28 protein-coding genes, 25 tRNA genes, 3 rRNA genes, 1 riboswitch and 1 other annotated feature (1 of these 58 cut by a window edge) are annotated in these 57,671 nt (G+C 39.3%); of the genes, 51 read left to right on the top strand and 5 right to left on the bottom strand.

Annotated elements, in window-relative coordinates; translation table 11 throughout:
• The 38 genes from lysS to EM4838_RS13015 all read left to right on the top strand — a co-directional run.
• Window positions 1–543 carry the end of a lysine--tRNA ligase gene (lysS, locus tag EM4838_RS13200; RefSeq protein WP_010734126.1) on the top strand. Its footprint begins 954 nt before the window's first position, so 543 of the gene's 1,497 nt are visible here — the last part of the coding sequence; its start codon lies off the left edge, out of view; its stop codon occupies window positions 541–543.
• Between the two features lie 913 nt (window positions 544–1,456).
• A 16S ribosomal RNA gene (locus EM4838_RS13195) occupies window positions 1,457–3,017 on the top strand.
• A 230-nt stretch (window positions 3,018–3,247) separates the two neighbouring features.
• A 23S ribosomal RNA gene (locus EM4838_RS13190) occupies window positions 3,248–6,162 on the top strand.
• 91 nt (window positions 6,163–6,253) lie between these two features.
• Window positions 6,254–6,369, top strand: a 5S ribosomal RNA gene (gene rrf / locus EM4838_RS13185).
• The 16S, 23S and 5S rRNA genes sit together here with 25 tRNA genes alongside, the layout of an rRNA operon.
• Before the next feature lie 12 nt (window positions 6,370–6,381).
• A tRNA-Val gene (locus EM4838_RS13180) sits at window positions 6,382–6,454 on the top strand.
• Between the two features lie 3 nt (window positions 6,455–6,457).
• Window positions 6,458–6,530: transfer RNA gene (locus EM4838_RS13175), tRNA-Lys, on the top strand.
• 7 nt (window positions 6,531–6,537) lie between these two features.
• Window positions 6,538–6,619, top strand: a tRNA-Leu gene (locus EM4838_RS13170).
• A gap of 26 nt (window positions 6,620–6,645) precedes the next feature.
• Window positions 6,646–6,718: transfer RNA gene (locus tag EM4838_RS13165), tRNA-Thr, on the top strand.
• Between the two features lie 10 nt (window positions 6,719–6,728).
• A tRNA-Gly gene (locus EM4838_RS13160) sits at window positions 6,729–6,800 on the top strand.
• Between the two features lie 17 nt (window positions 6,801–6,817).
• Window positions 6,818–6,903: transfer RNA gene (locus EM4838_RS13155), tRNA-Leu, on the top strand.
• A 10-nt stretch (window positions 6,904–6,913) separates the two neighbouring features.
• Window positions 6,914–6,987 (top strand) — tRNA-Arg (locus EM4838_RS13150).
• Between the two features lie 9 nt (window positions 6,988–6,996).
• A tRNA-Pro gene (locus EM4838_RS13145) sits at window positions 6,997–7,070 on the top strand.
• A 17-nt stretch (window positions 7,071–7,087) separates the two neighbouring features.
• A tRNA-Ala gene (locus EM4838_RS13140) sits at window positions 7,088–7,160 on the top strand.
• Between the two features lie 28 nt (window positions 7,161–7,188).
• Window positions 7,189–7,262: transfer RNA gene (locus EM4838_RS13135), tRNA-Met, on the top strand.
• A 14-nt stretch (window positions 7,263–7,276) separates the two neighbouring features.
• Window positions 7,277–7,350 (top strand) — tRNA-Ile (locus EM4838_RS13130).
• Between the two features lie 22 nt (window positions 7,351–7,372).
• Window positions 7,373–7,462, top strand: a tRNA-Ser gene (locus tag EM4838_RS13125).
• A gap of 11 nt (window positions 7,463–7,473) precedes the next feature.
• A tRNA-Met gene (locus EM4838_RS13120) sits at window positions 7,474–7,547 on the top strand.
• A gap of 18 nt (window positions 7,548–7,565) precedes the next feature.
• A tRNA-Asp gene (locus EM4838_RS13115) sits at window positions 7,566–7,641 on the top strand.
• A gap of 1 nt (window position 7,642) precedes the next feature.
• Window positions 7,643–7,713 (top strand) — tRNA-Gly (locus tag EM4838_RS13110).
• Between the two features lie 12 nt (window positions 7,714–7,725).
• A tRNA-Ile gene (locus tag EM4838_RS13105) sits at window positions 7,726–7,799 on the top strand.
• 24 nt (window positions 7,800–7,823) lie between these two features.
• Window positions 7,824–7,911: transfer RNA gene (locus EM4838_RS13100), tRNA-Ser, on the top strand.
• A 14-nt stretch (window positions 7,912–7,925) separates the two neighbouring features.
• Window positions 7,926–7,997: transfer RNA gene (locus EM4838_RS13095), tRNA-Glu, on the top strand.
• A gap of 13 nt (window positions 7,998–8,010) precedes the next feature.
• A tRNA-Ser gene (locus EM4838_RS13090) sits at window positions 8,011–8,100 on the top strand.
• Between the two features lie 12 nt (window positions 8,101–8,112).
• Window positions 8,113–8,186 (top strand) — tRNA-Met (locus EM4838_RS13085).
• An 18-nt stretch (window positions 8,187–8,204) separates the two neighbouring features.
• Window positions 8,205–8,277: transfer RNA gene (locus tag EM4838_RS13080), tRNA-Asp, on the top strand.
• Window positions 8,278–8,280: 3 nt separating this feature from the next.
• Window positions 8,281–8,353: transfer RNA gene (locus tag EM4838_RS13075), tRNA-Phe, on the top strand.
• Between the two features lie 4 nt (window positions 8,354–8,357).
• A tRNA-Gly gene (locus EM4838_RS13070) sits at window positions 8,358–8,428 on the top strand.
• 11 nt (window positions 8,429–8,439) lie between these two features.
• Window positions 8,440–8,513 (top strand) — tRNA-Ile (locus EM4838_RS13065).
• A gap of 20 nt (window positions 8,514–8,533) precedes the next feature.
• Window positions 8,534–8,605, top strand: a tRNA-Glu gene (locus EM4838_RS13060).
• A gap of 1,455 nt (window positions 8,606–10,060) precedes the next feature.
• Entirely contained in the window at window positions 10,061–12,847 is a 2,787-nt protein-coding gene (locus EM4838_RS13055; protein ID WP_157811378.1) for a hypothetical protein, read from the top strand.
• Window positions 12,848–13,249: 402 nt separating this feature from the next.
• On the top strand, window positions 13,250–15,862 hold the full coding sequence (locus EM4838_RS13050) for a hypothetical protein (protein WP_157811377.1): 2,613 nt from the start codon (window positions 13,250–13,252) through the stop codon (window positions 15,860–15,862).
• Between the two features lie 360 nt (window positions 15,863–16,222).
• A complete protein-coding gene (locus EM4838_RS13045; RefSeq protein WP_071867912.1) occupies window positions 16,223–19,000 on the top strand; it encodes a hypothetical protein in 2,778 nt (925 codons plus the stop codon).
• Window positions 19,001–19,171: 171 nt separating this feature from the next.
• A riboswitch (SMK box riboswitch) is annotated at window positions 19,172–19,252 on the top strand.
• Window positions 19,250–20,443, top strand: a complete 1,194-nt coding sequence (gene metK, locus EM4838_RS13040; protein WP_071867913.1) for a methionine adenosyltransferase — start codon at window positions 19,250–19,252, stop codon at window positions 20,441–20,443. Its footprint overlaps the riboswitch before it by 3 nt.
• Window positions 20,444–20,628: 185 nt before the next feature.
• Window positions 20,629–22,107, top strand: coding sequence for an MDR family MFS transporter (locus tag EM4838_RS13035; protein WP_071867914.1), 1,479 nt, complete (start codon window positions 20,629–20,631; stop codon window positions 22,105–22,107).
• Between the two features lie 57 nt (window positions 22,108–22,164).
• A complete protein-coding gene (locus tag EM4838_RS13030; protein WP_071867915.1) occupies window positions 22,165–22,956 on the top strand; it encodes an alpha/beta hydrolase in 792 nt (263 codons plus the stop codon).
• 6 nt (window positions 22,957–22,962) lie between these two features.
• Window positions 22,963–23,505, top strand: a complete 543-nt coding sequence (locus EM4838_RS13025; RefSeq protein WP_019724018.1) for an acyl-CoA thioesterase — start codon at window positions 22,963–22,965, stop codon at window positions 23,503–23,505.
• A 344-nt stretch (window positions 23,506–23,849) separates the two neighbouring features.
• On the top strand, window positions 23,850–25,562 hold the full coding sequence (locus EM4838_RS13020) for an ABC transporter ATP-binding protein (protein WP_071867916.1): 1,713 nt from the start codon (window positions 23,850–23,852) through the stop codon (window positions 25,560–25,562).
• Between the two features lie 2 nt (window positions 25,563–25,564).
• Window positions 25,565–27,334: an ABC transporter ATP-binding protein gene (locus EM4838_RS13015; RefSeq protein WP_071867917.1), complete on the top strand. Its 1,770-nt coding sequence runs from the start codon at window positions 25,565–25,567 to the stop codon at window positions 27,332–27,334.
• Between the two features lie 807 nt (window positions 27,335–28,141).
• Here EM4838_RS13015 and mnmM read toward each other — a convergent pair.
• From mnmM to EM4838_RS13000, 3 genes are read right to left on the bottom strand one after another with little or no spacing between them, the layout of a single operon-like run.
• Entirely contained in the window at window positions 28,142–28,717 is a 576-nt protein-coding gene (gene mnmM, locus EM4838_RS13010; protein WP_071867918.1) for a tRNA 5-(aminomethyl)-2-thiouridylate-methyltransferase MnmM, read from the bottom strand.
• Window positions 28,711–29,673 carry a tRNA modification radical SAM protein MnmL/YtqA gene (mnmL, locus tag EM4838_RS13005; RefSeq protein WP_071867919.1) on the bottom strand — a complete coding sequence of 321 codons (963 nt, stop codon included), beginning with the start codon at window positions 29,671–29,673 and terminating at the stop codon, window positions 28,711–28,713. Before mnmL ends, mnmM begins: the two co-directional genes overlap by 7 nt.
• A complete protein-coding gene (locus EM4838_RS13000) occupies window positions 29,673–30,329 on the bottom strand; it encodes a phosphatase PAP2 family protein (protein WP_071867920.1) in 657 nt (218 codons plus the stop codon). Before EM4838_RS13000 ends, mnmL begins: the two co-directional genes overlap by 1 nt.
• A gap of 365 nt (window positions 30,330–30,694) precedes the next feature.
• Between EM4838_RS13000 and EM4838_RS12995 the strand changes: the two genes are divergently transcribed.
• From EM4838_RS12995 to EM4838_RS12985, 3 genes are all read left to right on the top strand, one after another.
• Window positions 30,695–32,740 (top strand): LysM peptidoglycan-binding domain-containing protein, encoded by a 2,046-nt coding sequence (locus EM4838_RS12995; protein WP_071867921.1) that lies wholly within the window; start codon window positions 30,695–30,697, stop codon window positions 32,738–32,740.
• A gap of 70 nt (window positions 32,741–32,810) precedes the next feature.
• Window positions 32,811–33,023, top strand: a binding site (T-box leader).
• Window positions 33,024–33,113: 90 nt separating this feature from the next.
• On the top strand, window positions 33,114–35,528 hold the full coding sequence (gene leuS, locus EM4838_RS12990) for a leucine--tRNA ligase (RefSeq protein ID WP_071867922.1): 2,415 nt from the start codon (window positions 33,114–33,116) through the stop codon (window positions 35,526–35,528).
• A 583-nt stretch (window positions 35,529–36,111) separates the two neighbouring features.
• Window positions 36,112–40,161, top strand: a complete 4,050-nt coding sequence (locus tag EM4838_RS12985) for a hypothetical protein (RefSeq protein ID WP_071867923.1) — start codon at window positions 36,112–36,114, stop codon at window positions 40,159–40,161.
• Window positions 40,162–40,276: 115 nt separating this feature from the next.
• Here EM4838_RS12985 and EM4838_RS12980 read toward each other — a convergent pair whose 3' ends face one another.
• Window positions 40,277–41,713: an IS1182 family transposase gene (locus EM4838_RS12980; RefSeq protein WP_071868096.1), complete on the bottom strand. Its 1,437-nt coding sequence runs from the start codon at window positions 41,711–41,713 to the stop codon at window positions 40,277–40,279.
• A 689-nt stretch (window positions 41,714–42,402) separates the two neighbouring features.
• On the opposite strand from EM4838_RS12980, the gene EM4838_RS12975 reads away from it, so the two are divergent.
• The 10 genes from EM4838_RS12975 to EM4838_RS12930 all read left to right on the top strand — a co-directional run bounded on the left by EM4838_RS12975 (window position 42,403) and on the right by EM4838_RS12930 (window position 55,553).
• Window positions 42,403–46,188 carry a hypothetical protein gene (locus EM4838_RS12975; protein WP_081367457.1) on the top strand — a complete coding sequence of 1,262 codons (3,786 nt, stop codon included), beginning with the start codon at window positions 42,403–42,405 and terminating at the stop codon, window positions 46,186–46,188.
• A gap of 158 nt (window positions 46,189–46,346) precedes the next feature.
• Complete coding sequence (locus tag EM4838_RS12970; protein ID WP_010734143.1) at window positions 46,347–46,661, top strand: PTS cellobiose transporter subunit IIB; 315 nt, start codon at window positions 46,347–46,349, stop codon at window positions 46,659–46,661.
• A 20-nt stretch (window positions 46,662–46,681) separates the two neighbouring features.
• Window positions 46,682–48,661, top strand: coding sequence for a BglG family transcription antiterminator (locus EM4838_RS12965; protein WP_071867523.1), 1,980 nt, complete (start codon window positions 46,682–46,684; stop codon window positions 48,659–48,661).
• 12 nt (window positions 48,662–48,673) lie between these two features.
• Entirely contained in the window at window positions 48,674–48,994 is a 321-nt protein-coding gene (locus EM4838_RS12960) for a PTS cellobiose transporter subunit IIA (RefSeq protein ID WP_071867524.1), read from the top strand.
• A 21-nt stretch (window positions 48,995–49,015) separates the two neighbouring features.
• Window positions 49,016–49,534, top strand: coding sequence for a hypothetical protein (locus tag EM4838_RS12955; protein WP_071867525.1), 519 nt, complete (start codon window positions 49,016–49,018; stop codon window positions 49,532–49,534).
• Complete coding sequence (celB, locus tag EM4838_RS12950) at window positions 49,535–50,890, top strand: PTS cellobiose transporter subunit IIC (protein WP_019722564.1); 1,356 nt, start codon at window positions 49,535–49,537, stop codon at window positions 50,888–50,890. It abuts the gene before it with no gap.
• Window positions 50,891–51,376: 486 nt separating this feature from the next.
• Window positions 51,377–52,156 carry a cyclase family protein gene (locus EM4838_RS12945; protein WP_071867526.1) on the top strand — a complete coding sequence of 260 codons (780 nt, stop codon included), beginning with the start codon at window positions 51,377–51,379 and terminating at the stop codon, window positions 52,154–52,156.
• 143 nt (window positions 52,157–52,299) lie between these two features.
• Window positions 52,300–53,193, top strand: coding sequence for a hypothetical protein (locus EM4838_RS12940; RefSeq protein WP_071867527.1), 894 nt, complete (start codon window positions 52,300–52,302; stop codon window positions 53,191–53,193).
• A 112-nt stretch (window positions 53,194–53,305) separates the two neighbouring features.
• Window positions 53,306–55,030: a hypothetical protein gene (locus tag EM4838_RS12935; protein WP_071867528.1), complete on the top strand. Its 1,725-nt coding sequence runs from the start codon at window positions 53,306–53,308 to the stop codon at window positions 55,028–55,030.
• Between the two features lie 145 nt (window positions 55,031–55,175).
• On the top strand, window positions 55,176–55,553 hold the full coding sequence (locus EM4838_RS12930; RefSeq protein ID WP_071867529.1) for a hypothetical protein: 378 nt from the start codon (window positions 55,176–55,178) through the stop codon (window positions 55,551–55,553).
• 431 nt (window positions 55,554–55,984) lie between these two features.
• Here EM4838_RS12930 and EM4838_RS12925 read toward each other — a convergent pair whose 3' ends face one another.
• Entirely contained in the window at window positions 55,985–57,487 is a 1,503-nt protein-coding gene (locus EM4838_RS12925; protein WP_071867530.1) for a UDP-N-acetylmuramoyl-L-alanyl-D-glutamate--L-lysine ligase, read from the bottom strand.
• Window positions 57,488–57,671 lie beyond the last annotated feature (184 nt).

The following is a 57,671-nucleotide window of genomic DNA, read 5'->3' as shown; positions in this document are numbered from 1 at the left end:
AGTGATTTCAAACGTGTGCATATGGTCGATGCAATCAAAGAGCATACAGGTGTTGATTTCTGGAAAGAAATGACCTTAGAAGAAGCACTAGCGATTGCAAAAGAACACCAAGTTGAAGTGACAGAAGCAATGGGTGTTGGTCACGTCATCAATGAATTCTTTGAAGCGTTTGTGGAAGAAACCTTAGTGCAACCTACTTTTGTCTATGGACATCCAGTAGAAGTTTCTCCATTGGCGAAGAAAAATCCTGAAGACCCACGTTTTACTGACCGTTTCGAATTGTTCATCACAGGTAAAGAATTTGCTAATGCCTTTACTGAGCTGAATGATCCAATCGATCAAAGAGAACGTTTTGAAGCGCAAGAAAAAGAACGCGAGCTTGGAAACGATGAAGCACATGGTTTAGACGAAGACTTCTTAGAAGCGCTAGAATATGGCATGCCACCAACTGGCGGACTAGGTATCGGAATCGACCGTCTAGTCATGCTATTGACCGATGCTCAATCGATCCGTGACGTATTACTATTCCCAACCATGCGTTAAATCTGAGACATAAATAGAAACAACCAGTTCAGGGAACCAAACCGACAATAGCCAGAAATGTTTTTTATTTCTAGCTGCTGTCGGTTTATTTTTTAGAGAAAAAATGAGATAACTTTGCTTGAAATCTTGTTCTATATTTAAGACTTTATTGAAACTAATTTTTAAGTAAATGCGTATCAATGAACCATTTCAGAGAAAGTTATGGAAAGGGATAAGATAGATATAAAAAAAGAAAACGGAACCATTAGAAATGAGTCTACTTTATAGAAGTTTCAGCGTAATTGCAATGGCGAATGATTTATGTAGATAAAGGTTTTCAACATCTTTATGCCATGCGAAAAGCGAACGTTTAAATCGTTTTTCAGTATATTAATCGTATAACTAAAAAACTTGAAAAAACACAAAAAAATTCGTTGACCAATAAGATTTTAGTTGGTATATTATTATTTGTTCAAAAGTTAAGTTTCATAACTTCTGAATGATCATAAAAAAGTTCTTGACGTGTGGGACAACACATGATAAGATAACCAAGTCGCTTGTGAACGACAACAGATAAACGTTGATTTCGCAAAGAAAAAAACAAAATTAACTGTTGACAAATAACAAACGATAAGTTATGATAAGTGAGTTGCTAAAACGACCTCATGAAAAAAGAGTTCAAAAAAACTTTTAAAAAATAGTTGACAATCATTCGAGAGTTTGCTAAGATATAAAAGTTGCTACGGCAATCACAAACGATAAGTTGAGACAGTTGTGTTTCATTTATCACGTAGACCTTTGAAAACTGAACAAAGTAAGACAAACCAAATGTGTAGGGCGTCTTGATTCAATTCAAGACAACAAACATTTTTAACAAGCAAGCAATATGCTAGCAAACAATTGAGCTTAACAATCGAAAGATTGTTCTAACTTTTATTATGAGAGTTTGATCCTGGCTCAGGACGAACGCTGGCGGCGTGCCTAATACATGCAAGTCGAACGCTTCTTTTCCCACCGGAGCTTGCTCCACCGGGAAAAGAGGAGTGGCGAACGGGTGAGTAACACGTGGGTAACCTGCCCATCAGAAGGGGATAACACTTGGAAACAGGTGCTAATACCGTATAACAATCGAAACCGCATGGTTTCGTTTTGAAAGGCGCTTTACGGTGCCGCTGATGGATGGACCCGCGGTGCATTAGCTAGTTGGTGAGGTAACGGCTCACCAAGGCCACGATGCATAGCCGACCTGAGAGGGTGATCGGCCACATTGGGACTGAGACACGGCCCAAACTCCTACGGGAGGCAGCAGTAGGGAATCTTCGGCAATGGACGAAAGTCTGACCGAGCAACGCCGCGTGAGTGAAGAAGGTTTTCGGATCGTAAAACTCTGTTGTTAGAGAAGAACAAGGGTGAGAGTAACTGTTCACCCCTTGACGGTATCTAACCAGAAAGCCACGGCTAACTACGTGCCAGCAGCCGCGGTAATACGTAGGTGGCAAGCGTTGTCCGGATTTATTGGGCGTAAAGCGAGCGCAGGCGGTTTCTTAAGTCTGATGTGAAAGCCCCCGGCTCAACCGGGGAGGGTCATTGGAAACTGGGAGACTTGAGTGCAGAAGAGGAGAGTGGAATTCCATGTGTAGCGGTGAAATGCGTAGATATATGGAGGAACACCAGTGGCGAAGGCGGCTCTCTGGTCTGTAACTGACGCTGAGGTTCGAAAGCGTGGGGAGCAAACAGGATTAGATACCCTGGTAGTCCACGCCGTAAACGATGAGTGCTAAGTGTTGGAGGGTTTCCGCCCTTCAGTGCTGCAGCTAACGCATTAAGCACTCCGCCTGGGGAGTACGACCGCAAGGTTGAAACTCAAAGGAATTGACGGGGGCCCGCACAAGCGGTGGAGCATGTGGTTTAATTCGAAGCAACGCGAAGAACCTTACCAGGTCTTGACATCCTTTGACCACTCTAGAGATAGAGCTTCCCCTTCGGGGGCAAAGTGACAGGTGGTGCATGGTTGTCGTCAGCTCGTGTCGTGAGATGTTGGGTTAAGTCCCGCAACGAGCGCAACCCTTATTGTTAGTTGCCATCATTTAGTTGGGCACTCTAGCAAGACTGCCGGTGACAAACCGGAGGAAGGTGGGGATGACGTCAAATCATCATGCCCCTTATGACCTGGGCTACACACGTGCTACAATGGGAAGTACAACGAGTCGCGAAGTCGCGAGGCTAAGCTAATCTCTTAAAGCTTCTCTCAGTTCGGATTGTAGGCTGCAACTCGCCTACATGAAGCCGGAATCGCTAGTAATCGCGGATCAGCACGCCGCGGTGAATACGTTCCCGGGCCTTGTACACACCGCCCGTCACACCACGAGAGTTTGTAACACCCGAAGTCGGTGAGGTAACCTTTTTGGAGCCAGCCGCCTAAGGTGGGATAGATGATTGGGGTGAAGTCGTAACAAGGTAGCCGTATCGGAAGGTGCGGCTGGATCACCTCCTTTCTAAGGAATATTACGGAGACTACACACGTTTGTCGATACTTTGTTCAGTTTTGAGAGGTCTACTCTCAAAATTTTGTTCATTGAAAACTGGATATTGAAGTAAAAATGTAAGTAATACAAACCGAGAACACCGCGTTGAATGAGTTTTTTAATAAGTTCAATTGCTTATTTTTCTTGATTGGACTTCTATCGCTAGAAGAAAGATCAAAACCCAACCGTAAGGTTGATAAGGTTAAGTGAATAAGGGCGCACGGTGGATGCCTTGGCACTAGGAGCCGATGAAGGACGGGACTAACACCGATATGCTTTGGGGAGCTGTACGTAAGCTATGATCCAGAGATTTCCGAATGGGGGAACCCAGCATCTTTTATAGGATGTTACGTATACGTGAATACATAGCGTATACGAGGTAGACGCAGAGAACTGAAACATCTAAGTACCTGCAGGAAGAGAAAGAAAATTCGATTCCCTGAGTAGCGGCGAGCGAAACGGGAAAAGCCCAAACCAATGAGCTTGCTCATTGGGGTTGTAGGACTCCGATATGGTAGTTCTTTCAGATAGTCGAATGACTTGGAAAAGTCAGTCAAAGAGGGTGAAAGCCCCGTAGATGAAATTTGGAAGGCACCTAGGAGGATCCTGAGTACGGCGGAACACGAGGAATTCCGTCGGAATCCGGGAGGACCATCTCCCAAGGCTAAATACTCCCTAGTGACCGATAGTGAACCAGTACCGTGAGGGAAAGGTGAAAAGCACCCCGGAAGGGGAGTGAAATAGAACCTGAAACCGTGTGCCTACAACAAGTCAAAGCCCGTTAATGGGTGATGGCGTGCCTTTTGTAGAATGAACCGGCGAGTTACGATTGCATGCGAGGTTAAGTTGAAGAGACGGAGCCGCAGCGAAAGCGAGTCTGAATAGGGCGTTTGAGTATGTAGTCGTAGACCCGAAACCATGTGATCTACCCATGTCCAGGTTGAAGGTGCGGTAAAACGCACTGGAGGACCGAACCCACGTACGTTGAAAAGTGCGGGGATGAGGTGTGGGTAGCGGAGAAATTCCAAACGAACTTGGAGATAGCTGGTTCTCTCCGAAATAGCTTTAGGGCTAGCCTCGGAATTGAGAATGATGGAGGTAGAGCACTGTTTGGACTAGGGGCCCATCTCGGGTTACCGAATTCAGATAAACTCCGAATGCCATTCATTCATATCCGGGAGTCAGACTGTGAGTGATAAGATCCATAGTCGAAAGGGAAACAGCCCAGACCACCAGCTAAGGTCCCAAAATATATGTTAAGTGGAAAAGGATGTGGGGTTGCACAGACAACTAGGATGTTGGCTTAGAAGCAGCCACCATTTAAAGAGTGCGTAATAGCTCACTAGTCGAGTGACCCTGCGCCGAAAATGTACCGGGGCTAAACATATTACCGAAGCTGTGGAGTACACCTTTAGGTGTATTGGTAGGAGAGCGTTCTAAGGGCGTTGAAGGTAGATCGTGAGGACTGCTGGAGCGCTTAGAAGTGAGAATGCCGGTATGAGTAGCGAAAGACAGGTGAGAATCCTGTCCACCGAATGACTAAGGTTTCCTGGGGAAGGCTCGTCCGCCCAGGGTTAGTCGGGACCTAAGCCGAGGCCGACAGGCGTAGGCGATGGACAACAGGTTGATATTCCTGTACTCGTTGTTTTTGTTTGAGCAATGGAGGGACGCAGGAGGCTAAGGAATGCAGACGATCGGAAATGTCTGTCCAAGCAGTAAGTCTTGATAGGAGTCAAATGCTTCTAACTTTAAGGACAAGCTGTGATGGGGAGGGAAATAATAGTACCGAAGTTCCTGACGTCACACTGCCGAGAAAAGCTTCTAGTGAGAAAACAACGACCCGTACCGCAAACCGACACAGGTAGTCGAGGAGAGAATCCTAAGGTGAGCGAGAGAACTCTCGTTAAGGAACTCGGCAAAATGACCCCGTAACTTCGGGAGAAGGGGTGCTGATCGTCAGATCAGCCGCAGTGAATAGGCCCAAGCGACTGTTTATCAAAAACACAGGTCTCTGCAAAATCGTAAGATGAAGTATAGGGGCTGACGCCTGCCCGGTGCTGGAAGGTTAAGAGGAGTGCTTAGCGTAAGCGAAGGTACGAATTGAAGCCCCAGTAAACGGCGGCCGTAACTATAACGGTCCTAAGGTAGCGAAATTCCTTGTCGGGTAAGTTCCGACCCGCACGAAAGGCGTAACGATTTGGGCACTGTCTCAACGAGAGACTCGGTGAAATTTTAGTACCTGTGAAGATGCAGGTTACCCGCGACAGGACGGAAAGACCCCATGGAGCTTTACTGTAGTTTGATATTGAGTGTCTGTACCGCATGTACAGGATAGGTAGGAGCCGTAGAAGTCGGAACGCTAGTTTCGATGGAGGCGCTGGTGGGATACTACCCCTGCGTTATGGCCACTCTAACCCGCACCACTTATCGTGGTGGGAGACAGTGTCAGATGGGCAGTTTGACTGGGGCGGTCGCCTCCTAAAGAGTAACGGAGGCGCCCAAAGGTTCCCTCAGAATGGTTGGAAATCATTCGAAGAGTGTAAAGGCAGAAGGGAGCTTGACTGCGAGACCTACAAGTCGAGCAGGGACGAAAGTCGGGCTTAGTGATCCGGTGGTTCCGCATGGAAGGGCCATCGCTCAACGGATAAAAGCTACCCTGGGGATAACAGGCTTATCTCCCCCAAGAGTCCACATCGACGGGGAGGTTTGGCACCTCGATGTCGGCTCGTCGCATCCTGGGGCTGTAGTCGGTCCCAAGGGTTGGGCTGTTCGCCCATTAAAGCGGCACGCGAGCTGGGTTCAGAACGTCGTGAGACAGTTCGGTCCCTATCCGTCGCGGGCGTTGGAAATTTGAGAGGAGCTGTCCTTAGTACGAGAGGACCGGGATGGACTTACCGCTGGTGTACCAGTTGTTCTGCCAAGGGCATTGCTGGGTAGCTATGTAGGGAAGGGATAAACGCTGAAAGCATCTAAGTGTGAAGCCCACCTCAAGATGAGATTTCCCATTTCTTTAAGAAAGTAAGATCCCTGAGAGATGATCAGGTAGATAGGTCAGGAGTGGAAGTACAGTGATGTATGGAGCGGACTGATACTAATCGATCGAGGACTTAACCAAAATAAAATGAAAAAACTCGGAGAGTTTCTTACTGATACTTCAAATCCAGTTTTGAGTGAACAAGATTTACTCAAATATAGATAACACCAAGTGTGGTGGCGATGGCGAGAAGGATACACCTGTAACCATGCCGAACACAGAAGTTAAGCTTCTTAGCGCCGATTGTAGTGAGGGGTTGCCCCTTGTGAGAGTAGGACGCCGCCACGCTTTGTTATCTTTGGAGGTTTAGCTCAGCTGGGAGAGCATCTGCCTTACAAGCAGAGGGTCAGCGGTTCGATCCCGTTAACCTCCATATGAGCCGTTAGCTCAGTTGGTAGAGCATCTGACTTTTAATCAGAGGGTCACAGGTTCGAGCCCTGTACGGCTCATATTTTTGCGGGTGTGGCGGAATTGGCAGACGCACTAGATTTAGGATCTAGCGCCTTACGGCGTGGGGGTTCAAGTCCCTTCACCCGCATCATATGATTTATTCTATTTTTTTACGCCGGCTTAGCTCAGTTGGTAGAGCATCTGATTTGTAATCAGAGGGTCGAGGGTTCAAGTCCTTTAGCCGGCATCGTAAATACGCGGAAATAGCTCAGTGGTAGAGCACCACCTTGCCAAGGTGGGGGTCGCGGGTTCGAACCCCGTTTTCCGCTTTGCCAATGTACTACGCGCCGGGGTGGCGGAACTGGCAGACGCACAGGACTTAAAATCCTGCGGTGAGTGATCACCGTACCGGTTCGATTCCGGTCCTCGGCATTACAAATATGCGCCCATAGCTCAATTGGATAGAGTGTTTGACTACGGATCAAAAGGTTAGGGGTTCGACTCCTCTTGGGCGCGTTAGTTTTACGGGAAGTAGCTCAGCTTGGTAGAGCACTTGGTTTGGGACCAAGGGGTCGCAGGTTCGAATCCTGTCTTCCCGATTAGTAAATAGTTTCAAGGGGCCTTAGCTCAGCTGGGAGAGCGCCTGCTTTGCACGCAGGAGGTCAGCGGTTCGATCCCGCTAGGCTCCATTTCATTTAAATAATGAATACTTTTTTTCGCGGTGTAGCTCAGCTGGCTAGAGCGTCCGGTTCATACCCGGGAGGTCGGGGGTTCGATCCCCTCCGCCGCGATTATTTAAGAGCCTGGACCTTTAGCTCAGTTGGTTAGAGCAGACGGCTCATAACCGTCCGGTCGTAGGTTCGAGTCCTACAAGGTCCATAGCGACGTTGTATTTCATATTGGAGGATTACCCAAGTCCGGCTGAAGGGAACGGTCTTGAAAACCGTCAGGCGGGTAAAACCGTGCAAGGGTTCGAATCCCTTATCCTCCTTTTCATATTATCGCGGGATGGAGCAGTCTGGTAGCTCGTCGGGCTCATAACCCGAAGGTCGTAGGTTCAAATCCTGCTCCCGCAATTAAAAACTAAAAACATTGGTTCCGTGGTGTAGGGGTTAACATGCCTGCCTGTCACGCAGGAGATCGCGGGTTCGATTCCCGTCGGGACCGCCACGCGGGTGTAGTTTAGTGGTAAAACCACAGCCTTCCAAGCTGTTGTCGCGAGTTCGATTCTCGTCACCCGCTTTTAGTTTTTATGGGCCTATAGCTCAGCTGGTTAGAGCGCACGCCTGATAAGCGTGAGGTCGATGGTTCGAGTCCATTTAGGCCCATTTATTCAAAATCTTAATGGTTTTGGGGAAGTACTCAAGTGGCTGAAGAGGCGCCCCTGCTAAGGGTGTAGGTCGGGAAACCGGCGCGAGGGTTCAAATCCCTCCTTCTCCGTTTCATTTTTATCTGGCCCGTTGGTCAAGCGGTTAAGACACCGCCCTTTCACGGCGGTAACACGGGTTCGAATCCCGTACGGGTCATTAGCTTTATATTGGAGGATTACCCAAGTCCGGCTGAAGGGAACGGTCTTGAAAACCGTCAGGCGGGTAAAACCGTGCAAGGGTTCGAATCCCTTATCCTCCTTTTTCATATTATCGCGGGATGGAGCAGTCTGGTAGCTCGTCGGGCTCATAACCCGAAGGTCGTAGGTTCAAATCCTGCTCCCGCAATTAAAAACTAAAAACATTGGTTCCGTGGTGTAGGGGTTAACATGCCTGCCTGTCACGCAGGAGATCGCGGGTTCGATTCCCGTCGGAACCGTTTGGCTCGGTAGCTCAGTTGGTAGAGCAATGGATTGAAGCTCCATGTGTCGGCAGTTCGATTCTGTCCCGCGCCATACTGCGGGTGTAGTTTAGTGGTAAAACCACAGCCTTCCAAGCTGTTGTCGCGAGTTCGATTCTCGTCACCCGCTTTAGTTTTTATGGGCCTATAGCTCAGCTGGTTAGAGCGCACGCCTGATAAGCGTGAGGTCGATGGTTCGAGTCCATTTAGGCCCATTACTTTCATATTTTTACCTGGCCCGTTGGTCAAGCGGTTAAGACACCGCCCTTTCACGGCGGTAACACGGGTTCGAATCCCGTACGGGTCATCGAAGATACTTCATGTAAGTATCTTTTTTTGCTCTTTGACAAGTAGTGTTGGCGAGTTAAAATTGAAAGAATTTCATCGAGAATCAATCGAAGCAGAAATAGGCTTCGATTGATTCTTTTTTTTGGATCGATCTTGGAAAACCTAGCCCTGGATCAAGTCAATACGGTAAAAAAATGGAAGGAATGGCGGTATCTATCAGTCACTCGTTTGCTGGCCTTAATATTATTGTTCCTTCCAATGTCCCGTTACTATAAGGTATTTAGAAGGTATTTTTGATTCCCTTTCTATATTTGATCACTTTCATCCTACATCTCATATAACCCACTGTTGGTTGATTATCTAACCCTACATGAATCATGTAGGAGAAGGTCTACCTTCTTTTTTTCAGAAAGCCAATTCTTTGGAAAATGATTTTTTTGTCTGTTAAACTAAGTAATTTTTGTAGGTTCATCCATGGAGATATCCTTTCTTGAGCAGCTTTGTTTTTATCAGTTTACTTCATTATAGAGCCTGTATCATCTTTTGACTGTAGAGCTGAGAAAATGATTATTCTCATCATATAAATCTACTATTTTCTTCAACCTATCAATTTGCTGATGTTATGGGAGAGTATTTTTTTCGTGATTTTAAAATAAATGGGTAATTTTTATAGGAGTAGTCACTATACTATAATTAGTTAGAATGTACGAAATATGACGTCATAAATCTATAAATTTTAAACTAGATGATAGAAAAATTTAGTTAGAAGGATTATATGGTAGGAGAAGAAGCAACAGAAAACCATAGAAATGTTGCTGGTTTTAAAAAAGAAATAAATAGGCTACCTTGTAGGTCAGAAGATTTTTTCATTCCTTAGGAACAAATTGGTACAAAAATTATCAAGCAAAAGGAGACTCGGAACTTGAAAGTCAGCGCTCAAATAAGAAAGTAAATGCAAGTAAAAAGATACGATGAGTAGGGAGGGAACCTGTTTAGTCAAAACAAGTAATATCTATAAATTAGAAAAGAAGATTCGATAGATACATCGAAAACAAACCAATTTTCGTCCGCACTATCCCCCTATTAACCGTCAACTGAAATGAAGCTTGAAGATAATGGCGTTGTATCCATAGAAGCAGAAGCGACTCTACCCTAGCTTCAAATCATATCCCGAATGATTGAAACCTGTTGTACCTATCAATGTGACAATGCTGGACATACAGCGAATAGAGATGACGATCTTAGTCTGGATTTAGTTACAGTGTCGGTTATACGAGCATTCATCAAACAAAAAAGTAGGTGTATCGAATTTGTTTTATCTGAATAGACGTCTCGTATTGAACCAAATGAGAGTAGTCAGCAGCCGTAGAATCGGAAATGTAGAAACAGAAAATAAACATTGATCTGATAACTTTTAAAATTGGGTAGAACTATTTACAGAATTTTGGCAAAGGAAAATATGAATACCGAAAAAATGATGAAAGAAAACAATAAAAATGAATTTCTCCAAAAACTACAGATATTAACATTAGCACTTTCGTTAAAGGAAAATAATCAAAGAGTTGCTTCACCAGATTTTTATAGTTCACTGTATTCAACGTACATAAAAATGCTAGAAAATGATGATGATCAATCCTTTATTGATATAGAAAACCAGTCAAAAGTGATTGATTCACTGAAAAGATCTATGGATTTTTATAGCAGTGATCATCCAAGTTTTCTACAGAAAATCATTGAAAAAATGACCAATGATGATCCAACAGACTTCATGCTTTTCCAAAATTTGAATAATCTAGATAAAGATGGAAATAATTTACAACATTATTGTGGCTGGATCGTTTATAAAAGGGAAAATGATTTGTTTGTTGTTCAAGTAGATAGAAAAGAGAAATTTGGTGTAGGACAGGTGTCATATGCTAGGATTCCACTAACAAAAGCACCTTGTTTAAGTGAACTATTTTTTTTGAAGTTGAATGTGCAAAATTCAGAAGACTTCTCTTTATTCCATGGGATCAAGTCAATTTCAGCTGGGTTTCAGGAAATTCCTGTTTTAAATAGTATAGTAAAAAAAGGAATGGACAATCCGGTCAGTGCCTTAGAAGATATCTTTAAAATACTAGTGTTCCACTATATAGCAGACATTTTTTCGGTAAATACTACTGATAGGATAAAGTCACTCTGGCATGGAGCTAATATTCAGCTGACTATACAAATACGTGAAAGTCTTCTTGCAGCGATAAAAACGGACAATCACATCTGGAATGACCAATTTGACTACATTTTTGATTATTATTTGTATCAAACTGGAAATATTGGAATCAAGGCAATTTTACCTAGTAATAAACAAAATGAGTGGCGGGACAGTATCAAAAAAAGTTTTAATAGTGATCCTTATATCCTTGCATTGATGAGTAGTGATGGAAAGATTTTGGATATAGATGAGGAGCTATTGCAAAAAAAACTTGTCTTAACCGTCAAACCATTAAATGTACTGTATGATAGAGAACTCCCATTAGTCAGTTCGATTGAATTGATGAATACACTCTATCATGATGGAATAATGATCACTATCTATGAAGATCGGTTGACTATGATCAAGAACCCTATAGCAAAAGAAATGAATCAACGTTTCCTTTCAAGACTACAAGAGCGATACCAAGAAATAAATAAAGAAATGAAACGACGTATCATAAAGAATCAACCAGAAGAACTAACTCTGGAAAGTAATAGTTATAGTTTAGTTCAGCTAGGAACAAACGTAGTATCAACAAATGATAGTAGTTTTGTTCAAACAGAAATAATGAAACAACAGAAAAAATATGTTTTTTCACGAAACATAGATATGTTGGCTTTAACGTTATCGTTAAAATCCAATGATGATATCAATTGTTTCCCAGGAATTTATGATCTATTATTTTCGACCTACATTAAAATGATCAAAAATGACCAAGAAGATTTTTTTATTGATAAGCAACGGCAACCACATATTATACAGTCCTTACAACGAACGATAGAGATTTATAAACTAACAAACATAGAAGACTTACATAATATTTTTGGGAATTTAAGAAATAATGATCCAACGGACTTTGTACTGTTTCCAGCTTATTTTCATATGTTAGATCCAAAAGAAGGCGGGCATATTTGTGGATTGACCATATATAAAAGAGACAATGAATTTATGATTATGCAAGTAGATAAAGAGTCTTTTTTTGAATCAGGTGCAGTCTCTTATGTTAAAGCACCGTTAAAAAATATTCAGGAGTTAAGTCAAATTATCTTCTTTGCACGAGAATTTTTTGATTTTAAGCCATATGGTATCTTAAGAAAAATCGAAGCTATTTCTCATAAATTTAAAGCGATCCCATCGATAAAATTAGCCCATCAAACTACTGGTAATTGTGGAATTATTGAAATCGAAGCTACTTTGAGATTGATTTTATTCCACTGTAAAAAGGATCTCTTTGCTTTACAAACGTGTGATCGAATCACACCAAAATGGGGTAAAGATAGTCAATATTCAGCAACCATAGAGATGAAGGTACGATTTGTTGAGGCAATGAAAGGAACAGATCAAGAATGGAATCAAAATTTTGATTATGTATTGGGTTATTATCTTTATCGAAAAAAACAATCGATAAAATGGGGAGAAGCACAATTATCTATACATAAAGATTATTGGTATACAACCATACGTCATTTATATTCTAATGATCTTTACATTGTAGAAATACTGAATAGCGGGGGAATGATCCCAGCTGACTTTGATGTATCTTTAAAAGAGAAAATGATAGAACTCGTAGGAAAAGCAGGTATATTGTTGAACAGAGAAATCAAAGTAGTCGGGTTATCTGACCTATACAAAGAAATTCGAGAGAATACCTATGAACTAGAATTATTAAAAGGAAGACTCTCCTTTCTCAAAATCCCTGTGGCAAAAGAAATGTTAGACTACTATATTGCTCGCATAATGATAAAGAATATAGAAATAAAGAAGGAAATCAATCGACGTATCGGCATTGAACCAAAAGAATCTACCTGCCAAATGATGGAACGTCTGCCAATAATATCCCCTCCTGCTAGCGTTCAAAGCCTTCCACTATCATCACCTACTTCTCAAAGAACAACAGGGACTATGGTATCTGTGTCGAATCGTTTTATTTCAATGATTGATCAAGTAAAACAGGTGTCAAAAGATAAAAATCAGCGTTTAGTCAGTAAACAAGTCAAATGTAAAGTGCAGAATACATTGACAAAGTAACTGATGGATTTTGAAAAATATAAATTGTGGTTTTAATAAGTCAAACAATAGAGTTCTTTTAGTTGTGAACTTACTTAATAAATTGACGGATAACGATAAGTTCGTAATATGGTATGGGAAATCCAAAATCACTACCTAGGAGGAGAGAATGATATGGACACGGAAGATGAATTTATTAAAAGACTAGATATGCTAGCTTTAGCACTATCACTGGATACAATGTCGGAAAACTTTCGTTCATCATTAGGAATGTATGAATTGGTTTTTTCAACGTATATCAGCATGATCAAGAACGATCCTGATGAATTTTTCACTGAGAAAGGGCAACGGGCGAGAGTACTTGAATCATTACAACGATCAAAAGAATTCTGTAGCATTGAAAATAGAGAGAACCTGAAAAAATTGTTGGAAAATATGAGGGATAATGATCCAACAGATTTTATGATATTTCCTATTCCTCTTAAGAGTCCGATTAGCGAATATATGATGCCTCAGTTAAGTACCTTAACAATCTATAAAAGAGAAGATTATTTTGTTGTGACGCAGGTAGAGAATGGACAACTGGATGAGCTAAGACAACAGGATTATTTTTGGATACCTTTAATGGACGTAGTTAGTTTGTGTGAAATTATCACCTTTGATCGTAATGCTATTGGGTCAATTGATTCAGAAGTACCCAATATAGTTGATGAAATCAGAGGAATTTCAGACCAATACCAAGTTACGTCTACGCCCGTTGATAAAAAAGAAACTATAGCGTTCAATGATCATTGGATCAGTAAAGTAGAGAGTGCTTTGAGGATCATTTTGTCCAATTGTCGCACAAATGAATTTTTTATTGAGTCCACTATACCACCGCTCCCAACATGGAACATGAAACATCCTGATCCGAATATTGAAATGAAAAAAAGATTTCTTGAAGCGGTCAAAGGTAAGAAACAAGAATGGAACGAACAGTTTGACTATGTTTTTGATTATTTTTTATATAAGAAAAATCGATTGATTGAAAATTCTGTCGTAGCAACAGAGAGTTTTTATCCACCGTGGCCGAACATCGTTGAATTTCTATTTGTAGAAGATCCCTATATAGTAGCATTGCGTAAAAGCAACGGTGATATTTCAAGGACTGTTAGCACGGAACTATCTTATCTAAGAAACAGAATGGAAATGTCCGTAGTAGATGTATTAGATACATTAGACCAATTAGATGGGGGAGAGGTCATCGATTTACCATTTAATGAGTTAGTAAATGGGCTTCATAAGAATCGCGAAATCATTAGCGTTTATAGAGAACGATTACCTCTAATCAGACTTCCGATCGCTAAGGAGATGACCCAACTTTGTCTTTCAAAAATGGAAGTTCGCTCTGAAGAAATAGAGGGTGAATTAAAGCGTCGTATGACAATAAGAAGAAAACTGGATGAAAGCAGTAGAATCACGCAGTTTGTCTCCAAAGTAGTACCAACTAGTATCATGGATTATATCACTCCGAACCAAGAGACAATGGAGCAAAGACAAGAATTTGCAAAACGAGTGGACATGCTAGCTATGTCATTATCGTTGAAACCGAATGATCAATCATTTGTTTCACCGGAAAGTTACGAATTACTATTTTCAATCTATGCGAAGATGATCAAAACTGATTATAATAATTTTTTTGTTGATCGAATACAAACAATGAATATTGTCCATTCGTTAAATAGAACAATACAGTTGTATCGCATGGATAGCGCAGGAAGTCTCCAAACTATTTTCGAAAAACTGAAGAATTATGACCCTACCGATTTTATGCTTATTCCGGTAGCTTTTTCCACTGATCATCCACAGAAGTATTTTGGGCATGTTTGCGGTCTGACGATTTACAAAAAAGAAAATAATTTTATTGTGATGAAAGTGGATAAAGAACAGTCCTATCGTACAGGTGCGGTATCATATGTGAAAGTTCCTTTTGAAAAGGCAAAAGCGCTAAGTCAATTGCTTTTTTCAGAACGTCATTTTTCAAATGAAAAACCATACGATATACTTAAAAAAATTGAAGGATTATCACATGAGTTTCGCCCGATTCGAGCAATACAACTCAAAGAGCAAACCATTGATAATTCCGTCATTAGTGAAATAGAAGCATCGTTGAGAACTATCCTGTTTAATTGTAAAAAAGATATATTTCGTTTGAATGACCAGGAGAAGGTAACACCAAAATGGGGCAAGTTGAATGAGCCTATTTCAGCAAGGCCTCAGAGACACCAAAATTGGTGGATGGAAGATCTTGGAACAACTTTAACAATGAAAGAGAGATTTCTTTTGGCAGTTCAAGGAATTAATGGAAATTGGAATAAGAATTTGCGATATATCTACGACTATTATTTTTATTTTAAAAATATATGTAAAAAAATGGAACATTCAGGAATTGATCAAAAACAAGCCCTTCTTAAGAATATCCGATATCTTTTTCAGCATGATCCTTATATTCAAGAAATGGTAAACAGCGGGGGGCAGATTCCAACGATCTTTGATGAACAACTAAGAAAAAAAGTGAAGAAAATGGTTGAAACAATGGGATCGGTACCTGAGAATGTCCTGAGAGTAATGGAGACATCTAAGATCCAGCAAGAAATTCAAATTAACGCGTATGTGCAAGGTTTTATAAAACAACGAATCCCATTTATCAAAATTCCGGTAGCCAAAGAAATGTCTGAACACATGGTTTATTGTACCGAAATAAAGAACGACAGATTGCAAAGAGAGTATCAGCGCCGTGTAGATCTCGCACAAAAGAGACAAAAGGAAGAACCAATCTATCGCTCTACCACTATGCCAATTACAGAAACATCAAGTCCAGTTGCACACAGCTCTCGTACCTCACCTAATTTGCTAGCGAGAAGTACAAATTTTGGTGATACTCTAAAAGGGCACTTTTCGGAACTATGTGATCGAGCAAAAAATTTATCTGGTTCTGTAAGCAATAATCTAGTAAGAGAAGCAACAAACAAGAAGAATCATAGACAAGAAAAGTGATTTTGCGTTATTTATTTTAATGGAAAGTGATGAGAGGATCGAAAACAATAACTATGGAAATGAATGGATAAAAAATCAGCTAAGTTCGCTTTAAGCTTGGCATTAAAAGAAGATAAAGAGTTTTGATTCATTCGACGAGCATAGATTGCTGATTACAACTGATATATCAAGTGAGCATATAAAGAAATACATACGAGAAAGGATAGATTTAAATTCCTACCATGATATGCAAGGTATTTGTCCGTCCGTTCTCTTTTTAACAGCCCAAAATGGGCTATAAAATGTGTCATATTTTGTTAGTCATACGATGAATGTTGCAACAAAAACTAAAATTATTTATTTTGGAGGTAACTATGAATAATGAAAAAACAATCGAAAAAAGAACGAATGGAAATAAATGATTTTAAGAAAAAAATTGATATACTTGCCATGAATCTGTCTTTGAAAGAAAATGATCGCTTTTATGACGGACTAGAAATGATTTTTGCACTGTATGAAAAAATGATCCAAAATGATCAAGATGCCTTTTTCATTGATAAGGAACGAAAGGCACACATTATTGAATCATTAAAATACTCGAAACAGATTTTTGAGATCAAGAAACCCATGAAGATACAAGAATTATTACTAAACTTGAGAAGTGATGACCCCACAGACTTTCTAATTTTCCCGGCTACTTTTTCTGTGTTTGAGCATAATCTATCTGCTCATCTATGTGGCTTGATCTTCTATCGGAAAAACAATCATTTATTGGCGATCCAAGTAGACAAACAAAGATACTTTAAACAGACCGTTGTTTCCTATACCCAGATACCGCTAACGAAGATCGAGCACTTAAGTAAAATACTCTTTGTTAATCGAGATCATTACGGGCATAAACCTTTTGATATATTTAAAGATATCGAAGCAATTTCAGCAGCATTTCAATCTATTCCAACAATACAAATGAAAGAACAGATGACAGGGAATTGTGTGATTCTGGAATTAGAGGCTACGTTAAAATTAGCCTTGTATCACTGCCAAAGAGATATATTTTCGATTGATATAAATGAGAGAGTGACACCGACATGGAACCTAGTTCATCCGAATCCAACAGTAGAAATGCGCGAAAGGTTTCTTAAAGTAGTCAAAGGAAAAAACAAAAAATGGAATGCTCAGTTTGATTATATCTTTGGCTATTATTTATACCGAAAAGGGTATGATATAGAAACTACGATCATCCATCACCACAGACAAGAAAAAATTTGGTATAAGCTTATTGAAACGGTTTTTAAATTGGATCCTTATATCCTCGCTATACAAAATGGTAATGGAGATCTTCCAATTCTAAATGAAGCGAAATTAATCAAAAGACTTGATCGAGCAGTAGAATCATTAAGTGAACTTTATGAAGAGGATATTAAGGAGGTTGCTGATGATAAGTTAGTGCTCATGCTCAAATTTGATGGATGTTTACGATCCATCATCAAAGAACGATTAGCATTCATAAAAATTCCAGTAGCTAAAAAAATGAATGAACATCTACTTTTAAGGATTGACGAGCGTTTTCAAGAAAACTACGCAGAAATAAAGAGACGAACAGAATTAAGAAAAAAAGAATGGGGATTGCTAAGTGATAAAGGGTGGTTGGTTCAGTTTGCAGAGAAGTGGATACCAAGGACTAGCGCCTATTTTTTATCATCAGAGATTGGAGAAACAAAACAGTTATATGAATTTGCAAGAAGAATGGATATGTTAGCATTAACTTTGTCGCTAAAGAGTAACAAGGATTATTTTGTCAGACCGGAAAATTACATATTATTATTTTCAACTTACATAAAAATGCTCAAAAATGACAAAGATGGCTTTTTTATTGATAAAAAAAGGCAACTATCTATCATTCAGTCATTGGAACGAACGATTGCGTTGTATCGTTTTGACCGAATGGAGAAGTTAAAAATTGTTTTAGAGAATTTGAGAAATAATGATCCGACAGATTTTATGCTTTTTCCGACGAGTTATTCTACGTTAGCTTCTGACCAAGGTGGACATGTCTGTGGGTTAACTGTCTATAAAAAGGATGACCAGTTTCTGGTGATGCAAGTAGATAAGAAAAAAGAGATTGGTGCGGGGGCTGTATCTTATGTGATGGTATCAGCTACTAAAGCTGAAGAATTGAGTAATATTTTATTTTCTGCACGGGATTTATTAAATTTCTATCCATATGGAACATTAATAAAAATCGAAGCTCTTTCTCACCAATTCAAAAAGATTCCTGCCATAAAATTGGAACCGCCAACGACTAATAATTATGGAGTAAGTGGCATCGAAACATCTTTAAGATTGATTTTGTTCAATTGTAATGATTGCCTATTTGAATTAGTTGATGGCCCTAAAATAACGCCAACGTGGAATAATAAGCATAAGAACGCAACTTTTGAGATGCAGAAAAGATTTCTTCATGCAATGAAGGAACACAATCGGGAATGGAATAAAAACTTTGATTATGTTTTTGGTTATTGTCGATTTAGAAATTCGATATATGCGCATGCGCAACAATCGGGTAGTAGTCTTAGTAAAGATGAATGGTATCGAAATATCCGTTCATTATACAGAGAAGATCCTTATATAAAGGTAATCTTGAATAGAGGTGGCAGTATTCCACCAACAGTCGACGAACAAATAACAGAAAAAATCTTAAAAGTAGCAGAGGCACCGGGGACATTATATCAACGTGAGATCAGTGAAGTTGATTTGTCGGACTTGCATCGCGCACTTCTAAGTATTAGACATGAAATAAGTCTCATAACAGATCGAAACACCTATACCCAGATACCAATAGCAAAAGAAATAATCGATTCTTCGATTGATTTTCTTCAGGAAAAAACAATAGAAATTCAGAAAGAAATCAATCACCGCAACAGAATTGAAAAATTTAATCACTCAAATCAAATAAGTAAACAAAGGATTACCTTACCTTGGCATAATACCAGTAGGCAAGCTGTTCACACACTGGCAACTGCTTCGGAAGAAGTTGCTATTTGTTCCTCACGAGAAAATCGAATCTCTTATATGCTTTCTCAAGTCAAACATCAGGCAAAAGTAACAAGTAAAGATCTAGCCAGAAAGCCAGCAATAAATGAACTAAAAAGGCAATAGAAAAAGAGACAATTAAATACGTTCAATAACTGATTTTACGAACTAAAACACACGAACTCCTTCTATTTCTTTATTCTAAAAAATTCGTTTCCTTATCATTTTTACAACTTTCTCTTTTTTCTAAAAAGTAACAAAAAAACGAGCGTAAAATCTGTTTATCTGCTATACTTGACTCGTTGCAAGTTCCCGAGAGGATCCGTACGAACGGAGATGCCTTGTAACCGAATTTAACTAGGGGGAATCATAATTATGGTAGAAAGACATTTATTTACATCAGAATCTGTTTCAGAAGGACATCCGGATAAGGTCGCTGATCAAATCAGTGATGCGATTTTAGATGCGATCCTAGAACAAGATCCAAATGCAAGAGTAGCTTGTGAGACGTCTGTAACAACGGGGTTAGTTTTAGTATTTGGCGAAATCTCTACGACAGCATATGTGGATATCCAAAAAGTGGTACGTGAGACAGTCAAAGAAATTGGTTATACTCGTGCAAAATTCGGCTTTGATGGTGATACTGTAGCAGTATTGGCAGCAATTGACGAGCAGTCACCAGATATCGCTCAAGGGGTGGATGAAGCACTTGAGATCCGTGACGAAAAAGAAAGAGATTTATTAGATGAAATCGGCGCTGGTGACCAAGGATTGATGTTTGGTTTTGCAGTGGACGAAACACCAGAATTGATGCCTTTACCAATTGCTTTAAGTCATCGCTTAGTACGTCGTTTAGCTGAATTGCGTAAATCAAAAGAATTAACATATTTGCGCCCAGATGCAAAATCACAAGTCACTGTAGAATATAATGACCAAGGACAACCAGAAAGAGTCGATACGATCGTTATTTCGACACAACATGATGATGCAGTTGATAATGCAACGATTCGTCAAGATGTCATTGAAAAAGTGATCAAAGAAGTTATTCCAGCAGAACTACTGGACGAACAAACAAAATATTATATTAACCCTACTGGACGTTTTGTAATCGGCGGACCTCAAGGAGATGCTGGATTGACAGGACGAAAAATCATTGTTGATACGTATGGTGGGTATGCCCGTCATGGCGGCGGTGCTTTCTCTGGTAAGGATGCAACGAAAGTTGACCGTTCAGCAAGTTATGCGGCACGTTACATTGCGAAAAATATCGTAGCAGCAGGACTTGCTCGTAAAGTAGAAGTCCAATTGGCTTATGCAATCGGTGTCGCTCAACCCGTTTCGATCTCAATCAATACCTTTGGAACAGCAGAAGTGCCAGAAGAAGCGTTGATTGCTGCGGTAAGAGAAAACTTTGACTTACGTCCTGCGGGAATCATCGAAATGCTTGATTTGCGTCGTCCAATCTATAAACAAACAGCCGCATATGGTCATTTTGGACGTACAGATGTTGACTTGCCATGGGAAAAAACAGATAAAATAGATGCATTAAAAGCTAGTTTAGCTAAATAATTTATGTTTGAATTGAATGTGTTCGCTACGTGTGACGCACATCAAATGTAGACCAGTAAGCCGGGATATTCGAAAGTAGCTTATGCTACTTTTAGAGTATTTTGGCTTTTTTAGCAGAGTCGAAGTTTATTAGGCAGATGATGCCATTTAAATAACGGAAGTTACGATAAGGAGTGGGCTTGAGAATGGAAAGAAAAACAAACGTGAAAGTCGTAACGATCTGCGTGTTCATCGCTACATTTATGACGGCGATTGAGGGGACAATCGTTACGACTGCAATGCCAACGATCGTTGGTTCACTGCACGGCATGGAAATGATGAACTGGGTGTTTTCGATTTATTTATTGACGAATGCCATGTTGACACCCATCTATGGGAAGCTTGCAGATAAAGTTGGAAGAAAACCGATTTTTATTTTTGGTACGCTATTATTTATTATCGGTTCACTTTTTTGTGGGCTTTCTCAATCTATGCTTGGCTTGATTATTTCGCGGGCAATTCAAGGGATGGGTGCAGGAGCAATGATGCCAGTCGCATTGACGATCATTGGCGATTTGTACACGATTGAAAAACGAGCAAAAGTATTGGGTTTAAATAGTTCAGCTTGGGGAATCGCTAGCGTGTTTGGTCCATTAGCTGGTGGGTTTATTGTGGAAGCATTGAGTTGGCACTGGATTTTCTTCATCAATGTGCCAATTGGGTTATTACTGATGGTACTGATTTGGCTCTATCTCAATGAACCAAAAACAACTCGTGAAGCAAAACCGATGGATCTTAAAGGTAGTTTTAGTTTGATGTTCACGTTGGTTCTGCTGTTACTAGGTTTTCAATTATTAGGTGATCAAGGGCTGACACCATTTGTGTTGGCATTATTGATAGGTAGTGTTTTATTCTTTTTCTTATTCCTGTTCGTCGAAAAACGAGCAGAAGATCCTGTCATCATGCTACACCTATTTAAAAACCCGCTTTTTGTCGTTGTGAATGCAGCAGCAGCTTTAGCAAGTGGTTTTTTAATGGGGATCGATGTCTATATCCCAATGTGGATGCAAGGAGTATTAGGACTTAATGCGGCAATTGGTGGATTAGTTTTGGCACCACTTTCTCTTGTTTGGATGGTTGGTTCGTTCTTAGCAAGTAAGTGGATGACCCAGATGACCACCTATCGAGTGTTACGTATTGGGTTGTTCATTACCATTATCGGTGGTGCAGGACTTTGGCTGATGCCATTTCAAAGTAATTTTTTATGGTTCTTCCTGATTTCAACGATCATCGGTGTCGGTTTAGGGATCACAATGACAACATCGACTGTCAGCGCACAAAACAGTGTGCCTTCAGAACAAATGGGTGTTGCCACTTCGTTTAATACGTTAGTCCGCACCATTGGGCAAACAGTGATGGTCGCAGTTTTTGGATTATTGATCAACCGGGTCACGCAAGCTGAACTTGCTGCCAAACAATTGACAGACGATCCGGATATCATGAACAAATTAGTCAATCCACAAACAGCAAAAATGATTGACGCAGAAATATTAACACCATTACGAGAAATTTTGTATCATGGGTTACACCAAGTCTATCTGGTGGGCTTGTTATTAGTCATCATCGCGCTAGGGCTAACATTTTTAATTCGTCAAAAAAATGCTACAATAAAAGAATACAAGTAAATTTACAGATTGTTGTCAGAAAAACGATCTGAATAAAGTAAAGAAGGCGACAAACATATGGCATTTATCCAAGCAAATGTTTATTCAAACGTATTAGAAATGGAAGTCAATCTAAATGTGATCTTACCTCAGACAACCAAAAAAGTGATTGGGACAAGTACGTCGGCCAATATGACGGATGTTCCAGTGCTTTACCTGTTACATGGTATGGGAGGTAATCATAGTGTCTGGCAACGACGGACTTCCATTGAAAGATATGCGGCGGATTACGGGTTAGCCGTCATCATGCCATCAACGGATTTAGGTTGGTACACAGACACAACGTATGATATGAAGTACTGGACGTTTATCTCAGAAGAATTACCAGAAATCTGTCACGAATTGTTCCCACAACTGACAACGAAACGAGAAAAAACGTATGCAGCCGGTCTTTCAATGGGCGGATATGGTGCGTTGAAATTAGGGTTAGCAAAGCCCGAACATTTTTCAGCTATTATTTCTCTCTCAGGTGCGGTGTCGGTTGGTAATCGAATGGACGACTTATTGATGATCCGTCAAGCCAAGTTCTGGGAAGGGATTTTTGGTCCACTAGATAGCATCCAAGGTTCAGTAAATGATCCAGCTTACCTTGTTGAAACCTTAGCAAAAAGTGACAAAGAACCACCACGTATGTATCTTGCTTGTGGTGAATCCGATTTTCTCTATCAAGCCAACCAAGAAATGGCAGAAATTTTAAAAGAAAACAACATCGATGTGACATTCGAACATGGTCCTGGTGAACATGATTGGATTTTTTGGGACCAATGGATCCAACGAGCTCTCGCTTGGTTGTTCAATAAAAGGAGCTGACCACGTATGGAAGAAACAAAGTATTGCAAAGACTCGATGGTTATCCAAACACATCGGATCTTTCCCTTTGATTTGAATCCATTTGGGTATCTTTTTGGAGGGAAACTAATGGCAATGATCGATGATGCAGCATCGATTTCGGTCACCCGTCATTGTCGCAGAGGGGCAGTCACTGCTTCTTTAGATAGTTTGAATTTTTTGAAGCCTTTGCATGAAAATCATTCCGTTTGTGTGGAATCTTATGTGTCAGGTGCCCATAAGAAATCAATGGAGGTTTTTGTGAAGATCATCGGTGAAAACTTAACGACAGGTGAACGCTATTTGGCTGCTACTTGCTTTACGACATTCGTTGCGGTTCCTTCACATATGAACCTTGAAAAAGAGTTTACCGTGCCACATGTCATTCCTGAAACCGAGGAAGAGCAATTAGTTTGCAGTGGGTACGAGGAACGCCGTGCTACAAGACAGAAGGAAAGAACAGCCTATAAAGAATTTGCCGCTAGTTTATCTTTGGACCTCCCTTGGACAAGAGAACGAGAAGGCGAATAAGTCTACTTATGAATGGTAGAAGAAATGTAGAAGTGATCGTTCAAGATCACTTCTTTTTTATTGTGGCGAGCAAGATAGGTGCTAAACGGATTGGAAATAAGCATAATAAAGAAGAATTCCATAACGTACCTTTTATAGTGAGAGGAAGATAAACTCAAGAAGAAAGAAGGTGTATTTAAAAACAGACACTTTAAAGTTTCTTTCTATTATAAAAGTAGTTCCAGCGTTAAAAAATTACAGGTTGATTTCTTTTTTCAAACATGGTAAATTGTTAGTCGGTCTATTTTTACGAATTATAAAATAGGACGATTTATTATAAAAAAAGAGAGGTGTAAGTCACAAATATGAAGCTTATTTTAAAACATGCAAAAAACTATCGATTAGCTGTTTTTGTTTCTTTGCTTTCTGTCGCACTTATGGTGACAGCTACGCTTTGGCAACCTAAGTTGTTGCAACAAGTACTAGAAGCAATCATCACGGAAGACAGCGATGAAATGCGTACGATTGGCATTTCTTTGATTAGTTTAGCACTCCTAGGTTTAGCAGCTGGAGTCACGAATACGATATTTTCTGCTAAAGTCGCACAAGGTGTCAGTGCAGATATCCGGGAGGAAGCGTTTCGCAAGATCCAGACCTTCTCATTTGGTAATATTGAACAGTTTTCTGCTGGTAATTTAGTGGTGCGCTTAACGAACGATATTACGCAGATCCAAAACTTAGTTATGATTTCTTTGCAATCTTTGTTCCGTATCCCGTTTCTGTTTATTGGTGCATTTATTCTTGCGATGGCAACAATGCCTCAGTTGTGGTGGATCATCGTTCTTTTGATCGTTACTGTATTCTTGATCACAGCGCTGTCCTTTACACGTATGGGCAAGCACTTTATGATCATCCAAAAACTGATCGATAAAGTTAATAGTATCGCAAAAGAAAATCTAATGGGGATTCGAGTAGTCAAATCGTTTGTCCAAGAAGAAAATCAGTTGAATGAGTTTAGTAAAGTCAGTGAAGATTTAACAAAGCACAATATCATTGTTGGAACATTATTTTCAGTCATGATTCCCTCATTTATGTTAGCTGCGAACTTAGCTGTGGTGGGCGCAATCTTCTTCGTCAGTGATCTTGCAAAAGATGATCCAACCCTGATTGGTGGTATTGCTTCATTTATGAACTATTTGATGCAGATCATGATGGCGATCATCATTGGCGGTATGATGATGATGATGACCTCAAGAGCTGCCGTTTCATTGAAACGGATCAAAGAAATCTTGGATACTGAACCAGATTTAACTTATCTAGATGTACCTGAACAAGAATTGACTGGTTCTGTTCGTTTTGAAAATGTGTCTTTCCGTTATCCTGGTGATGATGCAGACACACTCAAAAATATCACTTTTTCGATCGAGCCTGGTGAAATGATTGGTATTGTTGGGGCAACCGGAGCAGGAAAGTCAACTTTAGCACAATTGATTCCACGCTTGTTCGATCCAACAGAAGGAAAAGTAGAAGTTGGTGGTGTTGATCTACGACAAGTGAATGAACACAGTTTAAGAAATACCGTTTCGTTTGTTTTACAAAAAGCGATTCTTTTTTCAGGCACGATTGCCCAGAATCTACGTCAAGGGAACAAGAATGCAACAGAAAAGGATATGGAGAATGCTTCTTCTATCGCTCAAGCCAAAGAATTTATCGAGAAATTAGCTGATCGTTATGAAGCACCAGTCGAAGAACGTAGTAGTAACTTTTCTGGTGGACAAAAACAACGTTTATCTATCACACGTGGTGTGATCGGTCATCCAAAGATCCTGATTCTAGATGACAGTACCAGTGCATTAGATGCCCGTTCAGAAAAACTGGTTCGCGAAGCCCTTGATCGTGAGTTGAAAGACACGACAACGATCGTTATCGCCCAAAAGATTGCTTCTGTTGTCAAAGCAGACCGCATCTTGGTATTGGATGAAGGAAAACTAGTGGGTGAAGGAACGCATGAAGAACTCGTTGCGAACAATCAGGTATATCAAGAGATTTTCGAAACTCAAAAAGGAACGGAGGAGTAGCCATGACTGATTTGATTAAAGCAAGTAAGTTTTTCTATCATTATTTAAAGCGGTACAAGGTTTCCTTCTTCTTTATCTTTATTACTGTGATTGCAGCAACTTACTTACAGGTGAAAGCACCTCAATATATCGGGGAAGCTTTCCAAGAATTAGCAAATTACATCGGTGCTTTGATGCAAGGTGTCGATGATAAAAGTAATTTCCTTTCGATTATTTGGAAGCTTTTGATGTTTTATGTTTTAGCCAGTGCGGCAAATTTTATTTACAGTATTTTATTTACACAAGTGGTCGGGAAATCAACGAACCGGATGCGTATTGGTCTATTTAATAAATTAGAAAAATTAACGATCCGCTTTTTTGATTCCCATCAAGACGGAGAAATTCTTAGTCGCTTCACTAGCGATTTGGATAATATCCAAAATAGTTTGAACCAAGCACTTCTTCAAGTGATCACGAATGCGGTTCTATTAGTTGGTATCTTGATCATGATGTTCCGCCAAAATGTCCAACTTGCTTGGGCGACGATTGCTTCTACACCGGTAGCGATTTTGATTGCTGTCCTAGTCATTCAAAAAGCCCGCAAATATGTCGACATCCAACAAGATGAAGTGGGTAAATTGAATGGTTATATGGATGAAAAAATCAGTGGACAACGCGTGATCATCACGAATGGTCTGCAAGAAGAAACAATCGAAGGCTTCTTAGCCCATAATCAAACTGTTCGTGAAGCAACATTTAAAGGACAAGCATACTCAGGGTTGCTTTTCCCAATGATGCAAGGCATGTCTTTAGTTAACACCGCGATCGTGATTTTCTTTGGTGGATGGTTAGCGTTGAATGGTGATCTGGAACGTTCAGTAGCGCTAGGATTAGTAGTTACTTTCGTCCAATATTCCCAACAATATTATCAACCATTGATGCAAATTTCTTCTGGCTACAGTATGATCCAATTAGCGATCACTGGAGCGCGAAGACTGAATGAAATGTTTGCTGAAAAAGATGAAGTGAAGCCACAAAATGGCAAGCCATTTGCTGGAATCGAAAAAGGCTTATCATTAACGAATGTTGATTTTGGTTATAGTCCAGAGAAATTAGTCTTAAATGATGTTTCCATTGATGTGAACAAAGGCGAGATGGTTGCTTTAGTAGGCCCAACTGGTTCAGGTAAGACAACGATCATGAACTTGTTGAATCGCTTCTATGATGTGAACGGTGGCTCTGTGAGCATTGACGGAACAGATATCCGCGAGTATGATTTAGACGATTTGCGTCGACATGTCGGAATCGTTCTACAAGAATCAGTTCTATTTTCTGGCACGATTCGAGACAATATTGTCTTTGGTAAACCAGATGCAACGGATGAAGAAGTAGTTAGCGCAGCGAAACAAGCAAATATCCATGACTTTATCCAGACGCTAGAACACGGCTATGATACTCACGTCTCTGAAGAAAATAATTTGTTCAGTACGGGGCAAAAGCAATTGATCAGTATCGCGCGAACAATCATCACGAATCCAGACCTATTGATTTTAGATGAAGCAACAAGTAACGTGGATACAGTAACTGAAGCAAGAATCCAAAAAGCAATGGATGAAGCGATCAAAGGTCGGACAAGTTTCGTGATCGCCCATCGCTTGAAGACGATTTTGAATGCTGATCGTATCGTCGTTTTACGTGATGGTCAAGTGATCGAAGAAGGAAACCATCACCAACTATTAGCAGAAGATGGCTTCTATGCGGAGTTGTATCATAATCAGTTTGTGTTTGAGTAGGCGCTTGGGACAGAAGTGTTCAGCCTTATTTCCGAAGAGGTTCCTTCTGTTACCGCCGTTTATTCGGTTTTAGGTGGTGGGAGAGAACGAATGTCTCACTCCCGTCATTGTGTAACGAATGTTCAAATGGAAGTCGAAAAACACCAAATCAAGAAGCCCTTGGTTTGGTGTTTTTCATGTAATGCAGTCTGATTGGCGCTTTTGGATGAATCCAAACATGAACCTTGGAAAATTAGCAAGGCTAGTGTATTTATGTAACAAAAGTTGTGGCAAATAGTTTTCAGTTATTGGGAAGTGAATCTGTGATTTCTTATTAAGTCAGGTCAATGATTTTAGGAACCATGACTACGTACAATAAAAAGCACTTAATCAAGTATTCCTCTTGATAATCGTTTGATCAATAGGAGTGACGATGAATTTCTATTCTAAATACACAGACACACTTGAATGTTAATTGTATTATAGTATAATTTATTCAACAAAGAACAGGTTCATATTACGACCAAGAACCACTAGCTGGCGGGCTAGTGGTTTTTGTCTAAGCGTGTTACATAGAACATAGTAAGGAGAACATCATGGGTATTTTAGGAATCCTAATAGCCATCATCAGTTTTATTTTGGCAGTAGGCGTAACAATATTGATCATTCGTGTGCTAAAACAGTATTTCACTAAATCATAGGACAAATGTAATCAAGTGAATACCATTAAGAAAATGGCATTCTAATTGGTCGTTAGGTTTTGGTAAAAAAATGAAAAACCTCTTTATCTTCTCAGTTTTATCACACTAGAAGATAAGGAGGTTTTTATTAGTTGTGGCTTTTCTTTTTTTCGATACAATACAAGATCGGAGGATTATTTTTTTGATTGATAAATTGATAATTCAAAACATTGAATTGTTCTTGAGGCAACGCTTGGCAAAAGCTTTGTACCATATCTAGTTCTGCTTCGCCACCTTGATGGCCATAATAAACGACGATGATCATGCGACCTTGTGGAACTAAACGTTTCAAGATTTCTTCCATCGCTGTTTTTGTCGTTTCAGGTAGCGTGATGACGGATTTATCACTTTTGGGTAAATAGCCTAAGTTGAAGATGCCGGCTTTGATGGGTTGTTGTTCAGAAATGACCGCACCAATGGTTTCATGTCCTTGTAAAAACAGGGTCGTCCGCTCCAATAAGCCGTTTTCTGACAATTTCTGTTGCGTGGACGCCAATGCTTGTTTTTGGATATCAAAACTATATACCTGACCGGTTTTTCCGACTTTTTCTGCTAGAAAAACGGTGTCATACCCATTACCCATCGTCGCATCAATCACATGATCTCCCGGTTGGATGATTTCCTCCAATAGCGTATGGCTAAAATGAAGTGCCGTTTTTAACATCCGCTTTTGACTCCCTCTCGAATATTGTACTTTCCTTGGTAACTATTGCGACGAATCATTTCTTCATCGATCGCATTCAAGACTTCCCATTTTTTCAAACTCCACATTGGCCCGATCAAGGAGTCCCAAGGTGCATCGCCAGTCAAACGATGGATGATGATCTCTTGAGGAATCATTTCCAGTTGGTCACAAATGACAGATACATAATCTGCTCGACTCATCAACTGCAGTCTGCCCTCATGATAGTCTCGTAACATCTTCGTTTTACGCATCAAGTGCATCAAATGTAGTTTGATTCCTTGGATATCAGAATCTAAGATCGTGCGACGAACATTTTCCCGCATCATTTCCAAGGATTCTCCCGGTAAACCGTTGATCAAATGCGTACATACACGTATGTCGTGCTTCCGTAATTTCGCAACACCGTCTAGGTACGTCTGATAATCATGGGCTCGATTGATCAGGATGGAGGTTTCTTCATAAGTCGTTTGTAAGCCCAATTCTACCCATAAATATAAACGTTGATTCAATTCAGCTAAGTAATCAACGACTTCATCGGGTAAGCAATCTGGTCTAGTACCAATTGATAAACCAACGACACCCGGTAGATTGATGACCTGTTCAAATCGTTCACGAATGACTTCGACTGGCGCATGGGTGTTTGTGAAATTTTGAAAGTAAACGATGTATTGATTCACTTGTGGCCATTTTTTGTGCATCATATCGATTTCTTTTTGAAATTGGATCGGTAGTGGCTCTTCTGGAGCAACGATCATATCACCAGAGCCAGAAACACTACAAAAGGTACAGCCACCATGGGCAACTGTCCCGTCACGATTGGGACAATCAAAGCCACCATCGATAGGTACTTTAAAAATTTTTCCACCAAATTCATGGCGTAACGCATAATTCCAAGAATGGTAACGTTTATTTCCTTCAGCATAAGGAAATTCCATTAAAATCCCTTCTTCCTATTTGATTGTGTAAATGGCAAGCGTTGTTGGACATACCAAGGATAAGTCAAGCATAACCAAAACAGGCTCAAGCTATAACCACCGAGGATATCACTAGGATAATGGACACCCAGATAGACACGACTAGCGCCAATACTCAGAATCAATAAACCTAACAATACTTGGATCATCCATGCCCATTCTCTCGTCTTGATCAAAGATGGCATCAAAAAAATCAGTGTGCCATACAAGATCATACTCGTTGCGGCATGTCCGCTGGGAAAACTATATGTCGTTTCGACCACTAAATGTTGCAGACTTGGACGGTCACGCATCACCAACAGCTTGATTAGTGGATTTAATATCCCAGCAACTAGCACAAAGTTGAAGATGAACCAATACAGTTCTTTTCTTTTTTTCTTGTGCCACAACCAAAGAGCAACTAATCCAAATACTAAAATGACAGTTATTGCATTTCCAAATGTCGTGATCAACCGCTGAAATGGATTCCAATCAGGATAAGGAATACGAATCCAATGGGTCAGTGTTTGGTCAAAACTAGACAATAGATCCACGCGAAATAAGACAAGTAGACTCAACGCTAGAAAAAGCAAGAAGCAACTTGCGGCTGAGATTTGGAAGATTCTTTTATTTTTCATTTAACTCCTCCTTCATGCCCAACCATTATAGCATTTATTATAAGAACGAAAAACAAGAGTTTTCTATTCCTGTTCACTTGGATCAATGAATAAAAACATATTGTTATGCAAGTTGTAATGTAATAGCAACCCTCAAGTAATATAACCGACATATTTAATTTAAAAAATAGGTGATCATATATAATTTAATAACTCGGAATCGTTTGATTAAAGGGTTAACAAAAGCGTCAAATCAAAAAATTACGAAAGATTACATAAAGATTACAAAACAACGTAATAGTCTTAAATAACTTTTAATAAATATTAAGAGAAGTTATAATTATTGATAAGGATAGATAAAAGTAATTAAATATGGGGGATAGTATATGCAAAAGGAATTAGTAGGACGAAAAGAACGCAGACGTCTGGAACAAGCAAAGCGTTACCGTAAAGTAAAGCGAAGTGCGGCAATCGTCGGAACCGCAATGGTGGGCTGTTCAGCTGTCGCACCAGTATTACAATCAGTCGCTGTCAATGCGGATGAAACACCGATCCAAATGAACTCTCGGATCAATACCGCTGCATTTATCACAGAAATTGCCACATTTGCACAACCGATCGCAAACGCGAATGATTTGTATGCTTCAGTAATGATCGCTCAAGCAGTCGTCGAAAGTGGTTGGGGTGGCAGTACATTATCACGTGCACCGTATCATAACTTATTTGGGATCAAAGGAAGCTACCAAGGACAAACTGTTTATATGGACACGCTTGAATTCTTGAACAACCAATGGGTGACGAAAAAAGAACCTTTCCGTCAATATCCTTCTTTCGCAGAGTCTTTTAGTGACAATGCCTATGTACTTAGAAATACTTCATTTGGTAATGGCTACTACTATGCAGGTGCTTGGAAGAGTAATACTCGTTCTTATACGGATGCTACTGCCCATTTGACAGGACGCTATGCGACGGACCCAAGTTATGCGACAAAATTAAACAATCTTATCATGACGTATGGCTTGACTAAATATGACACACCAGCAACTGGAAATGCAGGCGGTGGTGCGACTACTGGCGGCGGCAATACGATCAATACAGGGAACACAGGAAGTACAAATACAGGAAGCACCAACACTGGAAGCACGAATACAGGAAATACTAGTGGAAGTACGACTACTGGTTCAACGACGTACACAGTAAAATCAGGTGATTCTGTTTGGGGCATCTCAAATGCTCATGGCATCTCAATGGCGCAATTGATCGAATGGAATAATATTAAAAATAATTTTGTTTATCCAGGACAAAAGTTGACGATCAAAGGTGGTACAGCTGGCGGTTCTTCAACAACAAATTCAGGAAACAATACAGCTTCTACAGGTAGCAGTTCTGCTGGAACAACAACAAACAATTCGTCCGGTACGCGTTATACAGTCAAAGCAGGTGACTCTGTTTGGGGTATCTCGAATGCCCACGGCATCTCAATGGCACAATTGATCCAATGGAATAATATCAAGAATAATTTTGTTTATCCAGGACAAAGCTTGATCGTTTCTAATGGTGGGTCTGCTTCTGTAAATACACCATCGACACCAAGCACAACACCATCAACACCAAGTACAGGTGCTTCAGTTTCTGGTGCAAAATATACGGTCAAAGCAGGTGATTCTGTCTGGGGTGTGTCTCATGCCCATGGCATCTCAATGGCACAGTTGATCCAATGGAACAACATCAAGAACAACTTTATTTACCCAGGACAACAGTTGGTTGTTTCAAATGGTGGCGCATCAAGCACTGCATCAAGCACTGCATCAACGAATCCAGCACCTTCAACAACGACGAATAATCCAACGACTTCAAACACAGCAAGCCAAGGCTCAGGCACCTACACGGTCAAAGCAGGGGAATCTGTGTGGAGCGTCGCAAATAAAAATGGGATCTCAATGAACCAATTGATTGAATGGAACAATATCAAAAATAACTTCATCTACCCAGGTCAAAAGCTGATTGTAAAAGGCGGTAGTACAGCGGCGCCAACATCTACACCGACAACAACACCGGCAGCTGCTCCAAGCACGCCGAATACGTCAGCAGCAACGAACACATCAACGTCTGGTGATACGATCTATACGGTCAAAGCAGGTGAATCCGTTTGGGGTGTAGCTGACAAACACGGCATCACGATGGATCAACTGATCGAATGGAACAATATCAAAAACAATTTCATCTATCCAGGCCAAAAAGTGGTCGTGAAAAAAGGAAATACAACAGCAGCACCTACGTCTAATGATGGCAAACGTTACACAGTCAAAGCAGGTGAATCCGTTTGGGGTGTAGCTGATAGCCATGGCATCTCAATGACGCAATTGATTGAGTGGAACAACATCAAAAATAACTTTATCTACCCAGGTCAAAGTTTGATCGTTGCAAAATAATCGTTCTAACTGAAATAATAGTTGATTGATTCAATAATATTTGTTACTATGAAGCTACTAAAAATTTAGTTGATCAACGTTTGAAAAGGAAGTAGTAAAAAGTCGAAAGTTTTAGAGAGCACATGGTTGGTGAAAATGTGTACGGACGCTTTTGAACTCGCCTTTGAGTTGCACCTGCTGAACAGTTCTCCCAGTAAGCAGAGGCGGTGACGACCGTTACAACGTTCAAGGCCTTGTTCAGTAAGGCAAAATTAGGTGGTACCACGTAGATTACGTCCTATAAAAAGAGCAATCTTTTTATAGGATTTTTTTGTTTTTCAAGGCCAGCTTCTAAAAGAGAAACAGATCATTACATCAAAATAGGGGGTTCAAGATGAGCTATAATCACAAAGAAATTGAAAAAAAATGGCAAAAATATTGGGCAAAAAATAACACCTTTAATACGCATGATGAACCAGGTAAACCAAAATTCTATGCGTTGGATATGTTTCCATATCCATCAGGACAAGGTCTGCATGTTGGGCATCCAGAAGGCTATACAGCAACAGATATCCTAGCTCGTTTCAAACGTAGTCAAGGCTTCAACGTGTTACATCCAATGGGGTGGGATGCATTTGGACTACCGGCAGAGCAATACGCATTGGACACAGGCAATGACCCTGCAGAATTTACGCAAAAAAATATTGAAACCTTCCGTCGCCAAATCAATTCACTTGGTTTTAGTTACGATTGGAATCGTGAAGTCAACACAACAGATCCTGAGTACTACAAATGGACTCAATGGATTTTTACTAAATTATACGAAAAAGGCTTAGCCTATGAAGCAGAAGTAGCCGTGAACTGGGTACCTGAACTAGGCACCGTGATCTCAAACGAAGAAGTGATCGACGGCAAAAGTGAACGTGGTGGCTATGATGTCATCCGTAAACCAATGCGTCAATGGATGCTGAAAATCACCGCTTATGCAGATCGTTTGATCGATGACCTAGAGCTTGTGGATTGGCCCGAAAGCATCAAAGAAATGCAACGTAACTGGATCGGTCGTTCAGTCGGAGCAAATGTCACGTTTAAAGTGGCTGGCACAGACAAAGAATATACGGTCTTTACCACACGTCCAGATACGTTATTTGGGGCAACCTACTCTGTGCTAGCACCAGAGCTAGACTTAGTTCGTGAGATCACAACTCCAGAACAAAAAGAAGCAGTCGAAGCGTATATCGCAGAAACAGCGAAAAAATCAGATCTTAAACGAACAGATCTTGCTAAAGAAAAAACAGGTGTATTTACAGGTGCGTATGCGATCAACCCAGTAAATGGCAAGGAAATCCCTATCTGGATCGCTGATTATGTGTTAGCTTCTTATGGCACAGGTGCGATCATGGCAGTACCGGCACATGATGAACGTGATTACGAGTTTGCACAAACGTTTGATCTAGAAATCTTACCAGTCATCGAAGGTGGAGATACTTCAGCAGCTGCCTACACAGAAGATGGTGCGCATATCAATTCTGATTTCTTGAACGGATTGAATAAAGAAGAAGCCATCGATGCGATGAATCAATGGTTGGAAGAACATGGCGTTGGGAAAAAAGAAGTCAGCTATCGCTTGCGTGATTGGTTGTTTTCTCGTCAACGTTATTGGGGAGAACCAATCCCAATCATCCATTGGGAAGACGGCACAGTGACAACTGTATCAGAAGAAGAATTACCACTACGTTTACCAAAAACAAGCAATATCCAACCAAGTGGAACAGGGGAGTCACCATTAGCAAACATTGACGAGTGGGTCAATGTCGTTGATCCTGAAACAGGTAAAAAAGGCCGTCGTGAAACGAATACGATGCCACAATGGGCAGGAAGCTCATGGTATTACCTACGCTATATCGATCCACATAATAAAAAAGAATTAGCTAACTATGAAAAACTAGAACGATGGTTACCAGTAGATATTTATATCGGTGGGGCAGAACATGCGGTACTTCACCTATTGTATGCTCGCTTCTGGCATAAATTCCTTTACGATATTGGCGTGGTACCAACAAAAGAGCCTTTTGAAAAATTGTTCAATCAAGGAATGATCCTTGGAGAAAACAACGAAAAAATGTCTAAATCTCGTGGCAATGTTGTCAATCCTGACGATGTCGTAGAAGCATATGGTGCGGACACGTTACGTCTCTACGAAATGTTCATGGGCCCATTAGACGCATCGATTGCTTGGAGTGAAAATGGCTTAGAAGGTAGCCGTAAATTCTTAGATCGTGTTTGGCGCTTGATCGTGGACGAAAACAATAAAATGCGTGATCGTATCACGACACTGAATGACGGTAAACTTGATAAAGTATACCACCAAACAGTTAAAAAAGTCACAGAAGATTACGAAAATCTACATTTCAATACAGCGATTTCTCAATTGATGGTCTTTGTCAATGAAGCATATAAAGTCGATGCCTTACCTTATGAATATATCGAAGGATTCGTACAATTACTTGCGCCGATCGCGCCACATATCGGCGAAGAGCTATGGGCGATCCTAGGCAATGAACAAGATCTTTCTTATGCACCATGGCCGACTTATGATGAAGCTGCTTTGATTGAAGATGAAGTAGAAGTCGTCTTCCAAATCAATGGAAAAGTTCGTGCAAAAGCCAGTGTTGCACGTGACTTATCAAAAGAAGAACTAGAAAAAACAGCGATGGACGATGATAGTATCAAAGAACAATTAGAAGGAAAAACAATCAGAAAAGTGATCGTGGTTCCAAATAAATTAGTCAACATCGTCGCAAATTAATAAGTAAGGACCAATAGAAAAAAGTAAAAACGAGATGCCACATTCTCATGAAAATCATTTGGATTTCATGAGAATGTGGTTTTTTTTATAAATTTCCATCTGAGGGAAATTTTATTATCAGTGATAATTTCATATTTTTACTCTATATAATAGTTATCCCTTTTTGTTCAAGGAATAGTAACTAATCTAGTGTAGACAAGTAAAAGGTAAAGTCGAAAAAAATAGTGATCAACTGGCGTTCACGTCTTGGGTGTTTTTTTACCTTGCTAACGGTAAAAAAAGATTTTATTAGTATTTTGAAATTATGGATAATATTTGTATGGCATTTGCATTATTATTTTTTGAGTTTTTTTTCATTTTTAGCGGGTTTGCACCATTGATTCCACATAAAAATCCTGCATAAACTCGCAATGATTTTTGCGAAGGTGCCTGAACTAACTACATACCTTTTATTTATAGCTGAACTTTGCAGAAAACTTACGATCGAGTAGCTCGTTTTAAACGATTACTTGTCTCAATCAGCTTATCCAAAAAGATAGATGATTACATGCATTGTCAAAAAATAAGAGAGGGGAGAGAATTTTTGAAAGCAAAAAAAATACGGATTATCGCTACCTCATTCCTATTGTTTCAACAGGCATTGCTACCTTCAGTGGTAATGGCAATAGAAAACGAGTCGATAGCTAATACAGAGATCATGGAAGAGCAGCCAGAAAGCCACTTATCTGAAGAAGCAACAGAGGTGGTCGAAGAACAAGCACCAATTACTCACGAAGAGCCTGAAGTAGTAGTGGAAACTCCTGAAGCTCCACCAGAAGTGGCAGAAGAAGTGCCACCGATGGAAGCACCTCCAGAAGCGCCAGCGACGGAGGAGACTATAGAGACGGTGGAAACACAAGAAGAAGTGCCACCACTTGATGAAAGTCCGCTATCTGCCCATTTGGGACGGCTGAATTTAACTGCACAGAACGTAGCAGAACTAACCAATCATGGGAGAAGCTCCTATATTCAAGCAGTCTTGCAAAATGCCATCAATCGAACCATTACTTTAGGCAACGAGGTGAATGCAACAGCGACTTTCTCTGTGACCGTACCGACACATTCAATGGTTCAGCGAGTAGGCAATAGTAATGGATGGATTTCTTCTATTGTCACGGATAGTCCTGCCGGAATGCCCGACGAATTTTACACACAGATGTATTATGGAAACCATTCGACTCACCGAAATACCTACACACTGACAAATATTTCGTCAAGTAACGCAGCGGTGAGTGTATCCGCTACTGTGACCGTCAATTCCAATTTTACATCAACGATCAATTTTACAGTTAGAAGAGTACAGGCGGCAAGTACGACCGTAGCGTTAGATGTCCGTGGAAATGTCGGTTTAGGTACGACAGGTGTTGCGACTCAGTTTACACACATTGCGACCCCAAGACATGTGATGAATCTTAGTTATACAGGGGAAACGATTGGACAATTGACAGTGAATGCGGAAGATGAGGGAGAAGAAGAGGAAGAAAAGGAAGAAGTCGGTGTTCATGAGAATGTGACGGTTCAGGCCACAAGAAATCAAACGTTGTCACAAGAAGTGATCCGAAGTTGGTTCCATACATTACCAGGTTCAGGAAATTGGCGTTTCTCCACGACAAGCCTTGGATCTGGTTGGTTTCCTGGTTATACTAATCAATTACCAGTTTATCTTATCAATAATTCCACTGGTGGGATCACACGATTTTGGACAAATGTGACGGTCGTAGACACTGAAGCACCTACAGGTATGGAAAAAACTGAATGGACAAATATTCAAGCAAATCGTCACCGAGATTTTAACCAGGAAGAATTACGTTCGGTTATAAATAATCTTCAAGATAATTGGTCTACGTTGAGTAATATTAGAATGGCATCTACAAGAAGCTTGATGGAATTAGAACCTAACTCCACTCATTTAATTAATCTAAATGCAACAGATGAAAGTGGAAATACACAAAATTTTTACGAAACAAGAATGCGTATTATAGACACATTAGCCCCTACAGGGACAGTGAAATCAGAAATAATCGATCTTTCTAATGTTGAAACAAGCATTCCCTCTCGTTCGGAAATCATGCAATTTTTGAATAATGATTTGGAGGACAATTGGACATTAAGAGATGAAATTATCGTCCAACTGTTAGACAGTAATGGGGAAGTTATCAATTTGCAAAATCTAGAACCATCAAATAGCGTTCATACAGGTTATATTCGTCTAGAAGATGAATTTGGGAATCAATCGGCGCTACAGGAAGTGAAATTTAATCTGAGAGATATCGAAGGACCAACAGCAAATGTCACGACTACGCCAGTAGATTTTGAAGCCACAAGAGTGAATGATTTGACAAAAGAAGACATTATGAAATTCTTTATCGATGATCCAGTGGATAATAGTACACCAACGGATCAAATCGATATTTCATTAATCGATAGTTCTGAGAATACAGTAAGTATCAGAAATGTTGCTCCGTCAATAACAAATGTCTATGACGCAGCAATCCGTCTAACTGATGAATTTGGTAATTTTCGTGATTTACCAGTTACGTATCGTGTAATAGATACAATATCTCCAGACGTTACGACCAATACAACTACTAGAGATTTACAAGCACGACGAATTGGCGGACTTGAACGCTCAGAGTTATTACCGTTTGTTGATTCGATGTCGGATAACTGGACCTTGAATGATGAGATTAAATTATCATTGCTTGACTCGCTGGGTACGGCTACTTCGATTGCTGGAGTAGCGCCTAACTTACTCCAAACATATACAGGATTTTTAAATGTAGAAGATGAAGCAGGCAATGCGAATAGAAATAAAATGATCAGTTATCGCGTAATTGATACACAAGCGCCGACAGGAAGTGCTAAAGGAACTTGGACAATTTTTGAAGCTAATCGTCATCGCGATTTTACCCAAGAAGAATTACGACTACTATTTCATAGTATTTCGGATAATTGGACATTACCAGAAAATATTCGATTAGAAAATCATCGTCATTTATATGTTTTATCTCCGAATGATCCAAATGGATACCATCCAATGGATATCACGGCAATTGATGAAGCTGGAAATGAACATATTTTTAGAGGAACTATGCCAAGAATAGTTGATACTACGGCGCCAACTGCTAGCTTCAAAGATGAAGTCATTGATTTTTCTACGCTCACTTCGAATACGTTCTCTCGAACGGATTTGTTGCGATTTTTCAGTAGCGCCCCTGTCGACAACTGGACATTACCAGAAAATATCACCATCGAATTAGTCGATAGTCAAGGAAATGCATTTGCGTTGGATGACTTGGAGTTCCAAGAATATACAGGCTATATTCGTTTGGAAGACCAACACGGGAATCGTACGGATCTACAAGAAGTCAAATTTCTTGCAGGAGATAACGAAGGACCGACAGGGAACGTCATCACGACACCAGTCGATTTTCAAGCACGTCGAGTGAATGAATTGACGAGAGACGAGCTACTAAAGTTCTTTACCGAAGATCCATTGGATAATACGACAGCAACCGATCAAATTGATCTTTCTTTACGTAATAATATTGGCGAAACAGTGAGTATCGTCAATGTTGCACCTTCGCCAACCATTTATGATGCCAACGTTCGTCTACAAGATATTCGAGGCAATTACACGGAATACGCTGTTAACTATCGCGTGATCGATACACAAGCACCGACCGGTTCGATCAATCAGACAACGACTGTCTTTGAAGCGACGCGTACACGTGATTTTACACAGGAAGAATTACGTTCTTTACTTATTGATTTAGAAGATAATTGGACAGAACGAGAAGCAATCACGTTAACAAATAATGTTCCGTTACACACCATGCCTCCTCATAGTCCTGGTGAATGGTATTATGAGCTACAGGTGGATGCCACGGATGAAGCAGGAAATACGACTACGTTTGAAAAAACGAAAGTTCGGATTGAAGATACCACAGCACCTGAGGGGGTATTAAAAGATCCGTTAGTATTCACAAAAGGACAAACAGCTCCAAGCGGACGAGAATTTCTAGATGGTGATCCGACCGACAACTGGTCATTGTCACCAGATATTCAAGTGGTAGTTACATATGAAAACAATGTCGCGTTCGCAGATTTAGAAGTGGGAACGTATGGTGTGACAGTCACTTTGACGGATCAACAGAGAAATTTTCGAACATTGAACAGTCAAGTTACGATTTTAGAAGACACGTCCGAGTATATCGATGTGACGATCCCGATGAATGTGTCCTTTGCCCAAAGCAAAGAAAGTAATGGTATTGTCTCACCAACTTATCAAATCCAAAATAATGCGGAACGTGCGGTCCAAGTGTCAGTAAGTTCAGTCGTTAGTCAATCAGAAACGGAAAAACTAACAGAAATCGACCTTGGAGTGAAAAACAATCTGAATGATAATCAAGTGATGTTGATCTCATCAGGTAAAAATCTCAATAACCGCAGAGAACTAGGAACGATTGACGGACATAGTACTTCTTTCTCCTTCTCATTATTTGGCACAGTTGGCGAAAACTTTGATTTTGAAAGTTTGGACGATCCATTGAATCCGATTTACAGTATGCGCTTGAATTTCAATGCACAGTAATAAAAAAATTTTTATCAAATGAAATAGGTGAAGAGAAAACCTAGCATTCTTTATAGAATAATAAGAGAACAGTAAGAAAGTAAATGCTTTCTTACTGTCAGATTGTAGACAAACCTTATGTAAAAATGAGGTTTGTCTTTTTTATATGTATGTTTTCAATAATTAAAGAGAAATAGCTTTGTTTTTCTAAAGAAAAACACTCCTTTCTTGCTCTGCCTTTTTTGATTTTTACTAATTTTTTCATATTTAGGCAGGCAAAAGTAAGCCCAATTTTCATGTGCATTTTTTCAATTCCTATTTGATTCGTATAACGTAATCCGTGAAATTCTTTTGCTGTACCAAAAATTCGTTCAATTGTTTCTTTTCTTTTTCTGTATAGGTCTTTAAAATTTCTTTGGTGACGTATTTCCTCACATCGTTCGATTGCTTTCGCCCAAATATGTCTGGTGATTACTTTTGTATGATTTTTTGAATTTGTACAAGTAGATAGAACAGGACAATTTTTACATTCTTCTGGATTACTTTTGTATTCTAAATATCCTTTTCGATTCGTTGTCGAATAAGTGAGGATCTTATCATTAGGACAGATATAACAATCATAATATTCATCGTAGGCATAGTCGTTCTTCTTGAAATAACCCGCTTTCGTCATGGGTCGCTTATAAGGGAAAACAGGCGTCAGCTTCTCTTCGAGAAGTAATTGAGCGATTGCTGGCGTTTTATACCCAGCATCCATAATCAATTTATCTAGAGTAAAAGCTCCTTTGAGCTTTCTAAATAAAGTAATAAACGTACGACTATCATGTAAGTTTCCTGGGTGGGTCGTATAGCCTAGTATCCAGCCGTTTTTATCACATGCTACTTGTGCGCTATAAGCAAAAACTTCTTTATGCTCACCTTTATGAAACCAACCACTTTCGGGATCAGTCGTACTTGTTTTTTTCATAGCTATTTTAGTTTCTGCGTTGGTTTCTTTTAAGGGCTTTTTTAGGCGTTTTTCTCGATCTTTTTCAATTTCTTTTGTCAATTTTTCCGTATAAAAGAAGGCTTGATCCATCACTTCGACGGATTCTTTCTTGTTTCGATTCGCATGTGCTTTAATATGCGTCCCATCAATAAAAACTTCAGAGGTATCAACGATTCCTTCCATCATACATTGTGCTAAAATCTCATAAAAGATTTGTTCAAATGTAGTGGTTCCTTTGAACCGTCTCGTATAGTTTTTACCAAATGTAGAAAAATGAGGAACTGCATCTTCTAAACCTAACCCCAAAAACCATCGATAAGCGTTGTTCACTTCAATTTCTTTGATGGTTTGTCTCATGCTTTTAATACCAAAAAAATATTGAATCATCGGTAATTTAATTAGAAGAACGGGATCTAAGCTTGGCCGTCCTTGGGTTTCATCATATTTATCTTTTACCAAATCGTAAATAAAAGAAAAATCAATAAACTGATCCATTTGTCGTAATAAATGGTCTTGGGGAACTAAGTCTTCAAGAGCAAAAAAGCCCATCTGTGCACGCTTACTCATATCTTGTTTTGAGAGCATCGGGTTACACCTCCAATTCATAGTTTTATTTTAACGTATAAAAAAAGACAAAGCACTATAAATAAGTACTTTGTCTACAATCTGACAGTAAGAAAGTAAATGCTTTCTTACTGTTTTTTTTATTTTAGTTAAAAAAATTATTTATGAGGAAAAGGTTTGGAAGTTCTCATAGAAAAAAACATTAATTTGTACTTATAGAAATTTTGGTTTTAGATAGAGGGTGAGAATACGGAAACATGAAGAGAAATCAGCAATATATAGTGAATATCAAGAAAACATATCGAGCAATTTGGTAACAATATGATTAAAATTCAATGTTTGTTTCTCTAATTTAAAGTTAAAACCATTTTTTTTGCCTTTCTAACGGTAAAAAAAGATTTTGTTCCTATACTGGAATTGTGGATAATTTTAATGTGGAATGTGTACTATCTTTGTTAGATATTAAAAAACATTCAGTGAAAGAATTACATAAAACAATTATTCGATCGTGAGAAGGCGATTCTGCGAACTGTTTATACTGAATGAAACAGATACATCCTCTATCTGTATGAGCCATTAGGCAGCTTTTTTGTGATCAAGCACATAGTTTTTTAACGCCTACATATAGTTACCAGTTGATCTCAAAGATGCATACAGTCAGTAGGTTTAACATGCACATTCTAAAAGAAAGAGAAAGGGGGACAGAATTTTTGAAAGCAAAAAAAATTCGGATGATCGCTACTTCAGTCCTATTGTTCCAACATACATTGTTGCCATCGGCAGTATTTGCCATAGAAAATGAGACGATTGCTAGTACGGAAATCATGGAAGAGCAGTCAGAAAGCCACTTATCTGAAGAAACACCAGAAGATGTTATAGAAGAACCAACAGTACAAGAATCAACAGTACAAGAATCAACAGTACAGGAACCAACAGTACAAGAAGAGGCTCCGGAGGAATCGATCCTCTCTGAGCAACCAGCGACTGTAGAGGAAACACAAGTGGTCGAAGAAGAGCCAGTTGTCTCAGAAGAACCAACGACGGATATACCAACTGAGGCAACAGTTTTACCACCACTTGATGAAAATTCGCTAGTGGTGAATTACTTAGCACGCTTGAATTTGACCACAGAAAATGTGACTCAATTAACGAATCATGGTAGGAGTTCTTATCTTGAAGGTGTATTACAAAATGCGATCAACCGAACCATTAATTTAGCGAATGCCGCAAACTCAACCGCCAGTTTCTCTGTCACTGTACCAACACACTCATTGGTTGAGCGTGTTAATGGAAATAATGGTTGGATTTCATCGATCGTCACGGACAGTGATGCCGGAATGCCGGACGAGTTTTACACACAGATGTATTATGGGAACCATTCAACGCATGGAAACACGTATACTTTATCGAATATTTCTTCAAGTAATGCTGCTATAAGTGTAGCAGCAACGGTGACAATCAATAACAATTTCACTGCAACTATCAACTTCACAGTAACAAGAGTACAGGCGGGAAATGAAGCTGTAACGTTAGATATTCGCGGAAATGTTGGTTTAGGTACGACAGGGGTTGCGACGCTATATCCAAACATTGCGACACCAAGAAAAGTGATGAATCTTAGTTATTCAAATGAAACGATTGGACGATTGACGATCAATCCAACAATAACTTATGTAATTAAAAATCCTGTGACGATCGAAGCCCAACGTCCAGCTCGTGTACCCAGTGATACAATACGTGATACTTGGTTTGATTCCGTACCTACGTATGCGCGTAATTATTATTACTATGTTGCTGGTACGATAAACAACAATATGTGGTATCCAGGTCGAACTGGTTCAATGACAGTCAATGTAGCAGATTCTTCCAATTCAATCGTCTATGAACGCATTTCGACAAACTATGTCGTGGTGGACACCACACCACCAGAAGGAACGGCAGTCGAAGATTTCGTCACAATCCAAGCCAATCGTCACCGAGATTTTACCCAAGAAGAGTTACGATTATTAGTGAACGGATTGAAAGATAATTGGTCAGAATTAGAAAACATCACATTAACTTTCGAAAAAAAATTATATAACCTTAGTCCTAGTACAAGTTATCAAGATTGGGTGAAATTGACAGATGAATCTGGTAATGAACGTTCATTGCTCAATACGAAGTTGCGTATTACTGATACCATAGCGCCAACAGGGACAGTGAAATCAGAGACGATCGACCTCTCTGGGGTAACAACGGCTATTCCTTCACGGACAGACCTTTTGGCATTTCTGAATAATGATCTGGATGACAACTGGACATTACCAGAAAACATCAAAATCGAACTCGTTGACAGTAATGGTTCAGTGATCAATTTACAAAATTTAGAGTCAGAGGATAACATTTATACAGGCTATATTCGCTTAGAAGACGCACAAGGAAATCAATCAAACCTACAAGAAGTAAAATTCCAGGGAAGAGATGCGGAAGGTCCAACAGGAAATGTCACAACATCACCAGTTGATTTCCAAGCGCGAAGAAGTGAGGAATTGACGCGAGAGGAACTCTTAAGTTTCTTTACGGATGATCCTCTAGATAACGTGACACCAACCGATGAGATTGATCTTTCCTTACGTAACAATGTTGGCGATATCGTGAGTATTGTCAATGTCGCACCGTCAACGACTGTTTATGATGCGAAAGTTCGTTTACAAGACCAAGCAAACAACAAGACAGAATATTCAGTCAATTATCGGGTGGTAGATACACAAGCGCCGACAGGAACAGTCAGAAATCATTGGACGGTGTTTGAAGCCAATCGTCATCGCGATTTTACCCAAGAAGAATTGCGCCAGCTAATTGATAATTTAGCAGATAATTGGTCAGAGTTAGAAAATATTCAACTGAAGAATCATCGTCACTTATATGATTTGTCTCCGAATAGTGGAGGGACTTACCATCAACTGGATCTCACGGCATCCGACGAATCCGGGAATGAACACATTTTTGACAATACCATGGCACGGGTAGTGGATACTACGGCGCCAACCGCTAGCTTCAAAGATGAAGTCATTGATTTTTCTACGCTCACTTCGAATACGTTTTCTCGAACGGATTTGTTGCAGTTTTTCAACGGTGCCCCCGATGATAACTGGAGCTTGCCAGAAAACATCACCATCGAATTAGTCGATAGTGAAGGGAACGAATTTGAGTTAGACGACTTAGAGTACAAAGAATATATTGGCTTTATTCGTTTAGAAGATGAACAAGGAAATCAATCGGCGTTACAAGAAGTCAAATTTCTTGCGGGAGATAACGAAGGTCCGACAGGAAATGTCGTCACGCAACCTGTTGATTTTCAAGCACGAAGAAAAGATGAATTGACGAAAGATGAGCTATTGCAGTTCTTTACTGAGGACCCATTGGACAACACGACACCAACCGATCAAATTGATCTTTCCTTGTGTAATGATAACGGGGATATCGTAAGTATTGTCAATGTTGCCCCATCAACAACCGTTTATGATGCGAATGTTCGTCTAGAAGATATCCGAGGAAACTATACGGACTATTCGGTTAACTATCGCGTAATCGATACGCAAGCACCAACTGGTATAGTTAGAAACCATTGGACGGTGTTTGAAGCCAATCGTCATCGGGATTTTACCCAGGAAGAATTAAGGGAACTAATCAGCGATTTAGCGGACAATTGGTCAGAGTTAGAAAATATCCAGTTGATAAATCATCGTCACTTATATGACTTATCTCCGAATGGATTCAATGCCTACCATCCAATGAATATTACAGCAACCGATGAAGCTGGGAATGAATATATTTTTAATAATGCCATGCCACGGATTGAAGATACTACGGCACCTGACGGAACATTAAAAGATCCGTTAGTGTTCACGAAGGGGCAAACAGCACCAGCGCCTCGTGAATTTTTAGATGGTGATCCGACCGACAACTGGTCATTGTCACCAGATATTCAAGTCGAAGTTGCGTATGAAAACAATGTGCAATTTACCGATTTAGCGGTAGGCGATCATGGTGTAACGATCACCTTAACAGACGAAGCTGGCAATGCACGGACATTGAACAGTCAAGTCACGATTCTAGAAGATACGTCCGAGTACATTGATGTGACGATTCCTACAAATGTATCCTTTGCGGAGAGTAAAGAAAGTAATGGTATTGTCTCACCAACTTATCAAATTCAAAACAATGCGGAACGTGCGGTCCAAGTGTCAGTGAGTTCGGTCGTTAGTCAATCAGCTACCGAAAAACTAACAGAAATCGATCTAGGGGTGAAAAACAATCTGAATGACAATCAAGTCATGTTGATCTCATCAGGTAAAAACCTCAATAACCGCAGAGAACTAGGAACGATCGAAGGACATAGCACTTCTTTTTCCTTCTCATTATTTGGTACAGTTGGCGAAAATTTTGATTTTGAAAGCTTGGATGATCCATTAAATCCGATTTACAGTATGCGTTTGAATTTCAGTGCGCAATAATTGAGAAGAAGTTGCACAGCCGTGTGACTTCTTTTTTTTTTACGTAATTTTATAACTATTTTCCTAAGCGATACGGAAAAATCTATTTTGAAAAGAAAGCGATTTCATTTTATAGTGAATGTAAGAAATTCAATCAAAAAAATAGAGGAGTGATCGTAATGAAAAAAGCATTGATTATTTGTGCCGCAGGAATGTCTTCTTCGATGATGGCATCAAAAACAACAGAATATTTTAAAGGAAAAGGCGAAGAGGTATTTGTTGACGCGGTTTCTGCAACAGAAGGGGACAACCAAATCAAGACAAGTGATTTCGATTTGTTCTTGATCAGTCCTCAAACTACAATGTACTTGGATAAATTTGTTAAACTAGGAAAAACAGTAGGGAAACCGGTCGTAAGTATACCATTCCAAGCGTATGTTCCTATCCCTACGGGTATCCAAAAATTAGCAGAGCTGATTGAGGAAAATATATAGACGAATAGGGGAAGATAATAATGAAACAAACAGAAAAAGAGTTATTGCGGCAATTGATTGATCATCAAGGAGAATACCTCACAAGCCAGTACCTCGCTTCTGAATTATTATTATCTGACCGTACGATTCGAAACTATTTGAAAACATTGAATGAAGTGATCGAAACCAATGGCGGAAGACTCATTGCAAAGCAAGGGCAAGGGTATCAATTAGAGGTCGTCAACAAGCTTGCTTTTGCGCTGTTTTTAAAGCAACGAGAAGTCACTGTGGAATATGGCGATCAGGTGACTGAGTTCTATGGTTCAGAAGATCGAAAAAAGTATATTTTAAATAAACTACTTTTGGAAGATCGCGCAATCGTGATCGATGATTTGGCAGAAGAGTTATATATCAGCCGTTCGAGTTTAGTGAATGATATCCAAGAAATCAAAGAGAAGTTAGCCGAATATTCGTTGAAAATTGTGTCGAAACATAAACAGGGAATGTGGATCGAGGGTCAAGAACAAGACAAGCGACATGTGATCATGGATACCTTTTTTGGAAATAAGTATACCAATTCTTTAAAAGAATATCTCGGTAACAGTCAATTCTTCAAGGAAATCAATTTTGAAGAATTAGTGATCATCATCTTGGACGAGATTCGTGAATCCAAATTAAAGGTGTCCGATTTTGTGATACAAAATTTAGCGTTACATTTAGCATTGGCAATCAAGCGAATGCGAGCCGGATTTGAGATACAAGTGCCTGAAATCACTGGAGAAGAAATCCATGAGACCGAATATCAAGCAGCCAAGAATATAACCAGACGGATCGAGTCTATAATGAATGTTCGTTTCCCAAAAGATGAAATTGCTTATTTAGCCTTACATTTGATGGCTAAATCGAATCAAAGCCATAAAAGGGAGAATCAGGAGTTAGTGACAGAGCTAATGTCAGTTCTTAAAGAACTTGCTCAGGTTCTTGGTCAGTCAATCGTCGAAGATTATCAATTCAGGAATGGCTTGCTCAATCATTTAGAACCAATGTTGGTTCGTTTAAAGAGAGGGATTGCTTTGGAAAATCCTTTAACAAAAGAGATCAAAAAAGAAGATCCCCGGGCCTTTGAATTGACTAAACACTATTTCAGTCAGATGCCTTCTTTGAAAGGTTATAAAATCAATGAGGATGAATGGGCGTATTTAGCGCTTCACCTAATGGCAGCGATTGAAAAAAATAAGGTCGATTGTAAACTACAGGCGTTGATCATCTGTGCGACTGGTTATGGAAGTGCACAATTGCTGAAAAATCGGGTATTGAGTGAATTTGGGAAAAACATTGCAGTGAAACAAGTAAAAGGCTACTACGAAATCGATGAACAGGCATTAGAAGATATTGATGTAATCATTTCTTCTATTGATTTATCTACGATGTTTTTCAAAGTACCTGTTCTCCATGTCAGTGTTTTCTTGAATGATCAGGATGTTCAAAAGATCCGTAAAGTGATTGAAGAATATCGTCCAAGTTGTTTTGTGAAACCACAAGAAGCGTTATCTTTTATGAAGGAAAAAGTAAGTTTTTATGAAGAGCAGATTTCTAGAAATTGGTTTAAAGTTTATCCTTCAGCACCAACAAAAGTCCAAGCTATCAATGATTTATTGGCACTTTTACAAGAAGATGAAACGGAGAATTATACGTCTGAGATGGCTCACCAAATCGAACGTCGTGAGAAAATGGGGCAAATCATTTTCAGTGAACAAGTAGTTGTCCCGCATCCAGCGATCCCAGTGGGGGCTACTGCTAAAATTGCAGTGGGGATCATTCCTGATGGGATGGAATGGGATGAACAAGGGGCGATCCATTTTGTCTTTCTAGTCTCTCCTTCTTGTATTGAGAATGAAGGAATCACTGTTGTAACGAAAGCAATCGTGAAATTTATTGATCGATTGGATCTACAGCAGCAGATTTTAGCTGAACCAACGTTTGAAAATTTTAATGAACAATTTATAAAAATGATTTATTAAGGAGGAGTCTTGATGACGGAGAAAATGACGAGTGAAGAGCTCCAAGTAACCGCTTTTGATATTATTTTTCACAGTGGCAATGCACGAACATTGATCCACGAGGCATTTGCTTTGTTACGAGCAGAAGATTTTACAGAAGCAGAAGAAAAGCTAAATGAAGCAAATCAAGAAATTTTAGAAGCCCATAAATCACAAACGCATTTATTGAAGGAATACGCGAGTGGACAAAAAATTGAAATGGAGATCATTATGGTCCATGCGCAAGATCATCTGATGACGACGATGACGTTATTGGAAGTTGCAAAAGAAATGAGCTATCTATATCAAAAATAAACAAGAACAGGGGGTGAAAAAATGAGTGAAGCTGAAAAAAAACAACGAGAATTAGAGAAAAAGGCATTTAGTTTGAAAGTCTTGTATTTTAATCGTTATTTGATCATTCGCTACTTAACGGCTGGGTTCTTTTTTACCAATCTTTATTGGCTGGTTGCCTTACTTCTTGCGAGTAGCAAGATGTTTTGGGTACCATTAGGGCTATTATTCTTTCTTTTACCAGTCGTCGCAGAACAAGTGGCACTTTATCGCACACATAAAAATAATGCAACGGTTACTCGAAATTATTACCGCTTGCAAGCGGTAACCAACGTATTTCTCCTATTAGCAGTATTTTCACCAGGGTATTCTCAGTTGTTTCCTTTTATGGCGAATGGTTCAAATGGGCAAGCATTGATTTTATTTGTGATTGCCAGTGGGTTGCTAATCTGTCTGTTTTGTCAGCGACGCTTGAATAAAATCCATGCAAATACGGATCGTCACTATCAACGAATCAAAGAGTATGAACGTGTAGTACATTTTGGAAAGGGGAGTAAATAGATGTTTGATTTTCTACAGAAATATTTGATGGGACCGATGGGGAAAGTGGCACAGTTCAAGATCGTACGCGCAGTAATGGCTGCTGGGATGGCGTCGATTCCCTTTACGATCGTAGGCTCGATGTTTTTAGTTTTGAATATTTTACCGTTACCATTTCCATTTTTAGAAGGATTTTTCAATGCAACTTTCTTTAAAGTCAGCGACTTGTATATGATCGTCAACACGATGACGATGGGGATATTATCTGTTTATTTTGCTATTGTATTTGCTTATGAATTAACGTCGATCGAAAGAGATGAACAAGCACTGAACGTCAATCCTTTAACTGGCGCGCTATTATCTGTTTTTGCTTTCTTTATGTGTATTCCAGAGTTGATCATTTCAGACGGAAAAATCAGCTTGATCTCTAGTATGACCGATGCAGAAACTGTGGTTAGTGGTGTACGTATGGGCGCATTTGTCGAACGTCTAGGTACGTCAGGTATTTTTACCGCCATCATCATGTCTTACATTGCAGTTGAGTTGTATTGTATGTGTGTGAAACGTAACTGGGTCATCAAGATGCCAGATGTTGTACCACCTGGGGTTTCACGTTCCTTTACTGCATTGATCCCAACGTTTGTGATTGCCTTTGTGGTGATGATTGTCAACGGCACATTAGTTGCGTTAGGAACAGATATTTTCAAAATGATCGCTATTCCATTTGGATTTGTAACAGAATTGACGAATACGTGGATAGGGATCATGATCATTTATTTCTTGATCCACGCGTTATGGATCGTAGGGATTCATGGGGCGAACATTATTACCTCATTCTTGACACCAATCGTTTTAGCGAACATGGCAGCAAATGCGCAAGGTGCAAATTATCCTTTAGCCGGCGAATTTAATAATTCTTATGTAACAGTTGGTGGTTCTGGAGCGACATTAGGATTAATTATCTTTATTGCTTTTATGGCAAAATCCGATCAGTTAAAAGTATTAGGAAAAGCTTCATTAGTACCAGGGATCTTCAATATCAATGAACCAATCATTTTCGGGATGCCGATCGTTTATAACCCTTACCTGGCAGTACCATTTTTCTTGGCACCAATGGCATCCGCATCATTAGCATACTTTGCCATCAAACTAGAAATCGTTCGACCAATGTTAGCTCAAATGCCGTGGCCTTCACCAGTAGGGATCGGCGCCTTTGTTGGTAGTGGAGGTGACTGGAAAGCCGCTGTCTTAGCCGTCTTATGTGCGATTCTCGGCTTTATCATCTGGTTGCCATTCATCAAGTTTTATGACAATAAATTATTGACTGAAGAACAAGAAAAAGCCGCAGAATTAGCAAGAGAAGGTTCAGTGGCTTAGTGATTCAAAAGAAAACTCAGTTGCCATTCATTAGAGATGGTAACTGAGTTTTTTAGTGAGTTGTTATGAAAAAAGGAAAGCCTATATATGTTGAATAATGAGAAAATTGGAGAAGCTTGTAAAAATAACCTTGTATACAAAAAAATAGATATCTATTGGTCAATAGAACCTACAAAGTTACTTCTAGAGGGAGAACACTATCAAAGTAAGGCATGAAATAGTAGAAAACAGTTGCTCCCCCTCTTAAAGGAAGCCGCAACATTTCAATTGCCAGGAGAGTCAAAAGCGCAACATGATAAAAATAAGGAGAATAGTCTGGTTCATATATGGACAGTCATAAAAGGATGTAAACATGGTCGATAGCAACTCAAGGATGCTTGATATTTATATCAAATAACAGAAAAAAAAGGACAAATATGTGGGAAATCCTCCGTATACTAGATACAAGTATGAAATAAAGATGTTTAGAAAAAGGAGGACAAGTAAATGAAATTGATTGATTTAAGTATCACAATTGAAAATGAAGTGCCAAGTGATCCGCAAGAAATGATTCCGGTGATCAACTATTTAGACCACGAGAAAAGCGTGCCTGATATGTTACGCTTTTTTGAAACAGCAAAAAAGGAAGACTTACCTAATGGCTTAGCTTGGGCGATGGAAAGTGTCCAGCTCACTACGCATACTGGCACTCATATGGATGCACCTTATCATTATCATCCAACGATGGATAATGGACAGCCAGCTTGGACCATTGAAGAGGTGCCCCTTGATTGGTGTTATGGAGAAGGCGTCATGCTTGATTTTTCAGATAAACCAAATGGCTATCAGTTAACAATCACTGACTTTCAACACGCCTTGAAAAATATCAACTATACACTCAAAGAAAAAGATATCGTGTTGATTCAGACAGGTGCTGCGCCGTTTTGGGGGACGCCAAACTATTTGATCAGTGGATGTGGTGTCGGACGAGAAGCAACCCTTTGGTTATTAGAACAAGGAATCTGTTTAGTTGGTACGGATGCTTGGTCGTGGGATCGACCATTACCGTTTATTGCGGAAGAATTTAAACAGACTCGCAATCCCTCGATTATTTGGGAAGGTCATTTTGCTGGAATCGAAAAGAAATACTGTCATATTGAAAAATTGACGAACTTAGATCAACTGCCATCCACTGGTTTCAAGCTAAGCTGTTTCCCAACTAAAATCAAAAAAGCGAGTGCTGGTTGGACACGAGTGGTCGCGATCATGGAAGAAAATCAATGTTGATTTGAAAAAGAATGAACGGATTTAGACATCTAGCGTCTGCCTATAGTGGGGGCGCTGAATGTTCAGATCTGTAAATGGAAGAACTGCGAACAAGAATAAGTAGACAAAGCGGAGACAAAGCAAGTTCATGGAGGGATAGATCAATGGATTCAGAAAAAGATATCTTGCTTTATGGCTTATATAAGAAACGTGAAGCTTTTTTTGCCGATGTAAAGAATAATAAAGTTGATCTACAAGGCTATCCAACCTTATCTGGTGAATCAGAACATGCACATATTATTGATTATTATAATAACAGGCTACATATGGCGATAGTTGAACGAAAAAGATCAGGAAGGTTACGCACTTTTGGGCAGTGGCGTCTATTTATAGAACAACTACCTTTTGTGTTATTCCGATTTTGGTATGAACATCCGCTTTGGAAACAATACTTGCAGTGTATGGACTGGAGTCCTAAGAACTGTTTATGGGCAACGTTCAATTATCCAATCTTTCATGAAAATCTTCGACTAGAAGGTGTCGTATTGTATTTTCAAAATGCAGAAGGCGAGATAATAAGTTGTAATGACCATATTACTAGAGGCTGTAAAAATGGCATCGATATGGCCATCCATTATCCCAATATTCTCATTTATTTCGTGTTGGATGGTATAAAGATGAAAGAAGTCATGAAAAAAAATCGCCAAAAAAAGTACAAAAGTGAGTATACCTGTAAAGAATTACGCTATATTTACCGACATTGGTATCAATTAAAGGAAAAAGTCTTATTTTTCCTAAATCGAAAAATTGTAAATGCTCCTTGGATTGAAGGAGATCACATTCATGAATGGCAAAAGTATCATGAGCATCGTAAGAAAAAGTTAGGGAAAGAGATCTCTAAATCTGTGGACGATCTAACATATGATGTTTTCCCAGAAGAGAAGAAGAAAAATAAATTAAAGTCTTTCAAATCACTGCTTTTAGAAGTAAGTGAGAAAGGACACATCCAAAAAAAAATGGAAAAATCTATCGGTAGACAGCGAGCGTTCACGTTGTGAAGTATTTAGATGATTCGTGTATATATTATTGGCTGTTACGGCAACAAATATTTGGTTATTGAAGCGTATTCGTAGAATAAACAGGCGTCACTGAGGAACAGGAGAGAAAAGAATGATAGCAAATGAAATAAAAATTTTGTTTTTTGGGAAGAAAAGTGAGTATCAATGGTTATTTGAGTCAAATGAATCGGAACGATTCCAACCGGGTAAAGACTATCAGGTACAAATGTTTGACGCATGTAATAATGAAATAGAGAAGTTGATCATTCAGTTTGTTAAGGAAAATAAACTACTTACATTAAAAGACTGGGAGGATTTTTCTGATAACTTACCTTTGTTACTATTTCCACAAAATGAAAAAAAATTAATTTATTTTTCTGAATACTATGAGTCAATGAATCGCTATCCTGAGAATCACTTAACAAACGTTTTTGAAGGAGCCATTCAAGCAGGAAATCTTCAGACAGATGGCCAAAGATTATTCTATACCAATGCTGTTGGAAATGAAATTTCAATCAATCTACTTAAGGAACATGGGTACAAGACGGCTCTAGATACGGCAATGAGTCATCAGCTAACTATTTTATTTTCTTTAAGTCATTTCAATCAAAGAGATATCAGCGATTACGATTTTTTAAACCGCTCTGAAACAGCTATTTTTCGCGAATCGATTCACTATATCTATCGAGAATTTTCGCAATTAAAAAATTTTAAAGAAAAGTTTCTTTTTATAAACAACATAGAAAGTGTGCCACCACCTTGGATTGATGGAAATTATATCAAAGATTGGCAAGCTTACATTAAGCAAGAAATTGACACGAAAAAGTCAGAATCAGAAACGAATCAAGAACCAAAAAATAATAGAAAAATATTATTTTTTGGTCATGAAAGCACCTGTGAATCGTTAGCTAAAACCCCTGAAATAGAGGAGAAACTCGTCAACAAGGACTATAAGGCGCATATGTTTGACGCTTGTAATAAAGCAATCGAAAAGTTGATCATGGGACATGTTGAGGAAGGGAAACTGATAACCAAGGAAGATTGGGAGATTTTTACTAATAAATTACCTTCTTTGTTGGAATCACAAAGCGAAAAGCTAGTACATGTACCTGAGTATCTTCGAACGATGGAGTTAGAGAGGGAAGATCAATTCAATCGATTAAATAAAATAATGGGAGTGTTTTTTACCAAAACATCACCCGGTAGTTTAAAAACAGATGGAAAAAAACTATATTATGAATTTTACTGTTATAAAGGTCATAAAATGAAAGCACCTGTAAAAGGGCTTGAAATACAAGCTTATGAGATTGCAGTGGATATGGCTATAAAAGAGAATATCCCGATTTATATTTCCTTAGATGGTATTGACCTGCGTGGAATATGTTTTAAACTTCAAAAACACAATGTGGATTTACTCCCTAAGAAGGTCCTTAAAAATGAGCTTTTGCTACGTGCACTCCGACAAATTTACCGGAATTATTCAGAACTAGGGGAGAAAGTTACTTTCTTTGAAAACGGAAAAAGAGTAGCTCCACCTTGGATCAAGGGCGCATTTGTTCTAGAGTGGCAAAGATATTTTGAGCGTAAAAAAAATAAACTGGAACAGAAAAACATCCCCTCTTCTCTGACAAAAGTAAACCGAATGAATAAATTAATACAGACAATTCATGACGAGAATATCATACAAACGGTCAAAAAAATGAGAAAAGATATGAATCCAGCCTTTCGGGAAAAAGTAGAAATGTTTGGCAAACAGGCAAGTGCGCTAAATGAACAGAGGATCAGACAACAAGCTCAAACAAAAGTAAGGAGACATTCCGTTCAGGTAGAAAAGTAAGAGGAATATCAATTTTCGTATTTACGTGTAAATGATTAAGTTTAAGAAAGTGGGATAGTGGAAGGGATACAGACAAAGTGTACCTTTTATGATTTGGGATGGATGAGCAGCGAAAACTATTTTACCAAGGTGTAATTTGAGAAAAGTGACACTGAAAGGATCTCCTAGTCTGACAGAACTAAACTCATCGGCATATGCCATTGATCACTACAATAAAGAGCTATATGAATGGATCGTTAGTAAAGTGTTGGAAAAAATTAAAACTGTAGAAGAGTTGCAAGGATTTGAGAAAGTGTGGCCTAGCTTATTAGCAGAAGAACATAAGTATCGACCGCATTGGAAAAGATACTGGCAGTGTATGCAATGGGACCCTAAAAATCGCTTGTTGAATAGATTCAAAAAAGTGGTGATTGAAAGACGATTATTCGTGGAAAAGGGCGCACTTTACTATCGCAACAAGTATAAAAAGAAAAAATATTTAATAAGCCTATCGAAAGAGAGTGTAAAAACAGTATTGAAATAGCCATCCACTATTCTAATCTTAGAATATATGTTGTACTAGACAAACTGAATATGCACAATATCTCTGAGAAAAATTGTTATGGACATTACGAAAGTGATTATACGTGTAAAGAATTGCGCTATATTTTTCGCTAGTAGGTTGCATTAAAAGAAATAGTCGTTTTTTTAGAATAAAAAATCGTTAAAGCACGACCTAATACAGTGCTTCGAAATGACCATCTCTCAATAACTTGAAAGCAAAGATTCATAAAAAAATGATTGAAAGGTGAGAAATCTAAAGAAAAAATCATTCACTTACTCTCACTTCAAAAAATACAGAGATAACCATATAAAAAAGCCAACTCATCATAAAAAAGGAAAGCTCATGATGAGTTGGCTTTTTAGTTGGTGTTAGCTGTCTAAATTAGAAAATCTGGATCTTCTATAAAGCAATCATTGTTCGATCAAGCGTTTTGCTATGTCATAGTCACCTTCATAAGGTTCATCTACGCCACCAACTTTTTGATACGCATCCACGCCTTTACCAGCAATCACAACAGAGTCTTCTGGATGGCTTTCTGCTAATGCTAGTTGGATCGCAGTGGGACGGTCCATTTCATAATGAACAGCAAGCGCTGTATTGGTGATTGCTGCGTGGATTTCTTCTGCAATTTTTTGTGGATCTTCAAAAGCAGGATCATCTGCAGTCAAGAAAACGATATCGGCTGTTTCTGACAAGACTTCTCCAAAGTCTTTTCTGCGGGAAATCGCTTTGTTTCCTGGACTTCCTAGAACGACGATCACACGACCATTGGGATGTTCACTTTTAGCAAATGCTAAAAGTGTTTTTAAACTTAAATAGTTATGGGCATAATCAACGTAAACATGGGCGCCGTTCTTATGGGTCAACTGATCCATGCGTCCCGGTACTCTAGCTTCTCTTAGGCCTTGTTGGGCATCGGTGATCGAGGCACCGACTAAAGTCGCCGCAATGATTGCGCTAGCTGCATTTTCTTGATTGAAGCCACCAGCTAATTTGATCTCATACTCCGCTTCAACAGGTAAATCAGAACCATGTGTGATCAATTGAAACGCCTGTGTTTGATTTTCTAAACTTTTCACTTGAACGTCTGTTGTATCTGCTCGTCCGTAAGTGATTGCAGGAATACCGTGGACTTGACCTGTTTCCACTAATAAATCAAAGTAATCACTCTCACGGTTTAAAATCACTTTTTTTGAATTTAAGATCAACTGTCGTTTGCAATAAAAGTAATCATCAAACGTAGGATGTTCGATCGGACTGATATGATCTGGAGAGATATTTAAGAAAATCCCAACATCTAAAGTTAGTCCATAAACACGTTGCGTCTTGTAGGCTTGAGAAGAAACCTCCATGACAAGATGTGTCATACCGTTTTCTACTGCTTCAGCCATCATGCGATACAAGTCAAGTGACTCTGGGGTCGTTAAATTCGATTTAAAAAAAGACTTGCCGTCTAATGTGGTATTCATTGTTGAAAAAAGGGCAGTTTTATAGTTAGTCGTATGGTCTAGAATGGCTTTTGTAAAGTATGCAGCGGTGGTTTTACCTTTAGTCCCAGTAAATCCGATGACTAGCATCTTGTTTTGTGGATAATCATAAAAAGCCATGGAAAGAATCGCCATTGCTTTGCGAATATCGGTCACGATTATGCCACATGCTTCATTCTCATAAGGTTCTTCGGCGACGTAGTAATTAAGCCCTTGAGCAATTGCGACAGTTAAATATTCTTCTTTAAAATTTAATCCTTTACAAAAAAATAATGTCTCAGCGTCGACCTGACGTGAGTCATAACTTAATTTCTTGAATACTCTATTTTCTGGAGCATAAAGATGCCACCCCTGTGGTGATACAAATTCTTTTAACAGATTTTCTTTTAACAATAAGTTGCGGATATCTTCTAAGGAGAAGCTCATTGAATCATCCCTCACTTTGTATTTATTTGGTTTATTATAGCATATTTTTTGTTACGTATTTTCAGGAACAGGTGATTTAAGTAAAAATGAAAGAAGATAGAATATGGAAAGTGGACAGGAACAAATGATTGGATACGAGAGAAACGGGCAGATTTCCATAATAAAAAAGTGGTATTCCAACAGG

The organism is Enterococcus mundtii, assembly GCF_002813755.1.
Taxonomy (GTDB): domain Bacteria; phylum Bacillota; class Bacilli; order Lactobacillales; family Enterococcaceae; genus Enterococcus_B; species Enterococcus_B mundtii.
This window is presented reverse-complemented; position numbering and strand designations above follow the sequence as displayed.

What these genes read in the sequence shown, in the direction of transcription:
- metK (WP_071867913.1), top strand. Translation starts at nt 19,250, where the DNA reads ATGGTAGAAAGACATTTATTTACATCAGAATCTGTTTCAGAAGGACAT.
- EM4838_RS12935 (WP_071867528.1), top strand. Translation starts at nt 53,306, where the DNA reads ATGATAGCAAATGAAATAAAAATTTTGTTTTTTGGGAAGAAAAGTGAG.
- EM4838_RS12955 (WP_071867525.1), top strand. Translation starts at nt 49,016, where the DNA reads ATGAGTGAAGCTGAAAAAAAACAACGAGAATTAGAGAAAAAGGCATTT.
- EM4838_RS12960 (WP_071867524.1), top strand. Translation starts at nt 48,674, where the DNA reads ATGACGGAGAAAATGACGAGTGAAGAGCTCCAAGTAACCGCTTTTGAT.
- leuS (WP_071867922.1), top strand. Translation starts at nt 33,114, where the DNA reads ATGAGCTATAATCACAAAGAAATTGAAAAAAAATGGCAAAAATATTGG.
- EM4838_RS12940 (WP_071867527.1), top strand. Translation starts at nt 52,300, where the DNA reads ATGGATTCAGAAAAAGATATCTTGCTTTATGGCTTATATAAGAAACGT.
- mnmL (WP_071867919.1), bottom strand. Translation starts at nt 29,673, where the DNA reads ATGGAATTTCCTTATGCTGAAGGAAATAAACGTTACCATTCTTGGAAT.
- EM4838_RS12925 (WP_071867530.1), bottom strand. Translation starts at nt 57,487, where the DNA reads ATGAGCTTCTCCTTAGAAGATATCCGCAACTTATTGTTAAAAGAAAAT.
- EM4838_RS12980 (WP_071868096.1), bottom strand. Translation starts at nt 41,713, where the DNA reads ATGCTCTCAAAACAAGATATGAGTAAGCGTGCACAGATGGGCTTTTTT.
- EM4838_RS13030 (WP_071867915.1), top strand. Translation starts at nt 22,165, where the DNA reads ATGGCATTTATCCAAGCAAATGTTTATTCAAACGTATTAGAAATGGAA.
- EM4838_RS12970 (WP_010734143.1), top strand. Translation starts at nt 46,347, where the DNA reads ATGAAAAAAGCATTGATTATTTGTGCCGCAGGAATGTCTTCTTCGATG.
- EM4838_RS13025 (WP_019724018.1), top strand. Translation starts at nt 22,963, where the DNA reads ATGGAAGAAACAAAGTATTGCAAAGACTCGATGGTTATCCAAACACAT.
- celB (WP_019722564.1), top strand. Translation starts at nt 49,535, where the DNA reads ATGTTTGATTTTCTACAGAAATATTTGATGGGACCGATGGGGAAAGTG.
- mnmM (WP_071867918.1), bottom strand. Translation starts at nt 28,717, where the DNA reads ATGTTAAAAACGGCACTTCATTTTAGCCATACGCTATTGGAGGAAATC.
- EM4838_RS12945 (WP_071867526.1), top strand. Translation starts at nt 51,377, where the DNA reads ATGAAATTGATTGATTTAAGTATCACAATTGAAAATGAAGTGCCAAGT.
- EM4838_RS12965 (WP_071867523.1), top strand. Translation starts at nt 46,682, where the DNA reads ATGAAACAAACAGAAAAAGAGTTATTGCGGCAATTGATTGATCATCAA.
- EM4838_RS13035 (WP_071867914.1), top strand. Translation starts at nt 20,629, where the DNA reads ATGGAAAGAAAAACAAACGTGAAAGTCGTAACGATCTGCGTGTTCATC.
- EM4838_RS13045 (WP_071867912.1), top strand. Translation starts at nt 16,223, where the DNA reads ATGAAAAAACAATCGAAAAAAGAACGAATGGAAATAAATGATTTTAAG.
- EM4838_RS13055 (WP_157811378.1), top strand. Translation starts at nt 10,061, where the DNA reads ATGATGAAAGAAAACAATAAAAATGAATTTCTCCAAAAACTACAGATA.
- EM4838_RS13000 (WP_071867920.1), bottom strand. Translation starts at nt 30,329, where the DNA reads ATGAAAAATAAAAGAATCTTCCAAATCTCAGCCGCAAGTTGCTTCTTG.
- EM4838_RS13015 (WP_071867917.1), top strand. Translation starts at nt 25,565, where the DNA reads ATGACTGATTTGATTAAAGCAAGTAAGTTTTTCTATCATTATTTAAAG.
- EM4838_RS13020 (WP_071867916.1), top strand. Translation starts at nt 23,850, where the DNA reads ATGAAGCTTATTTTAAAACATGCAAAAAACTATCGATTAGCTGTTTTT.
- EM4838_RS12995 (WP_071867921.1), top strand. Translation starts at nt 30,695, where the DNA reads ATGCAAAAGGAATTAGTAGGACGAAAAGAACGCAGACGTCTGGAACAA.